This window comes from Microbacterium shaanxiense (genome assembly GCF_054779995.1).
Window position 1 is genome coordinate 229,938 of the sequence record NZ_BAAGXE010000001.1, and the last position, 57,069, is coordinate 287,006.

Here is a 57,069-nt window from a genome sequence, read left to right on the forward strand (position 1 = left end):
CCGGCGGCGACTGCGCGCTGCAGGGCGACGTCCTGCGTGAGCGTGGAACCTGCGATCGATCCGGTGTCGTCGGCGCGGGCGATGCCGTCCGTCACGGTCACCTTCACGGCGCCGAGGTCGTAGCGCCCGTCCGCGCTGCCTGCCGCCGCCATCGCGTCGGTCACCAGCGCCACCCTGCCTGGGGCCGCGTCGAACAGCAGCTTGATCACATGCGGGTCGAGATGCACGTCGTCGGCGATGGCCTCGAGCACGACGCGATGGTCAGCTGCTGCGGCGAGCACCGGTCCCGGCGCCCGATGGTGGATGCCCGGCATCGCGTTGAACGCATGCGTGAGGATCGTCGCGCCCGCCTCGAACGCGGCGACGGCGGTCGCGGCATCCGCGTTCGTGTGGCCGACTGCGGCGGCTGAGCCTGCGGCGACGATCAGGGCGATCGCCTCGAGGCCGCCCGGAAGCTCCGGCGCGATCGTCACCTGGCGCACCGTCCCACGGCCGGCCTCGAGCAGCCGTCGCACATCTGCGGCCACCGGTGCGCGCAGCAGGGACGGCTCGTGAGCGCCATGATGACCGGGATCGAGGAACGGTCCCTCCAGGTGCGATCCGAGGATGTCGGCATCCGTCGTCATGAGATCGGCGATCTCGCCGACACGGCGAGCGAGGTCGTCGAGCGGAGCGGTCACGAGCGAGACGACCGCACGCGTCGTGCCGTGAGCGCGGTGCAGTTCGCGCGCCAGACGGATGGCGTCGACTCCGTCATCGAAGGATGCTCCGGCGCCGCCGTGCCCGTGGATGTCGATGAACCCCGGCGTGAGGATCGCACCCTCTCCCGCGAGGTCGACAGCGTCGATCACGCGGTCGGCGTCCGGCCGGCCGGCGCCGGTTCCCGTCGCGGACACGCGGCCGTCCTCGAACCTCACCCAGGCGTCAGCGGTCTCGACGCCGTCGGTGATCAGCCGGGCGGAGTGGATCAGGGTCGACGTCATCGGGAGCTCCAGGCGATCTCCGCGGGACGGTGGCCACCCCATCCTGCGGCATCCCAGGCGGCGCCGAGACCGCCGACGCGCTCGCGGAACGACGTCCACTCGCGCGATCCGGCCGGGGACCAGGCGACCTCGGCGATCGCTGCGACGCGCGGGAAGATCAGTTGATCGACGTCGTCCAGCGTCTCGACGGTCTCGGCCCACAGCGGGCCCTCCACCCCGAGGATCGCCTCGGCTGGCAGGGCATCGACGATGGCCGTCGGCTCCCATTCGTATGCCGTCTGCAGGTCGATCAACGCCGCCCAATCGAGTCCGAGCGGGAAATCGGCGTCGTACTTCTGGTCGAGGTACGCGGTGTTCGACGGCGACATGATCACCGAACCGCCGCGCTCGGCGAAGCGACGTGCGTGATCGGCGTGCGCTGCGTCAGGACTCGTGCTGCCCCAGTACTGCCCGATCGTGCCTTCGGCGACCATCGCCGAACCCGCTTCGTGCCACGTGATCGGTGTCTTGCCGAGCGCGGTGGTCAGGGCGGTGACGCGTTCGATGAAGGCATCGAAGTCGGCCGGCGCCGTGCCGTGGCACTCGTCGCCTCCGAGGTGCAGGAACGGGCCGGGGGTGAGGTCGGCGAGCTCGGAGAGGACGTCTTGCAGGAACGCCCACGTCGCGTCGTCGTGGATCTTCACGGACGAATGCCCCACACCGGTTCCCAGGTACGGTTCTCCGGCGACGGGGAGCGCTTCGCCGAGCGCCTCGGCCTGAGCGAGGAGGCCGTCATTCATGACCGGCGCCTCGCTGAGCTCCGGATACGCGAGGCCGATCGCGTGGGTGTGACCGGGGAGATCGATCTCCGGCACCACGATCATGCGGTGCTCGGCGGCGTAGCGCACGATCTCACGGAAGTCGTCCTTCGTGTAGAAGCCGCCGGGGCGGCCGGCGACCGCGGTCGTGGCGCCGCGCGCGGTGAGCAGCGGACGACTGTCGATCTGCAACCGCCACCCCTGGTCGTCGGTGAGGTGCAGGTGGAGCCGGTTGAACTTGAGCGATGACGCCCGCTCGATGAACGCCTTCACTGTGTCGACGTCGAAGAAGGTGCGGGCGACGTCGAGCATGACGCCGCGATACGCGAATCGGGGAGCATCGTCGATCTGCACGTGGGGGAGCGTCCAGGCGCCATCGTCCGCGGTGAGGAGCTGGCGCAGCGTCTGCGCTGCGTAGAAGAGGCCCGTGTCGGAACCCTGCAGCTGCGCAGTCTCTGCGACCTGAAGGGAGTACTGCTCGCCTTCTCCGGAGCGGCGCACGACGATGTCGCCGGCGCGGCGCTCCTCGCCGTGGACGATCGCGGGACGCAGCCCGGTGCGATCAGCGATCACGTCGGCGACGACGGATGCCGCGGCATCCGCACCGCTCTCGACGACGATGCGGGTGGCTGTCGTCAATGACAGCGCTCCGGTCGATTCCGTGACGGACGAGGGAAGCGGCACAAGTGGTAGGACCATGAACAAAACCTACCGTGCGACGGCCGGTGCGGCCAGATCCGCGCACTACTCTGGGTCTTCGGGATTCCGCTATGCTCGAACGGTCGCGACTGGCGTCTGGGTGGGTCACCACCGGGGAGCGACCGTTACGGAATTCGACCGCGCGCCTGGGCCGATGACATCCACCACCGATGACATTTCATTCCGCAACGAAAGAGGACGACATGACCGATCCGTACTTCAACGCTCCGCTCTCCGAGGTCGATCCCGAGATCGCAGAGGTCCTCGATCGCGAGTTGAACCGCCAGCGCACGTTCCTCGAGATGATCGCGTCCGAGAACTTCGTTCCCGTCTCCGTGCTGCAGTCGCAGGGTTCGGTGCTCACGAACAAGTACGCCGAAGGCTACCCCGGTCGTCGGTACTACGGCGGCTGCGAAGAAGTCGACGTCGCGGAGTCCCTCGCGATCGAGCGCGTCAAGTCGCTGTTCGGCGCGGAGTTCGCGAACGTCCAGCCCCACTCGGGCGCCACAGCGAACGCGGCCGTGATGCACGCGATCGCCCGCCCCGGCGACACCCTGCTCGGCCTCTCGCTCGATCACGGCGGACACCTCACGCACGGCATGAAGATCAACTTCTCCGGCCGGCTCTACAACATCGTCGCGTACGGCGTGAACCCCGAGACCTCGCTCGTCGACATGGACGAGGTGCGCCGCCTCGCGCTCGAGCACAAGCCCAAGGTCATCGTCGCCGGCTGGTCGGCGTATCCCCGCCAGCTCGATTTCGCGAAGTTCCGCGAGATCGCCGACGAGGTGGGCGCGTACCTCTGGGTCGATATGGCGCACTTCGCCGGACTCGTCGCCGCCGGCCTGCACCCCAACCCGGTCCCGCACGCGCACGTCGTCTCGTCGACCGTGCACAAGACGATCGGCGGCCCTCGCTCGGGCTTCATCCTCTCGAACGACGCCGAGATCGCGAAGAAGATCAACACCGCCGTGTTCCCGGGTCAGCAGGGCGGCCCGCTCATGCACGTGATCGCGGCCAAGGCCACGGCGTTCAAGCTCGCCGCGACCCCGGAGTTCAAGGACCGCCAGCAGCGCACGCTCAGCGGTGCCGCCATCCTCGCCGAGCGCCTCACGCAGCAGGACGTCGCGGATGCGCAGATCAAGGTGCGCTCCGGTGGTACAGACGTGCACCTCGTGCTCGTCGATCTCCGTGATGCCGAGATCGACGGCAAGCAGGCCGAAGACCTGCTGCACGACATCCACATCACCGTGAACCGCAACGCCGTGCCGAACGACCCGCGTCCGCCGATGGTCACCTCCGGTCTGCGCATCGGCACCTCGGCCCTCGCGACCCGCGGCTTCGGCGATGCCGAGTTCACCGAGGTCGCCGACATCATCGCCCTGGCCCTGCAGCCCGGCGCGGATGTGGCAGCGCTCAAGGCCCGCGTCGATGCTCTTGCCGGTGCGTTCCCGCTCTACCCGGAGCTGCAGCAGTGACCGCGGTCATCCTCGATGGCAAGGCCGCGGCTGCGGAGATCAAGAGCGAACTGACCGAGCGGGTCACGGCGCTGCGCGCGCGCGGCATCGTCCCCGGCATCGCGACCGTGCTCGTCGGCGCGGATCCGGCATCCCAGCTGTACGTCGGGATGAAGCACCGGCAGTCCGAGGCGATCGGCATGAACTCGATCCAGCGCGAGCTGTCGGCCGATGCCACGCAGGCCGAGGTCGAGGCGCTGATCGACGAGCTCAACGCCGACCCGACATGCCACGGATACATCGTGCAGCTGCCGTTGCCGAAGCACATCGACACCGATGCGATCCTCGAGCGCATCGACCCCGACAAGGACGCCGACGGCCTGCATCCGACCAACCTCGGGCGCCTCGTGCTGAACGTCAACGCGCCGATCCACACCCCGTTGCCCTGCACGCCTCGCGGTGTGATCGAGCTGCTGATGCGCAATGACTACGACCTCAAGGGCAAGCACGTCGTGGTCGTCGGTCGTGGCGTGACGATCGGCCGTTCGATCGGCCTGCTGCTGACGCGTCGCGAGCTCAACGCCACTGTGACGCTCACCCACACCGGCACGGTCGACATGGCGAAGTACCTCCGTGAGGCCGATGTCATCGTCGCGGCGGCCGGTGTCAAGCACCTCGTCCGCGCGGAGGACGTCAAGCCCGGCGCCGCCGTGCTCGATGTGGGAGTCACCCGCGAGGACGATCCCGAGACCGGCAAGTCGAAGGTCTACGGCGACGTGCACCCCGATGTGGCCTCGGTCGCCGGGTTCGTGTCGCCGAACCCCGGCGGAGTCGGTCCGATGACCGTCGCGCTGCTGATGACGAACGTCGTCGAAGCAGCCGAGCGCGCGGCAGGCTGAGCTACAGCTCGTCCAGCATCCGCCGCTGTTCGGGGGTGAGCCCGTCATCGAGCTCCTCCCGGGCAGCGGCGGTCGCACCGCTCTGCGGCCCGGTCGCCGGAGCATCGGTGCTCGCGGTCGTCGAAGCACGACCGCCCTTCACCTTCGACTGCACCGTGTCGAACACCGCACCGGCGCGCGCCTCGATGCGGTCATCGACCAGGTCGTAGACGACCCAGGCGAGCAGCAGGTACAGCGGGGGCAGCACGTAGCCCCAGAACCAGCCGTTCACGTCGACACCGCTGAGAAGGACGGTCAGCACCCAGACGATCAGCTCGACGATGAACACCAGCACGTACTGGACGATCTTCTCGCCGACCTTCGTCCGCGTCTGCGCCGACTTCGACGCCGCGCCGCGGAACACCCTGAGCAGCGTCGGTTTCAGCGCGAGGGTCGCAAGAGTCAGGATGACTGCGGCCCACAGCGCGTTCCAGCCGACGCTGACGCTCGACATGAGCAGGCCTATGAGCAGCAGCACCACGACGTTGAACACGTACAGGGAGACGGCGCGGACGGTCCAGGTCTTCATGAGTGTCAGCCTACGGCGCTGTATCGCCGTGCGGAAGAAACAGGGATCAGCCGGTGATGCCGGGCGCCTCGACGCCGACGATCCTGGCGTGCTCGTCGAATCGGAAGGTGGCCGAGCCGGTGGCATCGGTCACCACCGCGCCGCTGAACGCCTCATCCGTCCACTGCAGGTTCCATCCGGCCAGACGCGCCGCATCCCACACCGACGAGCGCGCATCGCTGAGCGCGAGCCCTGACAGCACGCGCGGTGTCGAGACGACGGCGTCGCGCACCGTGAGCGGTGCGATCGGCGCATCCAGCAGGAAGACGGCGCGCGTCCCGCCGCCGATCGGTGCGGAGTAGTACGGGGAGCGGCCGGTGATCTCCACGGCCACAGTGCCGATCTGATGTGAGACCTGTGCGATCCAGTCGTCGAGATCTGCGCCGGTGTCCTCCGGGAACGGCAGCTCGGGCTGGCTGAGTTCGGTGATGCCGTACTGGGTGCCGTAGTCGCGCAACTGCGCGGCGACGCCCTGCGCGTCACCCTGGGGGTGCGCCCATGCCCAGAGGAGGGATCGCGGTCCCGGCGCGATCGTCGCGACCAGGTGGGGGCGGGTCACCAACTGATGCGCGGGGTTCGCGTTCGCGGTGAAAGTGAGGGTGCCTGCGGCCATGTCGGCGTCCCACCGGTGCTCGCCGAGGGCGTCGACCGCGGTGGTGAGCGCGTCCTGGCGGAGTGTGGCGAACAGTGCTGCGCGATCGGCAAGAGGCTGCAAGGCTGCGAAGGTCATGATCCCAGTCTGGCCTTGATTCCTATGATTCCGCCACCTCAGCGGCGTCGCGATCCGCCGCCCTGCCCATGCGCCAGACGCTGGGCACCGCGAGCGTGACGAGCGCGCACCCCGCATAGAGCACCGCGGAGGCGACCAGCACGATTCGGACGTCGGCGTGCGTGATCATCCACCCGTAGACGAGCGTGCCGATCGGCATCACGACGAAGCTGCCGAGCATGTCGTAACTGGATACCCGTGAGAGCTTGTCACCGGGGATGGTCTCCATCATCGCCACGTTCCAGCCCGTGCTGAAGACCTCGAGGCCCGCACCGGCCAGCAGCGCGGCGATGGCCAGCAGCGCCACTGCCGGGTGCAGCCCGAGCATCGTCAGCGGGATCGCGAAGAACGCCATGCCGATCATGCCGAGTCTCAGCGGGCGCTTCAGTGGGAACCACATCAGCACCAGCGTCATGAGCAGTACGCCGACGCCCTCCGCGCTGATCACCCAGCCCCATCCGGTGATGCCGAGGAGCTCGTTGTTCTTGGCGATGTACGGACCGACGACTCCCCAGGCGCCGACGTGTATCGCGTTCATGATCATGAACGCGAGCACGATGACCCACAGCCACGTGCGGCTGCGGAACTCGTCCCATCCTGTGCGCAGATCGCGGATCAGCGTCGACTCGCCTGAGCCGACCGGCGGGGGCAGCTTCACGAGAGCGAGCACGGGGATCGCGCACAGCCAGCCCGCGACCTGTACGAGCATCGCCCAGGCGGGACCGGCGGTCGCGACGAGGATGCCGGCGATCACCGGGCCGCCGATGGTGACGGCTGATCGGACGAATGAAAGGAGTGCGTTCGCCTGCTGCAGGTGGGCCGGTGTGGTCAGCTGCGGGATGATGCCCTGCATCGCGGGCAGCACGAACGCCGTCGAGGCGCCGTTCACCGCTGCGAGCACCACCATCAGCGGGATCGTGGCCGTTCCGCTGAACAGCAGCGCGGCCATCGTGCCCATGGAAAGGATGTCGATGACGTAGCAGCTCTGGATGATGAGCGCCCGTGGCAGCCGATCGGCGACCACTCCGCCGAACAGCACGAACACGATGTTCGCGATCGTGAAGGCGGTGAGGACGTAGGAGAGCGACAGCGCATCGTTGTCGACCTGCAGCACCGCGAAGGCCAGGGCGATCGACGACATCGAACCGGTGACCAGTGTGATCGCGCGTGCGATGAAGAACCAGCGGAAGCCAGGATCCTGCATGGCCGCGAGGCCTCGGATCATGAACGGGGCTTCGACGAGAGCATCCGCCGATCTTCTCACGACGAACCGCCTGCTCGCCGTCGACCCGGCACGAAACGGGATGGCCTGTGTCGACGGCGAGCGGGGGAGTAGTCAGGGCAGACGGGCGGCGTACTGCTCTCGGATGATCGGGCGCGTGTCGGCCTCCGGGTGCGCGGTGATCTCCACCGGCCACTCCGGCGCGGCGCCGCTGAGGCCCCAGGCGGCCTGTACCGCTGCTCCGAGCGCCACGTACTCTCCGGGTGCAGGAACCACGACGGGCGCATCGAACACCTGCGCCGCGATGCGTGCCACGGCTTCGCTCTGCGCTGCGCCGCCGACGAGCAGGATGCGCTCGGCCTTCACGCCGTGCGCACGGATGCGGTCGAGGCCGTCTGCGAGGCCGCACAGCACGCCCTCGATCGCCGCGCGAGCGAGGTTCTCGCGGCTCGTCGAGGTGAGGGTCATGCCGAACAGTGAAGCGGTGGCGTCAGGGAGGTTCGGCGTGCGCTCGCCCTCGAACCACGGCTGCAGCACGAGACCGTCGGCGCCGGGCTCTGCGCTCAGCGCGAGCCGGGAGAACTCGTCGTGATCCACCCCGAGGAGGGATGCCGTGGCATCCAGCACCCGCGCCGCGTTCAGCGTCGCGACCAGCGGCAGGAAGCCTCCGGCCGCGTCGGCGAATCCCGCCACGGTGCCGGTCGGGTCGGCGACCGCCACATCGGTGACGGCGAACACCGTTCCGCTCGTACCGATCGAGACTCCGATGTCACCGCTGCCCGCGCCCATTCCGAGTGCGGCGGCGGCGTTGTCGCCCGCGCCGGCCGTGACGAGGATCCCGCTCTGACCTTCGACGTGCTCGGCGGGGCCGAGCACACGGGGGAGCACGATGCCGGTCGCATCCCGCCGCAGCGCGATCGCGAGCAGTTCACGGTCGTACTCGCCTCGAGCCGAGTCGAAGTAGCCGGTGCCGCTGGCATCGGATCGATCTGTGACGAGCTCGTCGAGCACGGGGCCCAGCGGCGACTCGTCGGACGGCCCGTAGCCGCGCAGGCGCCACGTGAGCCAGTCGTGGGGGAGTGCGATCGCCGCGATACGGGCCGCATTCTCCGGCTCGGCATCAGCCACCCAGCGCACCTTGCTCGCCGTGAACGAAGCGACGGGTACGACGCCGGTGCGCCGTGCATACTCCGCGGCGCCGATCTCTGCGGTCAGTGCGGTCGCGGCATCCGCCGATCTTGTGTCGTTCCACAGCAGAGCGGGCCGGATGACCCGCCCCTGCGCATCCAGGGCGACCAGACCGTGCTGCTGTCCGCCGATGCCGACTGCGGCGACGTCGTCGAGACCGCCGGCATCGGCGATGGCGCTGCGCAGCGCTTCCCACCACGCCGCGGGGTCGACCTCGGTGCCGTCAGGGTGACCGGCGCGTCCGGAGCGGATGACCGCTCCGGACGCGAGGTCGCGCACGACGACCTTGCAGCTCTGCGTCGACGAATCGACGCCGGCGACGAGTGTCTGCGTGCCGTTCGACATGGATCAGCGAGCGCCGAGCAGGTGCTCGGTGGCGAGCTGCTGCAGACGGACGAAGCCGAAGCCCTTGCCGCCGAGGTAGGCGTCGGCGTCGAAGTCCTCGAAGGCGCTGCGGTCGGCGAGGAAGTCGTCGTAGCTCTCGCCGGGGTTCAGCGTCGGCTGTGCGAGCTCGGCGACCTTGGAGGCGGCCAGCGCCTCCTGCACCTCGGGGTCTGCACGGAACGCCGCTGCGCGCTCCTTCAGGAGCAGGTAGGTGCGCATGTTCGCAGCTGCCGAGTCCCACACGCCGTTCTCGTCCTCGGTGCGGCTGGGCTTGTAGTCGAAGTGACGCGGGCCGTCGTAGGCGGGGACGCCGCCGGGGCCGCCGTTCTCGAGCAGGTCGACCAGCGCGAACGCGTTGTGCAGGTCGCCGTGACCGAACACGAGGTCCTGGTCGTACTTGATGCCGCGCTGACCGTTGAGGTCGATGTGGAACAGCTTCTCGTGGAACAGCGCCTGGGCGATGCCTGCCGCGAAGTTCAGGCCCGCCATCTGCTCGTGGCCGACCTCGGGGTTCACGCCGAACAGCTCGGGGCGTGCGAGGGAGCCGATGAAGGCGATCGCGTGGCCGAGCGTCGGCAGCAGGATGTCGCCGCGGGGCTCGTTCGGCTTGGGCTCGATCGCGAAGCGGATGTCGTAACCCTTGTCGGTGACGTAGTCGGCGAGGAGGTTCACGGACTCGCGGTAGCGCTCGAGGGCCTGGCGCACGTCCTTCGCGGAGTCGTACTCGGCGCCCTCGCGGCCACCCCACATGACGAAGGTCTTGGCGCCGAGCTCTGCACCGAGGTCGAGCTGGCGGAACACCTTGCGCAGCGCATAGCGGCGAACCTGGCGATCGTTGGAGGTGAAGCCGCCGTCCTTGAACACCGGCGCGCTGAACAGGTTCGTGGTGACCATCGGGACGACGATGCCCGTGTCGGAGAGCGCGCCCTTGAGGCGGTCGATCTGCTTCTGGCGCTCGGCGTCGGTCGAACCGAACGCGAACAGGTCGTCGTCGTGGAACGTCAGACCGTAAGCGCCGAGCTCTGCGAGCTTCTCGACGGCGTGCACGACGTCGAGACGGGGACGGGTGGGGCCGCCGAACGGGTCGGTGCCGTTGTAATCGACGGTCCAGAGTCCGAACGAGAACTTGTCTTCGCGGGTGGGGGTGAGTGCCATGAGGAAGTCGCTTTCAACATCGATGGTGAATTGTTGTGAGTAAAAACATATCAGGGCACCGCCCCGGTCGCAATGCCGAACGGGGTGCGTCAGCGCGTCGGCGCGGCCGTGGAACCACGCGCAATGAGTTCGGCCGGCATGCGGACGTGCTCGGGCTCGCCCCCGCTGAGCATGCTGAGCAGCACGCGCACGGCGGCGGTGCCCATGGTGGCCAGGGGCTGGCGCACCGTCGTCAACTGTGGGACATGGGATGCCGCCTCCGGGATGTCGTCGAACCCGACGACGGACAGGTCGTCAGGCACCCGCAGGCCGCGCTCCGCCGCGACCCTGATCATCTCGAGGGCGGAGAGATCGTTCGCCGCGAACACCGCGGTCGGTCGGTCGTCCAGATCAAGCAGCGCGTGGGAGCCGGCGGTCGCACTCGCGGCGCGATACCCGCCCTCTGCGACGAGCGCGGGATCGAAGGGTATGCCGGCGCTCTTCAGTGCGGCACGGTACCCGCGCTCGCGTTGGTGGGCGGACTCGAGGTCGGTGCGGCCGCGGAGATGCCCGATTCGACGGTGTCCGAGCGAGATCAGATGCTCGGTCGCGGCGTGGGCGCCGTCGAGGCTGTGCACGGCGACGGTCGCCGGTCCATCGGCGCCGGTGTGTGGATCGACCGCGACGATCGGGACGTTCGAGCGCTCGGGCGTGGTGGTGGGGGTGACGAGGATGGCTCCGTCGATCAGCGTGCCGCCGAGACGTGAGAGCGAGCGGCGCTCCCACCCGAGGTGATCGCCGGCCGAGACCGTGCCGGCGTACGCGAGCACGTCGTAGGGAGTGCCGTCCAGCGCCGTCGAGACTCCGCGCAGCAGTTCGAGGGCGAAGGGTTCGAACTCGGCGACGAGCACGCCGATCACGTTCGTCCTGCCGCGCCGCATCGAGGTGGCGACCAGAGAACTCTCGTAGCCGAGTTCGGCCACCACGCGGAGCACGCGTGCATGAGTCGTGGCGGAGACGCCGTCGCGTCCGTTGATCGCCTTCGAGACGGTGGCCACCGACACGCCGGCCGTTCGGGCCACGTCGGTGATGGTTGGCCGAGCATTCATGCCAGTCAGCCTAACCGAATAGAAAACGTTATCGATATCGTTTGACATGTTCGTGGGAGCGGTGTCAGAGTGGGCACACGAACACATTGGTGTGGCTGGCAACAAATGTCGTGTCGCGCTGCACGAGAACTCGAAGAAGAGGAGAACACAGCATGAAGATGCGAAAGGCATTGGCGGCAGGCGCCGCAGTCGTCGCACTGGGATCGCTCGTCCTGGCCGGGTGCAGCGGCACCAGCGGTGGCGGCGGCGAAGGCGAGGGTGGCGAGACCACGCTCACCATGTGGCACAACTCGACGACCGGTGACGGCAAGCAGTACTGGGAGGACGCCGCGGCCGCGTTCAACGAGGCGAACCCCGAGGTGACGGTCAAGGTCACCTCGATCCAGAACGAGGACATGGACGGCAAGCTCCAGACCGCCGTCAACTCGGGTGACATGCCGGACATCTTCATGGCGCGCGGCGGCGGCAAGCTCGCCGACATCGTCGCTGCCGGCAAGGTCAAGGACCTCACCGACCTCATCGACGACGACGTCAAGACGGCTCTCGGAGAGGCTCCGTTCAGTGCGTTCACCGTCGACGGCAAGATCTACGGCGTGCCCAGCGCCGTGCTGCCCGGCGGAATCTTCTACAGCAAGGATCTGTTCGAGCAGGCCGGCATCGCCTCCGAGCCGACGACCGTCGCCGAGCTCGAGGACGCGGTGGACAAGCTCAAGACGGCAGGGATCGCGCCGATCGCTCTCGGCCCGAAGGACGCCTGGCCCGCGGCGCACTGGTACTACTTCTTCGCGGTGCGCGCCTGCGGACAGGACGTCATCGAGAACCTGGCGACGAGCCCCGACTTCACCGACAAGTGCTGGCTGGACGCCGCCGACAACCTCAACGAGTTCGCGGAGACCGAGCCGTTCAACGAGGGCTTCCTGACGACGACGGCTCAGCAGGGCGCGAACTCGTCCGCCGGTCTCGTCGCCAACCACAAGGCCGCCATGGAGCTCATGGGCGCGTGGGACGTCGGCGTGATCGCCGGTCTCACCCCCGACGAGCAGCCGCTGCCGGACCTCGGCTGGTTCCCGTTCCCCGAGGTTGACGGCGGCGACGGCGAAGCCGGCGCGATGATGGGCGGCGTCGACGGGTACTCGTGCTCGACCGACTCCCCGGCATCCTGCGAGGAGTTCCTGAACTTCGTCTCGTCGAAGGAATGGCAGGAGGGGTACGCCACCGCTTTCCAGACGATCCCCGCCAACCAGGATGCGACCGGTGCAGTGACCGACCCGTCGCTGAAGCCGCTCATGGAGGCATACAGCAAGGCACCGTACGTGTCGCTGTGGCTGGACACCGCGCTCGGCCAGAACGTCGGAAACGCGCTGAACACCGGTGTCGTCGAGATGCTCGCAGGTCAGGGCGACCCGCAGAAGCTCGTCGACAGCATCGCGAACGCCGCGGCGAGGGGCTGACAAGCGAAATGACCGAATCTCAGGCGCTGATGTCATCCACTGCGCCTGCGAGGAGCAACCGTGTCGGGACCGATCGTGCATCGGTCCCGACACGGGCGCCGCGGCGTCCCGACTGGCGCAAACGTGGCGAGATCGCGCTCCTGGCGGGACCCGCACTGCTGATCTTCGTCGGCTTCGTCATCTTCCCGGTGATGATGGCCGCGTTCTACGGCTTCTTCAAATGGAACGGCTACGGCTGGCCCACCGAGTTCGTCGGACTCGACAACTACGCCCTCATGCTGCAGGACGACACGTTCCGCGCAGCCGTGGGGCACAACTTCACGATCGTCGTCCTCTCACTGCTCATGCAAGGGCCGATCGCGATCCTGTTCGCACTTCTGCTGAACCAGAAGATCCGCGGACGCTCCGTGATCCGCGTGCTGATCTTCGCCCCGTACGTGATCGCCGAGGTGGTGGTCGGAACCGGCTGGAGCCTCATGCTCCAGGATGCCGGGGCGCTGAACTCCCTCCTCGAGAAGGTGGGCCTCGGCGCGCTGCAGAACTCGTGGATCGCGGATCCGGCGATAGCGATGTGGTCGCTGATGATCATCATCACGTGGAAGTACATCGGCTTCGCCGTGATCCTGATGCTCGCCGGTATGCAGTCCATCCCCGAAGAGCTCTACGAGGCGGCGGCCATCGACGGCGCCGGATTCTGGAAGTCGCAGTGGAGCATCACTCTTCCGCTGCTCGGACCGACCATCCGCATCTGGGCCTTCCTGTCGATCATCGGCTCGCTGCAGCTGTTCGACCTCGTCAACATCATCTGGGGCCAGTACATCGCGGCGACCGCCGGCACATCGACCATGGCCACCTACATGTACCAGAACGGGCATCTGGCCGGAAGCTACGGCTACGGCAACGCGGTAGCCGTGATGCTCTTCCTCATCTCACTCGTCGTCGCTCTCGTGTACCAGCGGTTCGTGCTCCGCCGCGACACCGAGGGTGCGCTGACGGGGGACAGCCGAAAGGGGCGCCGGCGATGACCGACACTCTGAAGACCTCCGTGGCCATTCAGGCCATCGGGCCGCGCGGACGCCGACGCTCGCCATCCGGTGTGCGATGGGGGAGCCCCGGCGTCTACCTGGTCGCGTTGATCCTGATCACGGTCTGCATCACGCCGATCCTCTACATCATCATCGGCGGGTTCCGCACGAACTCGCAGATCACGACCGACCCGTCCGGCTGGCCCGCGCCGTGGGAGATCGGCAATTACACCGACGTGCTCGGCAGCAGCGAGTTCTGGACCGCGATGGTCAACTCGACGATCGCCGCAGTCGGCACCACGCTCGGCGCCGTCATCCTCGGTGTGATGGCCAGCTACGTCATCGCCCGGTACGACTTCGGCGGCAAGGCCATCATGTACTCGTTCTTCGCAGCGGGTCTGATGTTCCCGATCACCGTGGCGATCACACCGCTGTACCTGCTGATCCGCAACCTCGGCCTGGTCAACAGCCTCGGCGGCATCATCCTGCCGCAGATCGCCTTCGCCCTGCCGACCACGATCATCATCCTCGTGCCGTTCCTGCGGGCCATCCCGAAGGAGCTGGAGGAAGCGGCATCCATCGACGGCGCCTCCAGGCTCGGTTTCTTCTGGAGGATGGTGATCCCGCTGAGCCTGCCCGGCGTGATCACGGTGGGCATCCTCGCGTTCATCGGATCGTGGAACGGATACATGCTGCCGCTGTTCATCCTCAACGATGCGAGTCTGTTCACCCTCCCGCTCGGGGTGCAGAACTTCTCGTCGCAGTACTCGGTCGACACCGCGAGGGTGCTCGCGTACACGTCGTTGTCGATGCTGCCCGCGCTGATCTTCTTCAGCATGTTCGAGCGTCGGATCGTCGGTGGGCTCACCGGCGCGGTCAAGGGCTGAACCGACCACATAGGTCTCAGCAGAGATGAAAGAGAGATCCGTGTCGGATACCAACGCGGGAGTTCCCGCCATGCCCGCAGTGTCGGAGCGAGTGCGTGCGCTGCACGCGCAGATGACGCTCGAGGAGAAGCTCGCGCAGATCGTCGGGTACTGGCTCGACCAGAACGGCGTCGTCGCACCGATGCAGTCCGAGATGGCGGCCGGCCAGCAGGACGGCGGCCAGTTGGAGGACGTGACCAGGAACGGTCTCGGCCACTACACGCGCGTGTACGGCACCCGCCCTGTCGAACCGGCCGAGCGCGCCGCGTGGCTCTGGGCGGAGCAGCGGCGTCTCAAGCGCGAGACGAGACTGGGCATCCCCGCCCTCGTGCACGAGGAATGCCTCACAGGTCTCGCGGCCTGGAAGGCAGCGGCGTTCCCCACGCCGTTGGCCTGGGGCGCGACGTTCGACCCCGACCTCGTGCAGGAGATGGCCGCCTCGATCGGGGAGTCGATGCGCGAGCTCGGCATCCATCAGGGTCTCGCACCTGTGCTCGACGTCATCCGCGATCCTCGCTGGGGACGGGTGGACGAATGCATCGCGGAGGACCCGTACGTCGTCGGCGTGCTCGGCACCTCGTACGTCACCGGTCTGCAGTCCGCCGGCGTGCATGCCACGCTGAAGCACTTCGTCGGGTACTCGGGTTCGCGCGCCGGGCGCAATCACGCTCCGGTGTCCGCGGGGCCGCGGGAGATCGCGGACGTGTTCCTGCCGCCGTTCGAGATGGCGCTGTTCGACGGCGGCGCTCGATCGGTCATGAACTCCTACGCCGAGATCGACGGTGTGCCGCTCGGTTCCAGCGCGGAGTACCTCACGGATCTGCTGCGGGAGCGCTGGGGTTTCGACGGCGTGGTCGTCGCCGACTACTTCGCGGTGGCGTTCCTCGAGGTCATGCACGCCGTCGCGGCTGACCGCGGCGGTGCGGCAGCAGCCGCGCTGACCGCGGGCATCGACGTGGAACTGCCCACCGGCGACGCCTATCTCGCCCCGCTCGCCGAGCGGATCCGGGCGGGCGAGTTCGATGAGGCCTTCGTCGATCGGGCGGTCCTGCGCGCGCTCGCGCAGAAGGAGGAGCTCGGACTCCTCGAGCCGGACGTGTTCGAGGACGAGCCGCCGGCCCTCATCGATCTGGACTCACTGCGCCACCGCGACATCGCCCGTCGCATCGCGGAGGAGTCGATCGTGCTGCTGTCGAACGACGGCATCCTCCCGCTCCAGGGCGCGCAGGCCGCCCCGACCCGCATCGCGGTGATCGGGCCCAACGCGCACCGCGCAGAAGCGCTGATGGGGTGCTATTCGTTCGCCAATCACGTTCTCGCGCACCATCCCGGATACGAGATCGGCTTCGAGATCCCGACGTTCCTGGAGGCGTTCAGGGCCGAGGCCCGCGCAGGCACGGACGTGGTGTACGCCCGGGGCGCAGACGTGGAGGGCGACGACCGCACCGGATTCGAGGAGGCCGTCGCGGCCGCCGCGGGTGCGGAGGTGGCGATCGTCGTCGTCGGTGATCAGGCAGGTCTGTTCGGCCGCGGCACCGTGGGGGAGGGGAACGACTCCGAGACCCTCGAGCTGCCCGGTGTGCAGCGCGATCTCATCGAGGCGGTCGTCGCGACCGGCACTCCGGTCGTCATGGTCGCCCTGACCGGTCGGCCGTACGCGATCGGCTGGGCGCTGGACGGCGAGCACCGGCCTGCCGCGGTGCTGCAGACGTTCTTCCCAGGGGAAGAAGGGGCCGCAGCGCTCGCCGGTGTGATCTCCGGCAGGGTCAATCCGTCCGGCAGGCTGCCCGTGTCGTTGCCGCGGGCGGCGGGAGCGCAGCCGTTCACCTACCTGCACCCGCGACTCGGCGGGGCGTCGGACGTCACGGCCACAGACCCGACCCCGGTCCGGCCGTTCGGCTTCGGACTCTCGTACTCGCGTGTCGCGTACGGGGACCTCGTGGTGGATCCGGAGGTGGGCGCAGGGGAGACCTTCTCCGCCTCCGTCGAGGTCACCAACGTCGGTGAGCGTGCGGTGAACGACGTCGTGCAGCTGTACGGCAGGGATGTCGTCGCCTCGGTGACGAGGCCGGTGGCGCAGCTGCTCGCCTTCCACCGTGTGGCGCTCGAGCCTGGGCAGTCGGCGACCGTGAGGTTCGACGTCCCCACCCAGCGCTTCGCCTTCAGCGATCGGACGATGACCCGGGTCGTCGAACCGGGCGACGTCGAGGTGTGGGTGGGCGCAGACGCAGCGGCGACCGCGGCGGCCGGCGACGCGACCGCGCGCTCGACGGTGGCGGTGACGGGCGACGTGCACGTGCTCACGACGGCGGATCCGCGTAGAGCGACCGCAGCCGTGGTGGCATCCGGTGCCGTGGAGTTCGACGCGGCATCCGGTTCGCTGTCGGAGGAGGCGATCTCCTCCGACGTGCCTCGCTGATCGACGGCCGCCGACCGGATAACGTGTCATGAGCAACTTAATGGGAGACGGTGGGGGACACGATGGCAGAGCGGGCATCGAGCGTCGAACGCGTACGTGCGGCGAACCTCGGCGAGGTTCTGAGACTCGTGCATCAGCTCGGCGCGCGCTCGCGCGCGGTGATCACGGCGGAGACCGGGCTCAACCGCTCGACCGTCGCAGACCTGGTCGCGGAGCTCGCCTCGCGCGGGCTCGTCGTCGAGCAGGAACCCGACCCCACTCGTCGAGTAGGCAGGCCGTCGCCGATCGTGGCGGCGGGCGACGACGTGATCGCCGTCGCCGTGAATCCGGAGGTCGACGCGATCGAGGTGGGCGCTGTCGCCCTCTCCGGGCGGGTGCGTGAACGGGCTCGGATCGATTGCGACGCAGCGCCGAGCATCGAGGAAGTCGTCCGTGTCGTCGAGGAGGTCGTCGCCGGTTGGAGGGCGGGTCCGCTCGCTGAGAGCCGTTTCGTCGGGATCGGCGTCGCCGTTCCCGGTCTGGTCCGTGTCGAGGACGGCCTCGTACGACTGGCTCCGCACCTGGACTGGCACGACGAGGACCTCCGCTCCCCGCTCTGCGAGCGGCTCGGACTGCCGGCGGCCATCGACAACGACGCCTCGCTCGGCGCGCGAGCGGAGCGCCTGTTCGGGGCGGCTCGTGAGCACGGGAACGTCGTGTATCTCAACGGGGGTGCCAGCGGCATCGGTGGCGGTCTCATCCTGCAGGGCATACTGATCTCCGGCGCAGGGGGATATGCCGGCGAGTGGGGTCAGACGCGCCCGAGCATCCCGGCCGAGGCCGATCGTCGCACCCAGGGCGGGGTCCTCGAGGACGAGGTCAACAGGGCGAGGCTGCTGCAGGTCACCGGCCTCGGATCGGTCGACGACCCGGCCCTGGCCGCAGCGCTCGCGGACGTCGATCGTCCGCAGGTGGTCGAGGAGATCGTGCGTCAGCGACGGATCCTGGCGGCGACCCTCGCCAACGCCGTGAACGTCCTCAACCCGTCCATGATCGTGCTCGGCGGGTTCCTGGGAATGCTGAGCGAGAGCGACCCCGACGGCTTCACCGCCGACGTACGGGCGAACTCGCTCGCTGCGCCCGGCGAGCAGGTGGAGATCCGCCCCGCGGCCCTGGGCGCCGACCGCCTCCTGATCGGCGCGGCGGAAGCAGCCTTCGCGCCGCTGCTGAACGATCCGGCGCGCACGCTCGAGTCGCTCACGCAGTGACGTCCGCGCTGAGCGCGGCCGCCGTCAACGGAACCGCAGCCCGAGACCGAGCGACGGCCCGCCCGTGATCCAGCCGTTCGAGACCGCGAGCCGCGCGGTCTCGCTCAACGCCCCGAGGGCGGCGAATCCGGCGTCTTCGACATCCTCTATCCAGCTCTGCTCCGGGAGGGCGAACGCCACCTGAGCGGAGAGCTCGGGAAGCAGGTGAGGTGCGAGCTCCACCTGTCGCTGCCCGGCGAGCTCGACGATCCGCAGGAACGGCGTGATGCCGCCCACGCGGACGATGTTGGGCTGGACGACGTCGACGGCTCCGGCATCGAGGAAGTCCCGGAAACGGTGGATGGTGTGCACATTCTCACCCAGCGCGATCGGCACGTCGATGCGCCGACGCAGCTCTGCGTGTCCTGCCAGATCATCCGCACGCAGCGGCTCTTCCACCCACCCGATTCGGTGGGCGGACAACGCCTGGATGCGTCGGGTCGCTGTCTCCAGATCCCAACGCTGGTTGGCGTCGACGAGCAGACGGCGATCGGGGCCGATCACGGAGCGCACCGCGGCGACGCGATCGAGATCCTCGGCAGGGTCGGGCCGGCCGACCTTGATCTTCACGGCTTCGTGCCCTGCGCGGACCCAGCGCTCGGCCTGCGCGACGAGCTCATCCAGCGTGTAGTGCAGGTTCACGCCGCTGCCGTAGACGGGAAGCCGGTCGTGATTCCGGCCGAGTACGGCGGTCACGCTCGTGCCGGCCGCCCGCGCCAGCCGATCCCAGAGCGCGAGATCGACACCCGCGAGCGCGATGGTCGTCACTCCACCCCCACCGGCTTCGTGCAGATGCACCCACGCGGCATCCCACAGTTCGGGATGCGCAGGCCGGCCGCGCAGGAACGGCGCGAGGTCCTCGTCGAGCATCGCCTTCACTGCGCCGCCTCCGATAGACGGCGTCCACGAGAACCCGTGGCCCTCGCTGCCGTCTTCGCACACGATCGTCACCTCGACGACGCGGATGTCGGTGACGTCCGCGCCCCATGGCCGAGTCAGCGGGATGCGGATGAGCCGGGTGCGCACGTCCGTGATCAGTGGAGCGGGCTCACGCACGGAACGACTCCTGGGGCTGATCGGATGCTGCGAGGTCACCCAGCTCGGTGCGCCAGGTGTGACGCGCACGCCAGCCGAGCAGTCGTTCCGCGTGAGCGGACGAGAAGACTGCGGCATCGGCGGGCAGGCCCGCCGCCATCTCCGAGGTACCAGGCACGAACGCTGTCAGCGCGGGGCCGGTGGGCGAATCCAGCAGAGCATCCGGAGCACCGACGAAGAAGACTTCTCCGTTCGGGATCTCGGACGCGTGCTCGAGCCAGCTGCGCACGAACTCTCCGGCATCGCGGGCATCGACGTAGTTGAACAGCGCGACGGCGGAGAGCGCCGGGTCGGCGAGACGCTCGGCGATGGTGTGGCCCTGCTGGGTCTCGGCCCCCGCCCATTCCTCGGGGGCGATGACGTAGCAGGGGCGGAAGGCGCCGAAGCGCACGGTGTCGCCGCTACGGCGCGCGGCCATCCGTACGATCTGCTCGATGGCGACCTTCGAGACCGCATAACCGTTCCACGGGGCGAGCGGATGCTGCTCGTCGAGCGGCAGGTACGCCGGGCTCCACCCCGACGGCGACCCGTAGCCGATCACGGTCGGGCTCGACGCCACGAGAAGGGCGCCCGCCCCCGCCGCGATGGTCGCCTCGAGCACGTTCCACACCAGACGGGTGTTGATGTCGAAGACCTCGGGGTCGGGCAGTGCACCCGGCACGGCGATGGCGGCGAGGTGGACCACGGCATCGGGGGCGAGCTCGGCGAACACGGAGCGCGTGGCGGCCGCATCCAGAAGGTCGGTCTGCCGCTGCTCGGCAGGAAGGTCCTCGACCTTCGCCCTGTCGATCGAGACGACCTCGTATCCGGCATCCGTCAGAGCCCGGACGACGCTGCGTCCGAGCCGCCCGGCGCCGCCGGTGACGATGACCCGACCGCCGGCCTTCACTGCGCGAAGCCGGCGAGAGCGGCGCCGGCCGGACCGAGATCGAGTTCGTCGATGCGCACAGCGCGATCGTCGGCGAGCGAGCGGTTGCCGGCGAGTCCGACCACCATGCTGCGCACCCCATCGCTCCAGTCCGCCGTGCGCCCGAGCGGATCGACCTGCCCGCCGACGAACACGTCGCGCAGCAGCACGGCATCGCCGCCGCCGTGGCCCCCGACCCCCTCCGGGATCGGGACCTCGCGCGCAGGCTGGAAGTGCTTCTGCACGACGAGACGCTCCGAGACCGGCCGGGTGGCGTCGTCCGCGACCAGATCGGGGCGGGCGCTGGGGTCGACCACCGTGCGGCCGTCCTCGTCCACGAGCACGGTTCCGCGTTCGACGACCGTCAGCTCGGCCCGGCCGAGCGTGCCGTTGATCGCGACGGTGTAGCCCTCCCACGGGGAGTGCGCGTTGAGCGAGTACGACATGGAGGCGCCTCCGGCGTAGTCCACCACGAGTGACAGATTGTCCTCGATCGTGATCCCCTCATCGAACACGTCACGATCGCGCAGGTACCCGTCGTGCTGCTCCTGGTCGAGGTAGAGGCCCTTCCAGGTCGCATCCGTGCGCAGATCGAGACTGAACGCGTCTCGCAGAGGAGAATCCGTCGTGCCGCGTTCGGGTCGGGCGGCGAGTCCGCGCTTCGCGGCGTTCTGCGCGCCGTAGAAGCGCAGTCCTCCCGACGCGAACACGCGAGCGGGCACATCGGCTGTCCACCAGTTGACGAGGTCGAAGTGATGGCTCGACTTGTGGATGAGCAGTCCGCCCGACTTCTCCTTGATGCGGTGCCAGCGACGGAAGTAATCGGCTCCATGCGCGGTGTCGAGCACCCATTCGAAGTGGATGCCGGTGACCTCGCCGATCTCACCGGCGGCGATGACGCGCTTGAGCTCTGTGTTGCGCGGCGAGTAGCGGTAGTTGAACGTGATGGTGACATCACGCCCGGTGCGCTCCACCGCCTCCGCGATGCGCCGCACACCCTCTTCGTCGGTCGTCAACGGCTTCTCGACGACGACATCCGCTCCGGCATCCAGAGCCGTGACGATGTGGTCGGCGTGCGTGAAGTCGGGGGAGGTGATGATGACCCTGTCGACGCGGTGCGTGCGCACGGCGTCTGCGAGGTCATCGGGCGCGAACCACGCCGGCGAGCCGAGAGCGGGGTGGCGGTCCGACGACCACTGCGCTCGGCCGGGGTTGGTGTCGGACCAGGCGACGAGCTGGGCCACGTCGGCGTGCGTGGTGGCTATCGCGTCGAGGTACATCTGGGCGCGGGAGCCGGTACCGACCAGTGCGTAGCGGCGGCGGGTCATTCGAGGGTTCTTCCGATCACTTGATGCCTGAGGTCGCTGCGCCCTTGATGAGGAAGCGCTGACCGAACAGGAAGACGAGGAACAGGGGCAGGAGGGATACGACGCTCATCGCGAACATGGACCCGTAGTCGGAGCTGGACTGCGCGTCGAGGAAGCCCTTCAGCGCGAGGGAAGCAGGGAACAGCTCGGGCAGCCTGACGTAGATCAGCGGCCCGAAGAAGTCGCCCCAGGTCCAGATGAACGTGAATATCGCGGTGGTCGCGAGCGACGGGATGATCATCGGCAGGGTGATCTGGAAGTAACTGCGGAAGTGGCCGGCGCCGTCCATCCGGGCGGCCTCGAACAGCTCCTTCGGGAGTCCGCGGATGAACTGCACCATCAGGAACACGAAGAACGCCTCGGTTGCCAGGAACTTCGGTGCGACCAACGGCAGGAAGGTGTTGAGCCAGCCCAGTTCCTTGAAGATCAGGAACTGCGGCACCAGGAGCACCTGGAAGGGCAGCATGATCGAGCCGAGCATCAGGGTGAACGCCAGCGTGCGGCCGCGGAACTTCAATCGTGCGAAGGCGTACGCGGCCATCGAGCAGGAGACCAGGTTTCCCACGATCGCCCCGAGCGCGATGATCGAGGAGTTGACCAGGAAGACGCCGAACGGCGCCTGAAGGTCGTTCCACCCGTTGGTGTAGTTCTCCAGAGTGAGGTCGGTGGTGAAGACGCTCAGGTCGCGGAAGATCTGATCGTTGGGCTTCAGACTCGACACCACCAGCCAGATCAGCGGGTAGATCATCAGCAACGAGACGCCGGTGAGCATCACATGCTTGCCGATCGACCGCAGTCGCTGCGGGAGGCGGGAGCGGGAGTTGGCGAACCGACGCGCAGGCCGGTCGGTCCGGTTCGGCCGCAGGAGGGTCTCGGTTTCAGTCGTCATAGAACACCCAATACTTCGAAAGCCAGAAGTTGAACGCGGTGAAGGCCGCGATCACGACGAGCAGGAACCAGGACATCGCCGAGGCGTATCCCATGTCGAGCTCGGTGAAGGCCTCCTTGTAGAGCAGGAGCGTGAAGAACATCGTCGAATCGCTCGGGCCGCCCGTTCCGCCCGAGACCACGTAGGCCTGGGTGAACGATTGGAAGGCGAAGATGATCTGCAGCACGAGGTTGAAGAAGATCACCGGGGTCAGCAGGGGGAAGGTGATGGAGAAGAACTGACGGATCCGGCCTGCGCCGTCCATCGACGCCGCCTCGTAGTACATCTCCGGGATCTGCCGGAGTCCCGCGAGGAAGATCACCATCGGCGAGCCGAAAGTCCAGATGTGCAGCACGATGAGCGTGCCGAGCGCGAAGTCGGGATGCCCGATCCACCCTGGGCCGTCGATGCCGAACCAGGCGAGGAAGCCGTTGACGATGCCGTCCTTGCCGAACACCTGGCGCCACAGGATCGCGATCGCCACCGACCCGCCGAGAAGCGAGGGCAGATAGAAGATCGACCGGTAGAACGAGAGCCCGCGCATGCCCTTGTCGAGCAGGATCGCGAGCGCGAGCGCCAGCGCCAACTGCAGGGGCACGCCGACGAAGACGTAGATCATCGTGACGCGGACCGAGTTCCAGAACCGGGCGTCTCCGAACATCTCGAAGAAATTGCTCAGGCCCGACCAGACCGGGGGCTGGAGAAGGTTGTAGTCGGTGAATGAGAGGTAGAGAGAAGCGATGATCGGGCCGATCGTGAGGCCGAGAAGCCCCACGAGCCAGGGCAGCAGGAATACCAGCGCCGCCTTGTTGTCGGGGTACTTCTCTCTGACGCGCCCACTTCCGGCGCGTCGAGAACGCGCTATGGTGCGAAGTTCGCCGAGACTGCTCACGTGACCTCCTTGTCAGATCTCTCGCTCTCGAGACGAATCGGATTTCTCGAGAAAGCGGTTTCACGAATGATCCGATTATTGACGTGTCCGAGGCGATTCGTCAAGCCGACGCCGGTATGGTGGCACTGATCGGGCACCCGCCCGGCCAGGAGGGATGGCGATGACCGCACACCGCGGGAGTGTCACGATCGCCGATGTGGCGCGCAGCGCAGGCGTGTCCCCTGCCACGGTGTCGAGGGTGATGAACGGACGCTTCGGCGGAGAGCCGGACGTCGCCGAGCGGGTTCGCGAGGCGGCGCGCGAGCTCGCCTACGCGCCCAGTCCGTTGGCGCGCAGCCTGGCGCTGGGGCGCACGCACGCGATCGCGTTCGTCGTGCCCGACCTCGCCAACCCCGCTTTCCAATCGGTGCTCGCCGGGCTCAGCAAGACCGCCGCGCTCGACGGCTACCGCGTGCTCGTCGCCGACTCGGGGGAGACCCCTTCCGAGGAGGGACCGCTGTCGGTGGAGATCCGTCGGCGCACCGATGCGATCGTGCTCTGCGCCCCTCGCATGCCCGAGGAGGAGCTCGCCGCTCTGGCCGCGCAGCTCCATCCTCTGGTGCTCATCAACCGCAGCGTGCCCGGGATCACGGCGCCGTCCCTCGCGATCGACTACCGAGCGGGGATCTCCGCTCTCGCGCAGCATCTGCACGATCTGGGGCATCGCTCCCTGGCGTACGTGTACGGTCCGGAGCGCAGCGCCTCGAACGCGCACCGCGAACGAGGACTCGACGATTTCATCCGCGAGCACCCGGACGTGCGCCTCGTCCGCATCCCCGCCGGCGCCGGGTCGGAAGACGGCCGGGCGGCCGCACCCGCGGTGCACGAGAGCGGCGTCACGGCGGCGCTCGCGTTCAACGACCTCGTCGCGATCGGGCTGATCGGCGGATTGCGGGAGCTGGGCGTTCGCGTGCCTGACGACGTCTCGGTGACCGGTTTCGACGACATCCCGCTGGCCCAGTACGTGGCTCCGGCGTTGACGACGGCATCCGTCTCGCATTCCGAGCTCGGCGTGCTGGCGTGGCAGCGGATGCGCGCGCTCATGAGCGGCGAGCAACCGGGGCACAATGTGGTGTTCCAGCCGCGCGTCGAAACGCGCGATTCCACCGCAGCCGCGCCCTCGACCGACGAGGTCTGACCCGTTCGCGCCCTTCCGCGCCGACGAACTCGTCGTTTGTTGTCGGCTCCGCAGAATCCGTTGACACGTCGAGCTCGTGATGCTAGCTTCACGTGAAAGCGGTTTCTCCACCAGGTCGAGCTGAGCTCGACGTGCGAGATCGCTGCACCTGACACCCGCAATCCATTCGGCCGCCACGATGGCGGCCTCAACCCGAAAGAGGCGCAATGACGCGTAACACACGCTCCCGCGCGGCCATCGGCTCGATCGCCGTCGCCACAGCGCTCGTACTCACCAGCTGCTCCGGCGGCTCTCAGGCCGACGGCGGCGAGTTCGACCCCGATGAGGAGATCGAACTCGAGATGTCCTGGTGGGGCGACGACGCCCGCGCCACCATGTTCGCCGAGGTCATCGACCTGTTCGAGGCCGAATACCCCAACATCACCGTCGTCGAGACGCCGGTCGGCGCCCCCGACGATCTGTTCAACCGCCTGGCGACGGACTTCGCAGGAGGCGGCGACACGGCCCCCGATGTCTTCGCCCTCGGCGGAGCCAAGCCGCAGGAGTACGGCGAGCTCGGTGCCCTGCTCGACCTGTCGACCGTGAGCGACGAGCTCGACTACAGCAAGTACCCGGAGTTCTCGCTGACCAGCGCACTGGTCGATGACACCCTGTACGGCCTTCCGTCGGGAGGCAACGCGACCGCGGCCTTCGTGAACGTCGACATCTTCGAGCAGGCCGGAGTCGAGGCGCCGAGCGAGGGCTGGAGCTGGGACGACCTGATCGACGCCGCCAACGCGATCGGCAGCGCTGGACTCACCAATGCAGCGGGTCAGCCGATCTACGGTCTGGATCTTCGCATCCAGGACATCATGGGCACGTACGCCGGTCAGGTCAGCGAGCTCGGCATGTACGACTGGGAGGGCGCCCTCGACGTCACCGCCGAGGACATCACGGGCTGGTACGAGATCGAGCAGCAGCTCGCCGACGGGGGAGGCCTGCCCGACCCGTCCGTCGTCACCGCCAACTGGCAGCTTCCGCCCGACCAGCAGCCGTTCACGCTGGGCCAGGCCGCAGTCACCTTCGGCTACAGCAACCTCATGGGCGCCTACGCCACGGCGGGCGAGAACGTGCAGATGATGCTGCCTCCCACATCGACGGAGACCTCCGGAGTCGCCCTGCTCCCGTCGGCGTTCTGGGCAATCAACGCGGCGACACCTCACCCCGAGGCCGCAGCTCTGCTGGTCGATTGGTTCCTGAACGAGCCGGCTGCGGCGGAGCTCATCCTCGACACACGCGGTGTGCCGTTCAACCCCGAGACGCTCGCCGTCGTCGCGCCGCTGCTGAGCGAGCCGGGACAGGTCGCAGCCGACTACGTCGACGTCGTGCTCGAAGAGGGCGTCGTCGCACCTCCGCAGCCCGCAGGCGGTGCGATCATGAATGAGCTGTCGCAGCGGATGGAATCCGACGTGCTGTTCGGCAAGGCCACGCCCGAGCAAGCAGGGCAGCAGTGGGTGGACGAGCTCGGAGCGGCTCTGCAGTAAGGCTCCGATGTGCACGGGTGCGGACGGCGACACGCGTCGTCGTCCGCACCCGTGCACACGGATGACGAAGGGGAATGATGACCGAGGATGCACGGGCGCAGGCCCTTCGACGGCTGAGAGCCTCAGAGCCGGCCGCGAGCGCGGACATCGCGGGATCGCCGCTCGGCATCGAGCTCGCGGCATCCTCCGTGCGGTTCGTCGCACTCGGAGGTCCGCTGGAGGAGCGCTGGCACACCGCGCTCGCCGAGCTCGACCGCTGCATCCGGCCGCTCGCCGGCAGCGCTCCGGTGCTCAACGAAGGCGGCGTCTATCACGGTTCCTGGCTCGAGAGCACGGGGACCATCAACGTCGAGGTGCTCGGGCGGTTCGCGCCGCAGATCGCCAAGGCCACGTTGCTGCTGTTCGCCGAGCACCAGCGCGATGACGGGATGATCCCCTACAAGGTGACCGCTGACGGCGCCGGCTTCAGCCAGATCCAGATCGTCACGCCGCTCGCCAGGGTCGTGTGGCGTCATTTCGCGTCGACGGGCGATCGTGAGCTGCTGCAGACGATGTACCCGGTGATGGTCCGCTACGACTCATGGCTCGCGCGCTACCGCGACACCAGGGGGACGGGCGCCGTGGAGGCGTTCTGCACGTTCGACACCGGACACGACCTCTCTCCCCGGTTCTGGTTCGCCCCTGATCGCGCATTCCGCGCAGACGCCCGCGAGTACGATCCCGCCGCATCGGGCATCCCGTATGCGGCGCCCGACCTCACGGCGAACGTCGCATGCCAGCGCACCTATCTCGGACTCATCGCAGAGGAGCTGGGCGAGGACGGTCAGGCATGGCGGGACGCCGCGCAGGCGTCGCTCGAGGCGCTGCACGAGCAGTGCTTCCACGAGGAGGACGGCTTCTACTACGACAGGGACCGCTCTGGTCGGCACGTGCGCATCCAGACCGATGTGCTCGCGCGGGTGCTGGCGTGCGAGGTGGGCGACGAGTCGTTCTTCGCCGCCAGCCTGCGCCGCTACCTGATGAACACCGGCAAGTTCCTCGCGCACTACGGCTTCACGACCGTGGCGATGGATGACCCGAGGTTCGACCATGACTCCTCGCGCAACTCCTGGGGCGGCCCGGTGAACTTCCTCGCACAGCTGCGCGCCCCGGATGCCTTCGAACGCCATGGTCACGTCGCCGAGCTCGCTCTGGCGTCATCGCCGGTGCTCGCCGCTCTCGCCGTGGCCGATCGCTTTCCCCAGTGCCTCGATCCGTGGTCGGGCGCTGCGGGCTACACCGAGGTGTACTCCCCGTCGATCCTGTGGTTCCTCGACGCGGTGGAACGCCACAGCGGAGTGCTCGTGCGACCGGATGGAGAGATCTGGTTCTCCGGTTTGGCGCCGACGAGGCTCGACCACGGCGCGGCTGCCGAAGCGATGGGATACGCGAGGACCGTGCACGGCGTCGAGTGGGAGCTGGTGGCCGACGACGATCTCGTCGAGGTGTTCCGCGACGGTGCGCCCGCGTTCTCGTTCCCCCGCGGGTGGCGCGTGGTGACAGACGAAGGCGGAGACGTGAGCGCGGTCATCGGGCTCACGGCGCAACCCGTGGCGGGCGAGCTGAGCCTGCCGAGCGGCACGATCGCTCTGAGCGTCGCGCCGAACGAGCGCGTCGTGTTCGCCGGGGGAGTCCCGTCGGAGCGCGTCGAGGTCGAGTTCGTCGGTCCCGTCTTCGCCTGACGCACCGGCTCGCGCTCGCGCCGTTCAGCGCCGCAGCCGCAGCCCCTCCGCCGTCTCCTCGAGGCGGAAGAATCGCGCACGCTCGTCCGGTGTGCGGTTCGGCGTGTGCAACGTGAGGAACAGTTGCCCGTCGGGAGCCGCGAAGATCATGCCGTGCCCGCCGTCGGCGGGCCAGATCGCGTCCGCGCTCTGCGTCCACGGTCCGAGGACCGCACCGGACGCCGACGTAGCGACGCCCATCGCGTACCCGGATTCGCCGAAGCTCGACCACAGCATCAGGAGGCGTCCGTCGGCCGTGCGATGCATCGACGGGCCGTCCGTGACGAACACCTCATCGAATTCGGGTCTCGGTATCGAGCGCGCCCAAGGCGCTTCGGAGGCACGGAACAGCAGTATCGGTTCGCCGACGGCGGCGCGCAGGTCGTCGCTAAGCCTCACGGCGTGGATCTCACCGTCCCCGACGTCCTTCCACTCGTGGCAGAACACGAGGTGCGGTACGCCGTCCTCGACGTGCAGCGTGCCGTCCAGGCACTCCCAATCGTGCGGCGTCAGCGGGCCATCCGACCACGGCTCGTAGGGACCCTCCGGCCTCATCGATCGCAGGACCTGCGTGCCGCGACGTCGGCCTTCGGCCGTGAAGGTCGCGAACATGTAATAGGCGCCGCGGTATGCATGCACCTCCGGTGCCCAGTACTGGGTGTGCGACCAGAAGCCGTTGGTCGGCCGGAAAGCCGGGAGCGGCCCGTGCCACTCCTCGAAATCGGTCGTCCAGTAGGTGTCGAACCCGGTCGCGGCACCGCTCCAGATGTTCTCATCGGTGCTGCCGAAGAGCCAGGATCGCTCTTCGCCGGGGATGGTGAGGACGAACGGATCTCGGATCTGGATGTCATCGAGGTGCATGTCTGGTTTCCTTGCGTGCCGGACGGTGCCGGGAGGGTTGGCCGGGGTCAGGAGAGATCGAGGGCGGTCGGGCGGGGAAGGCCCCTGACCTGCACGGTGGGCCATACAGGATCGGCTGAGAGCACCTCGATGCCGTCGGCGTCGACGATGACGGTGTCCTCGAGTTTCGCGTGCGGCACCCAGGGGTTCCACGCGAAAGCTCCTCCGGAGGCGACGAGCATCGAGTCGGTCGGGGTCGCCTTGGGATCTCTTCCGAGGTAGCCGGTGGGTCCGCCCTGGTGATGCTCACACCACGCGGGCCGGTCGACAGCACCGAAGTCGTGCCGGGCGTAGGAGGATGCGATGTCGCCGAGAACCTCGCGCACTTCGCGCCCGGGCCGGGTGGCTGCGAACGCATCGGCTTCGACTTCCCGAAGCGCGATCTCCGCAGGAGTCTCGGCACCGCCGAACCGCGCCCAGCGGGTGACGCTCACATGCAGACCGAAGCGCTTGGCGGTGAGGACGGCCATGACGCGCTCGCCGATGGCGGCAGACGTCGGCAGCGGGTGCTGGATGCCGCCCCGCGCAGCACCCGCGACGAGGATCACCGAAGGCTCGGCGCCTGTGGACCGGACGGCGTGAGCGACGTCGGCGGCGAGATCGTGCTCTGTCATGTCCGGGCGTGCGGTCTGCAGGACGTAGGTCATGGCCGCGGCCGCATCCCGGCCCAGAGCGCGGTAGCGCTGCCGTTCCGCGGGCAGGAGCGTCGCCCGTGCTCGTCGCAGTTCCTCGATGAGCTCATCATCGCGGAGCGCTTCAGCGCCCGACTGCGCGGGATCCGAATACCACGGAACCGTATGGATCTCGGCGCCGGCGATCTCTTCGTCGGAGAGACGCTGGGCCTCGTTCACCGGTGCCGTCACGATCACAGTCCCGTCCAAGTGGACGACGGCGGAGAACACCGCCGGGCCGCCGGACGGGACGCCTGTGCGCGCTCCGTCGAAGTACCAGGCGAGGTTCTCCGGCCGTGTCAGAGTGATCGATTCCGCATCGTGCGCATCGAGAATGCGGCGCAGCCGCTCCAGCTTGAGAGGTCGGTCGGCAGAGACGGCAGGCATGACGCCAGGCTATCCGAGAAACCGCTTTCACGCACGTGGTGGCGCGCTCGCATCAGGCCGCGGCGCCGGCCCGTCGCCCGAAGACCATTCCCGCGGTGAGGCCGGAGCCGCCGGGATAGTTCTTGGAGAACAGGCCGCCGAGTGCCTCGCCGCACGCGAAGAGTCCGTCGATGAAGGTGCCGTCCTCGCGCTGGACGCGTCCGTGGGTGTCGGTCTTCACCCCGCCGAAGGTGAACGTGATGCCGCACGTGACGCCGTAGGCGTAGAAAGGCCCGGTCTCGAGTGGCGACGCCCAGTTGCTCTTCGGGGGCTCGACCTCCGCACGGCGACCATCTTTCACCGTGGGGTCGAATGCGACGGAACGATCGATCGAGTCGTTGAACTCCGACACCGTTCGCTCCAGCGCCGCGGACGGCACGCCGATCAGATCGGCCAGCTCGCCGATCGAGTCCGCGGTCTCCACGGAGATGCCCGGCATGTCGTACTCCTCCACTCTCAACATCGGACGCAGCGTCGCATCGAACAACTGCCATGCGACCGAGCCGGGCTGCGCGAGGATCTCGCGGCCGTACTTGGCGTACGTGTAGTTGCGGAAATCCGCTCCCTCGTCGAGGAACCGCTGGCCATCGCGGTTGACGATGACGCCGAGCGGGTACGACTGCCGCGTGAGGCGGTTGGTGAGTTCGCGGTTGGACTCGTTGTTCTCGGTGAACGCGTCCCACTGGACGGAGTGGCAGGTCGTCCAGTCGCCGCCGCGGGCCGCACCGAGCGCCAGCGCTGCGGAGAGGAGCTCGCCGGTGTTGAAAGGCGTGCCGCGCACCTTCGCATTCGCCCACCCCGCACCCAGCTCGGCCTCGCGCATCTCGGGGTTGGACTCGAAGCCGCCGGCGGCGATGATCACGGAGTGCGCGTGCAGTTCGGTGCCGTCGGCGAGACGCACACCGGCCACACGATCGTCGGAGGTGACGAGATCGGTGACGTGCTGGCCGTATCGCACATCGACGCCCTCTTCGAGCGCCACACGCGTGTGATCGGCGATGAGACCCTCGCCGCCGCCGACGTTTCCGACGTGCAGACCGCCCCAGAACAGGAACGACCCGTCCGGTCGGTCGTAGGCCTGTCGCTCGTACATGAGCCGGTACTTCAGCCCGAGCGAGGCCAACCAGTCGACTGTCGAGCGGGCCTCGGTGACGAGGACCTCGGTGAGCTCAGGATCATTGCGGCCTTCGGTCACCTTGACCAGGTCGGCTCGGAAGTCCTCGGCCGAGTACGGCGGGACGGTGGAGCGCTCGTGGCGCTCGTCGGGTTCGATGATCGGGAGCAGATCGTCGAGGCCGTCGTGAGGCACGCGTGTCGCGCCCGCCGTGTAGAAGCTGTTCCCACCGGCCTCGTCGCGGGTGCCGCGCTCGAGCAGTACGACGCTGCGGCCGCGTGCTGCGGCGGCATGGGCCGCGGTGAATCCGGCGTTTCCGCCGCCGACCACGATGACATCGATCTCCGCCACAACATCCTCCTTGACTGATTTATCTCGACATCGAGACATATCTGTGAGAATACGTCGATTGCGGAGCCTCGCCTGGATTAGGACATATTGAACATATTGAGCGTCTCGGTGTTCACAACTCCGTGGTGCGCCAGCGATACAGATTCTGCGGCCGCCCGGCATCGCCGTACTTGGGTTTCACCTCGACCTCGCCCTGGTCGAGGAAGTGCTCGAGGTAGCGGCGGGCGCTGACCCGCGACATTCCGAGCGCCTCGCCTATATCGGCCGCAGTGGCGGGCTCGTCCCGGCGCTGCAGGTCGTCGGCGACCAGCCGCGCGGTGCTCTCGGAGAGCCCCTTCGGCAATGACGTCCGACGCCGAACGGGCGGTCTGCCCCGCAGAGCATCGATCTGCTCCTGAGTGAGAGCAGTGTCCGGCAGGGCGTTCGCCTGCGCGCGTCGAGCGGCGTACCGGCGCAGCCGTGCACCGAAGTCGTCGGGTTGGAACGGTTTGAGCACGTAGTCGATCGCGCCGAGTTCGAAAGCCTGGCGCACGAGTTCCGGTTCCGGCGCGGCTGTCACCATGATCACGTCGAGCGGGGTCGCGGACGCGGCACGGATGCGGCGCAGCAGCTGCACACCGGATGCGTCGGGGAGGAACATGTCGAGCAGAGCGAGATCCACGTCCCCGTCGGCGAGACGCGATGCCGCCGCCTGCGCGGTGAGTTCGGCGCCGACGACCTCGAAACCCTCGAGCTGCTCGAGGAAGCGCCTGTGCAGTCGCGCGACGGCGAAGTCGTCCTCGATGATGAGTACTCTGATCGGATTCACGCGTGCTGCTCCCTGTTCGCGTCGTCATTCCCCGTCGGCCAGGGCGAAGGCAGATGCGCGGTGAAGCGGGCGCCGCCGCTGTCGGCATGGCCGACGCTGACGAGACCGCCGCGCTCCTGCACGTGGGCCCTGACGACGTCCAGCCCGATGCCGTGGCGCCAGGCGTCCGCTGTCTTGGAAGTGCGTCCGCGTGTGAAGATCCCGTCGGCCTCGTCGTCGGAGACGCCCTCGCCATCGTCGTCGACGACGATGTCCAGACCGTCTTCATCTCCGAGCAGGAAGACGTCGACGACGTGGCGAGCCGCCTCGATGGCGTTGGACACCAGGTTGCCGACCACCGTGATCTCCTCCGGCCCGCAGGTGAAGCCGGCATCGATCCGGCTGTCCTCGGTGAGCGTGAGAATGATGCCGCGGGCCTCGGCCTGTGCATGACGTGACGCCAGCAATGCGGCCATCAACGGTGAGCGCAGCCGCTCCCACTGCTGCCCGTCACCCGGGCGCTCGCCGCGAGGAAGCGCAGCGAGATATGCGCGGGCGTCGTCCAGATCGCCGAGGCCGAGCAGGCCGGCGACGACGTGCATCCGGTTCTCGAAGTCATGCGTCTCGATGCGCAGAGTCTCGGTACGAGCGCGTTCCTGCTCGAGGGTCGAGAGCATCGCATCCAGCTCGCTGCGATCCTGGATGACGACCATCGCCCCGACATCGCGCCCGTCGGCGATCGCCGGCGATCGGGCGATGATCAGCGTGCGGCCCGCAGCCGTCACCTGTCGGGTCAGGCGCGCGGAGTCGGAGGTGAGGACTCTCAGCACGGATGCTGGAAGGATCGACTCCGCCGGCATGCCCACGATGGATTCCCTGTCGGGGCGGTCCAACGAGAGCAGTCGCTGCGCCTCGGCGTTGACGACAGCGATGCGTCCGTCGTTGTCGACGCCGACGATCCCGTCGCGCACACCGTCGGTGATCGCCTGATGGGCTTGCACCATGGCGAGCATCTCATCCGTCCGAACGCCGTAGAGTCGGCGGCGCAGCCCGCTCGTCACGCCCCAGGCCAGCGCTACGCCGACCAGGACCGCGATCAGCGTCGGCAGCGAGACCTGGGCCACACGCCAGAGGACCTGCTGGTCGACCGCGTTCTGCGCGAGGCCGACGGAGACGGTGCCGACGATCTCCCCGTCCTCGTCGACGACCGGAACCTTGGAGCGCAAGGTGAGCCCCATCGGCCCCTCCTCGGAGCCGGAGAACTCCTCGCCCGCCCGGACAGCGGAGTGGTCGCTGGAGACGGGCTCTCCGATGAGATCGGTCTGCGGGTGTGCGACGCGGATGCCGTCCATGTCCACGACAGTGATGTACTCCACCCCCGCGGCCTCCTGCATGGCGGCGGCGACCGGCTGGATGCGGCTCGTCGGGTCGTCGCTGCTGAGCCCCTCGATCACGACGGGCAGCGTCGCGACCGAGCGCGCCAGCACCAGCAGATCGTTCTCCGCTCCGCGGCGGACCTGCTCGATCTGCGCGAACACGGCGATGCCGGCGGCGACCGCACCGACGAGAAGGATGATGCCGACCTGGACGGCGAACAGACCGAACCCGATCCGGCGATGGGAGCGGCGTGCGAAGGGTCGGGAGGGGGCGGATCCGTTCACGCCGTCATCCATGTCCGAAATGTCCAATATGACGAGCTATGTGCACAAATCCCTGGTCGATGATCCGGGGACATAAGTTGGGGCACCAGCCGATCTCCTACGACGATGTAAGGACGTTCCTTCGTGAAACCAGTATTGCGCACTGTTCTCTTCGGCGCTGTGGTCGTGATCGCCGCCGGCTTCGCATTCACCAACGCGGCCGGCTCCGGCCAGGCATCCACCGTGCGGAGCAAGCTGACGATCATGGCGCCCGCCTCTCCTGGTGGCGGTTGGGACGGCTTCTCGCGCGAATCGCAGACCGCGATGCGATCAGAGGGCATCGTCAACAACGTCCAGGTGGTCAACGTCCCCGGTGCCGGTGGCACGATCGGGTTGTCGCAGTTGGTCGGGATGACGGGACGCGATGACATCCTGATGGCCACCGGCGGCGTGATGGTCGGTGCGATCGCGCTCGGAGACACACCGGAGACGCTCGCCGACGTCACACCGATCGCGCGAGTCGCCGACGACTACGCAGCCCTCGTGGTGCCGGCCGATTCCGACATCAAGACACTGGATGACTTCGTCGAGGTCTGGAAGGCCGATCCGGAGGGCACATCGATCGCCGGCGGCTCACTCGGCTCCATCGACCACCTGATGACAGGGCTGCTCGCACGCACGATAGGCATCGACCCGACGCAGGCGAACTACATCGCCTATTCCGGCGGAGGCGAGGCGCTGTCGGCGATGCTGTCCCACACCACGACGGGCGGGATGTCGGGCTACAACGAGATCGCGGGTCAGGTCGAAGCCGGTCAGCTCCGAGTGCTCGCCGTGTCGTCGCCGGAGCGGATGGAGGGCGTCGACGTGCCGACCTTCATGGAGCAGGGAATCGACGTGAGCATGTCGAACTGGCGTGGTTTCGTCGCACCGCCCGGACTGGATGATGCGCAGATCGAGGAGCTGGCGGCGATCGTGGATGAGATGCGCGAATCGGATGCCTGGCAGGAGGTCCTGGAGCGCAACAACTGGACGGACTCCTATCTGCCCGGTGAGGACTTCACGGCATACCTCGAAGAGCAGCAGGACGAAGTCGACATCATCATCGAGGAGCTGGGACTGTGACTGTGACCGAAGAGTTCTCGGGGCGTGACACCGGCCCGGCCGTGACCTTCAGCCCGCGACGCGACTCGTGGTGGATGGGCAGGGGCGACCTGTCGGTCGGAGTGCCTGCCCTCGTCGCCGCAGGACTGCTGCTGGTCGGTACAGTCACGATGGATGTGCGCGGTGAATCGGAGCCAGGACCGCAGTTCTTCCCGATCATCGTCGTCTGCCTGCTGATCCTCACCGGCGGATGGCTCACGATCGGTGCGCTGCTGCCTCGGCGGAAGGAGCCGGAGGTCTGGCATAGGCCGGACATCTCGGAGGACATGCTCGCGGATCTCTCGGGTACGAACACCGAGGTGATCCAACTGGAGGCGTCACGGCGCGGGCTGCGCCGTGGCCGGGCTGGGGCACCCGCGGTCGCGACGGGTGCAGGCCCCACCGAGGATGCGGCGCCGGCTTTCGACTGGCGCACCTTCGGCCTCGTGCTGGGGGCGGTCGTCGTCTTCGCGGTGCTTCTGGAACCCGTCGGGTGGATCCTCAGCGCGACCCTGCTGTTCTGGATCGTCGCGTACGCGTTGGGCAGCAGGAGGCCGGTCTTCGACATCGGCGTCGGGCTGCTGCTCGCCTCTCTCGTCCAGATCGCCTTCGGGGCGGGACTGGGACTCAACCTGCCGGCCGGCTTCATCGGATGGATCTTCTGACATGGACCAGATCACGCTTCTTCTCGAGGGCTTCGCCGGAGCGCTCACTCCCATCAACCTCGTCTGGGTGCTCGTGGGCGCCGTGCTCGGCACCGCTGTCGGCGTGCTGCCCGGCCTCGGGTCATCGATGGCTGTCGCGCTGCTGCTGCCGATCACCTTCAGCCTCGATCCGATCGCCGCGTTCATCATGTTCGCCGGGATCTATTTCGGAGGCCTGTTCGGCGATTCGACGGCAGGCATCCTGCTCAACACGCCCGGCAACTCATCCGCTATCGCGTCGTCCTTCGAGGGCAACCGGATGGCCCGTAGCGGGCGGGCGGGCAAAGCCTTGGCGACGGCTGCGATCGGAGCCTTCTTCGGAGGCATCCTCGCCACGCTGGTCACCGTCTTCGCGATGCCGCTGCTCGTCTCGATGGCGACGATGTTCGGCCCGGCGGAGTACTTCGCGCTTGCGGCTTTCGCCTTCCTCGCCGTCAGCTCGGTGGTTTCCGAGTCGATCGTCCGCGGGCTGCTCTCGCTCGGTGTCGGTCTTGCACTCGTGCTGATCGGTATCGACGGGCCGAGCGGTACCGAGCGCTTCACCTTCGGGCTTCCGCAGTTGTTCGACGGACTGTCGATCGTGGTGATCACCGTGGGTCTGCTCGCACTCGGCGAGGTGTTCTCCGTCGCTTCGCGCATCTACACCGAGGACGGCTCCGCCGAGGTCATCGCACAGGGCCGCGCCCGACTCAGCTGGACCGACTTCCGCCGTGCCGCCCCAGCCTGGCTGCGGGGCACGGCGTTCGGGCTGCCTTTCGGCATCATCCCGGCGGGCGGCGCCGAGGTCCCTACCTTCCTCGCCTACGGCATGGAGAAGCGCCTCGCGAAGGCAGGGAAGGATGCCGACTTCGGAACTGTCGGAAGCATCCGCGGTGTCGCCGCACCTGAAGCGGCCGCCAATGCGACGGCCGGCACCGCGATGGGAGCGCTGCTCGCACTGGGCCTTCCCACATCGGCCACGGCGGCGATCATGCTCGCAGCCTTCCAGCAGTACGGTCTGCAGCCAGGGCCGCTGCTGTTCACGCGCACTCCGGGGCTCGTCTGGACGCTGATCGCCTCGCTGTTCATCGGACTCGTCGCACTCCTGATCCTCAACATGGGCTTCGCGTCGATGTGGGCGAAGCTGCTGCTGATACCGAAGCACTACCTCTACGCGTCGATCACCGTGCTGGCCGTGCTGGGCGTGTACGCGATGGGCTCCTCGGTCGTCGATGTCTGGGCGCTGATCGCGATCGGGCTGATCGGCCTGTTGATGCGCCGATTCCGCATTCCGCTCGCGCCCGTCATGATCGCGGTGGTTCTCGGACCGCTCGCCGAGACGGAACTGCGGCGGGCGCTCGCGGTGTCGTCGGGAGATCCGATGATCCTGATCTCGAGTCCTTTCACGATCACTCTGTACGCGATCCTCGCCGTCATCGCAGGAGTGTCGATCGTGCAGCACATGCGCAATCGCCGCCGTGTGGCGACGGCTGCCGAGTCGATCACCGTGTGAGAGCGGGTTCCCCACACGGCGTTTCTGGCAGCCCTCGGAGAAGGAGCAGCTCAGTAGCTCGCGCGCTCGTCGCCGTCCTGCTCGGGGATCCACTCGGCGGCGAGCTTCTCGGTCGCGCGGGCGAGGATCGAGACATCGGCGGCGACGAGCACGAAGGATGCTCCGGCATCGAGGTAGCGGCGGGCGGTCGCCGGAGCGAACGCGTTGACGCCGACGGGCTTTCCCGCATCTCGCACAGCGGCGATCGTCTGCTCCACGGCGGCGATGACATCAGGATGCTCCTGCTGGCCGAGCAGACCCATGGACGCCGCGAGATCGCTCGGCCCGATGAAGACCGCGTCGACCCCTTCGACCTCCGCGATGGCGTGTGCGTTCTGCACCGCGGCATCCGTCTCGATCTGCACAGTGAGAGAGGTGATCTCGTGCGCCCGCAGGAGGTAGTCCTCGATGCGGTTGAACTGCGCCGCGCGCGCGAGCGCGCTGCCGACCCCGCGGATGCCTCGAGGCGGGTAGCGGGAGGCGGAGACGGCCGCAGCCGCCTCCGCGGCGTTGTTCACCATCGGTACGAGCAGGTTCTGCGCCCCGAGGTCGAGGAACTGCTTGATCAGCGTGGCGTCCGCTGACGGCACCCGCACCACCGGTGTGATCGGATACGCCGCGACGGCCTGCAGCAGCGACAGCGTCGATTCCAACCCGATCGGGCTGTGCTCGCCGTCGATCAACGTCCAGTCCAGACCCGAGCCCGCGACGATCTCGGCGGCGATCGGGCTGCCGGAGCAGATCCAGGCGCCGACGAGAGGACGCTCGGCCGCGGCCAGTCGATCTCGGAACGACGGCGCAGGCACTAGATGAAGCGGCATTCGATGATTCCCATCTCTCCGTAGTCGCAGCGTACGTCGTCGCCCTTCGACACCCACATCGGCCGTGTGAATGAGCCGGCGAGGATGATCTCCCCAGCCTCGAGTCTGGCGCCGTGCTGGTGGAACTTGTTCGCCAGCCATGCCACTCCGGTCGCGGGGTGGCCGAGCACCCCCTGGGCGACCCCGGTCTCTTCGATCTCCCCGTTGCGGGAGAGGACGCCCGGCACCCAGCGCAGATCGATCTCGTCCGGTCTCCGGTGCACATCGCCGAGAACCATCGCCCCGTAGGCGGCGTTGTCGCTGATCGTGTCGACGATCGTGCGGCCTTCCAGCTCGATATGCGAGTTCAGCACCTCGAGCGCGGGGACCGCGTAGTCGATCGCGGCGAGAGCATCGTCGAGCGTGCAGTCCGGACCTTCGAGAGGCGACTTGAGCACGAACGCGAGTTCGACCTCGATGCGCACGTTCGAGAAGTCGTCGAAGCGGATCTCGGAGCCCGATGCGAAGACGGTGTCGTCGAACATGACCCCGTAATCGGGCTCGGTGATCCCGGTCGCCTGCTGCATCGCCTTGGACGTCAGGCCGATTTTGCGACCGACCAGTTTGCGCCCCGCGGCGAGGTTCTTGTCGCGCCAGACGCCCTGGATCGCGTACGAGTCCTCGATCGTGGCATCCGGGAAGCGTGCCGTGATCCGCGGGATCACGCCGTGCGTGCGCTCGGCCTCAGCCAGCTCCTCGGCGATCTGCGTGATCTCCTGGGTGGACAGCATGCGCGCTCCTAGAGCTGGTGGCCGAGCTTGTACTCGCCCTGCTTGTACTCCGGCATCGATTCGCCTTCGTCCTTGCGAGTGTACGAGAACCCGTCGGCGCCGATGGTGACCGCCATCTCGCTGTCGTCCGTGCGCGCGACGACGGGCTGCGGGTTGCCGTCGAGATCGAGCACGAGCGAGGCCTCGGTGTACCAGGACGGGACGACGGGGTTGCCCCACCAGTCGCGGCGCTGGTTGTCGTGCACGTCCCACGTGACGACCGGATTGTCGGGGTCGCCGGTGTAGTAGTCCTGGGTGTAGACCTCGACGCGGTGACCGTCCGGGTCGCGCAGGTACAGGTAGAACGCGTTCGAGACGCCGTGGCGACCGGGGCCGCGCTCGATGGCATCCGAGCGGCGCAGCGCGCCGAGCTTGTCGCAGATCGCGAGGATGTTGTGCTTCTCGTGCGTCGCGAAGCACACGTGGTGCATGCGCGGTCCGTCGCCGCCGGTCATGGCGGTGTCGTGCACGGTGGGCTTGCGGCGCATCCATGCCGCGTACACCGTGCCCTCCTCGTCCTGGATGTCCTCGGTGACCCGGAAGCCGAGGTCCTGCATGTACTTCACCGCGCGCGGCACGTCAGGCGTCACCTGGTTGAAGTGATCCAGCCGCACCAGCTCGCCGGGCGTGTGCAGGTCGTAGCGCCACGACATCCGCTCGACGTGGTCGGCCTGGAAGAAGAACTCGTACGGGAAGCCGAGCGGGTCGACCACCCGCACCGAGTCTCCGATCCCCTTGACGAAACCGCCCGTCTCACGGCGCACGTCGCAGCCGAGCTCGGTGTAGAAGGCGACGGCGCGGTCGAGATCCTCGGCGTCGCGCACGCGGTACGAGAACGCGCGCACGGCGGCGACCGGCCCCTTGCGCAGCACGAGGTTGTGGTGGATGAACTCCTCGGTGGAGCGCAGGTAGATCGCCTCGTCGTCCTCTTCCGTGACATACAGCCCGAGGATGTCGACGTAGAACTGACGGGATGCCGCGAGGTCGGTGACCACGAGCTCCATGTACGCGCAGCGGAGGATGTCCGGCGGTGTCGCCTGCGGTGTCGCGACCGGGTTGTCGGTCTTGATCGGCGCCTCCTGGCTCACGTAGTAGCCGGAGGAGGTGAGGGTCATGTCTTCGCGATTGGTCATGTCAGCGTCCTCACTGCTTTCCGAAGACGGGGTTGTGGACCTCGCCGAGGTTGATGTGCACTGCCTGCTGGTCGGTGTAGAAGTCGATCGAGCGGTATCCGCCCTCATGGCCGAGGCCGGAGGCCTTCACGCCGCCGAAAGGTGTTCGCAGGTCACGCACATTGTTGCTGTTCAGCCACACCATGCCCGCCTCTAGATCACCCGCGAAGTTGTGGGCGCGCTTGAGGTCGTTCGTCCAGATGTAGGCGGCGAGACCGTACTTCGTGTTGTTCGCCAGCGCGAGGGCTTCGGCGTCGTTCGAGAACGGGGTGATGGCGACGACGGGGCCGAAGATCTCCTCCTGGAAGATTCGCGCGTCGGGGTAGACGTCCGCGAACACGGTCGGGGCGACGTAGTTGCCGGTCTCGAAGCCCTCCGGCCGACCGCCGCCGGCGACGAGGCGCCCCTCGGTCTTGCCGATCTCCACGTAGCTCATGACCTTCTGGTAGTGCTCGGGATGCACGAGGGCGCCGACCTCGGTGGTGGGGTCGTTCGGCAGTCCCACCTTGACGCGCTTCGCCTGTGCGGCGTACTTCTCCACGAACTCGTCGTAGATCGACTGCTCGACGAGGATGCGGCTGCCGGCGGTGCAGCGCTCGCCGTTGAGGGAGAAGACACCGAAGATCGTGGCGTTGACCGCGGCGTCCAGGTCGGCGTCGGCGAAGACGACCGCGGGCGACTTCCCGCCGAGCTCCATCGAGAGGCCCTTGAGGAACGGAGCGGCGTTCGCGAAGATCAACTGGCCGGTCGAGCTCTCGCCGGTGAAGGAGATGAGCGGCACGTCGGGGTGCTTGACGAGCGCGTCGCCGGCATCCTCGCCGAGGCCGTTCACGAGGTTGAAGACGCCCTTCGGCAGACCGGCTTCCTCGAAGATCCCCACCCACAGCGATGCCGACAGCGGGGTGAACTCCGCCGGCTTCAGCACCACCGTGTTGCCGGTCGCGAGGGCAGGACCGAGCTTCCACGACTCGAGCATGAAGGGCGTGTTCCACGGCGTGATGAGGCCTGCGACGCCGATCGGTTTGCGGTTGACGTAGTTGATCTGGCGACCGGGCACCTTGAAGGTGTCGTCGGCCTGCGCGACGATCAGGTCGGCGAAGAAGCGGAAGTTCTCCGCGGCGCGGCGTGCCTGACCCAGCGCCTGGGTGATCGGCAAGCCCGAGTCGAACGACTCGAGCTCGGCGAGGCGCTGGTCGCGCGACTCGACGATGTCGGCGATGCGGTGCAGCACGCGCGAGCGCTCGCGCGGCAGCATCTTCGGCCAGGGGCCGTCGTCGAACGCGCGCTTCGCGGCCGCGACAGCGAGGTCGATGTCGGCCTTCTTGCCCGCGGATGCCGTGGTGTAGTTCTCGTTCGTCACCGGGTCGAGCACGTCGAACGTGTCGCCGTCGACGGAGTCGGTGAACGCGCCGTCGATGTAGTGCTGGATGTGATCGGGAAGATCAGCGGGGATGCGTGGATCAGTCATGGTTCCTCCGGTGTCAGTGGACGTGCATGCCGACGGCTTCGTCGGGGTGTTCTTTCGTGAGGTACGCGGCCAGGGTCGCGGAGTGGTGGTCGCGCGCTGCGCGCTCGATCTCGATGACCGGGGCGCCGTTCTCGATCAGCGCGACGATGTGCTCATGCTCGCGCACCGAGTCGTGCGCGCGGCCGGGAACGAAGCTGAACGTCGAGTCGCGCAGCCGATTCAGTCGTGCCATCTCGACGGTCACGAGCTCCTGCAATCGAGGATTGGGGCACGGGGCGATCAGTGCAGCATGGAACTGCTGGTTGAGTCTGGTGAAAGCCGGAGGATCGAAGTGGTCGAGCGTCTGGATCATCTCGGCGTTGATCGCACGAGCCAAGCGCAGGTCATCGGCGCTCAGGTGCCGCGCCGACATCGCCGTCGCGCTGCCCTCGAGGATGCTGAGTGCCTCCATGCTGTGCCGGTACTGGGAGTCGTCGACCATGGCGACTCTGGCTCCGACGTTGTGCTCGAAGTGGACGAGCCCTTCGGCCTCGAGCTGGCGGATAGCCTCGCGCACCGGCACGACGCTCATGTCGAGCTCACCGGCGATGGTGCCGAGCACGAGCCGGTAGCCGGGGGTGTAGGTCTGGCTCGCGATGCGCTCCTTTATCCACTGATACGCCTGCTGCGATTTGCTGAGCATCTTCGTCATGCGCGGTCGTCTTCCGTCGTCGACGCCACGTACTTCGCGCGCCACTCGGCGTTCATCGGGAACAGGCCGTCGACCGGATGCCCTGCCTCCACCTGCGCGGCTATCCAGGCGTCCTCGTCCTCCTGCGCGAGCGCCGCGTCGACGACCTCTTCGACCAGAGCCGGCGGGATCACGATGACGCCGTCGCCGTCGCCGACGATGATGTCACCGGGCTGAACGGCGGCACCACCGCATCCGATCGTGACGTCCAGCTCCCACGGCACGTGCTTGCGGCCGAGCACGGAAGGATGCGCACCCTTCGAGAACACGGGCAGTCCGATGCGGACGACCTCGTCGAAGTCGCGCACTCCGCCGTCGGTGACGACGCCGGCCGCTCCTCGCGTCCTCGCACGCAGCGCGAGGATGTCGCCGAGGGTGCCCGTCGTGGCATCGCCTCTGGCCTCGATCACGATGACCTCGCCGTCGCCGACCGCGTCGAACAGCCGCTTCTGCGCGTTGTAGCCGCCGCCGTGGGTCGTGAACAGGTCTTCGCGGGCCGGGATGAAGCGCAGCGTGCGCGCAGTGCCGACGATCTTGGCTCCGGCGATGTTGGCGGCGACGCCGTCGATGAAGCAGGAGTGATGGCCGCGCTTGCGCAGTTGGGACGACAGCCCGGCCGTCGGCGCCTTCTCGAGCTTGGCGCGCAGCTCGGGGGAGAGGGCGGTCAGGGCGGTCGTCGATTCCTCAGCGGCGAGACCAGCGGCCTCGGCGGATCCCCAGGCTTCGGTGCGCTGCGTGTCATCGACGGCCGGCATCGATCCGAGTGTCTCGTCGAAGGGCACATCGCCCTGCGTGACGGTGGTCACCAGGCGTCCGGATGACGGTGCGCCCGGTGCGTTCGGGGCGTCGACCTCGACCTCCACGACGTCGCCCGGAACGATCACCGATGAGCCCGCCGGTGTGCCGGTGAGGATCACGTCGCCGGTCTCGAGCGTGAAGTGCTGCGAGAGGTCGGCGACGAACTGCGCGAGCGGGAAGATGAGGCCGGAGGAGTCGTCGTCCTGGCGCAACTCGCCGTTGACCCAGGTGCGCACCCGGATGTCCGCGGGGTCGACCGACCGAGCGTCGATCAGGTTCGGTCCGAGCGGCGTGTACCCGTCGCCGCCCTTGGAGCGGACGTTCGAGCCCTTGTCGTTCGCCCGCAGGTCGTACAGTCCGAGGTCGTTGGCGGCGGTGACGGAGGCCACGTACGACCAGGCGTCGGCGATGCCGACGTAGCGGGCGGGGGAGCCGATCACGAGGGCGATCTCGCCCTCGAAGGCGAGGAGCTCTGTTCCCGCGGGGCGTTCGACGGTGCCGCCGGATGCCGCGACCGAGCTCGAGACCTTGAAGAAGTACGAGGGGTGCGCGGGGCGACGGCCGCGCTGGTCGGCACGGGAGGCGTAGCTGAGGTGGATCGCGATGATCTTGCCGGGGCGGGCGATCGGGTCCGTCACGTGGGGCGCCTCCTTGCGTCTGAGCATCGCTCTTGTGTGATGTATTTGAAATCGTATATCATCCTGACATCGGGTGGCAAGGATCAGATCCGCACCCGGACAACGACGTCACACAAGGAGCTTCAATGACTGATCAGCCCGGCTTCACGCCGACCGGCACCATCGCCAGCGCCGCGGATCGGCGCCGTGTGGTGTTCGCCACAGTGGTGGGGACCACCGTCGAGTGGTACGACTTCTTCATCTACGCAACGGCCGTCGGACTCGTCTTCGGCCAGCTGTTCTTCTCTGCGCTCGGCACGAACACCGTCATCCTCGGCTTCGCGACCGTCGGAATCAGCTTCCTGTTCCGTCCGCTCGGCGCCTTCCTCGCCGGCCACTTCGGCGACAAGCTCGGCCGCAAGCGCGTGCTGATGTGGACACTGATCCTGATGGGCGCGGCCACCGCGCTCATCGGCGTGCTGCCGACCGCCGAGGTCATCGGCGTCGGCGCCCCGATCCTTCTCGTGCTGCTGCGCATCCTGCAGGGCATCTCGGCCGGCGGCGAATGGGGCGGCGCCGTGCTCATGGCCGTCGAGCACGCACCCAAGAAGAGGCGCGGCATCTTCGGTGCCTCGCCGCAGATCGGCGTGCCGCTCGGCCTGCTGCTGGCTTCCGGCGTCATGGCGATCATGACCGCGATCGCACCCGGGGATCAGTTCCTCGCCTGGGGCTGGCGCATCCCGTTCCTGCTCAGCGTCGTGCTGATCCTGATCGGCTACTACGTGCGCCGCAACGTCGAGGAGAGCCCGGTGTTCGCCGAGCTCGCCGCACGCAAGGAGAAGGCGAAGATGCCGATCGTGCAGCTCTTCCGCAAGCACGCGCTGCTGGTCGTGATCGCCGCTCTGGTGTTCGCGGGCAACAACGCGATCGGATACATGACCACCGGCGGGTACATCCAGGGTTACGCGACGGATCCCGAGGGACCCATCGGGCTCGACCGCGGCCCCGTGCTCTGGGCGGTGACCGGTTCCGCGGTGACCTGGCTGATCACCACACTGCTGGCCGGGTGGATCTCCGACCGGATCGGCCGCCGCAACACGTATATCGCCGGGTGGATCATGCAGCTCGTCGGTGTCTTCCTGCTGTTCCCGCTCGTGAACACCGCGAACATCGGGCTGCTGTTCCTCGGCCTCGCGATCCTCACCATCGGACTCGGATTCACCTACGGGCCCCAGGCCGCGCTGTACACCGAGCTGTTCCCGGCATCCATCCGGTTCTCCGGCGTCTCGATCTCCTACGCGATCGGCGCGATAGCGGGTGGCGCGTTCGCCCCGACCATCGCCGCCGCGATCGTCGACGCGACGGGATCGACAGAGATGGTGACGTGGTACCTGGCCGGCATGACCGTGATCGGCCTGATCGCGACGCTCCTGCTCCGCGACCGCAGCGGCATCCCGCTGGGTCCGGATCACGAGGAAGAGCAGTCGGTCAGTCCGATCCGCGGACTCGCCAGGGCCTGACACATCCCCGTGGGGCGGAGCGATCCGCATCCGCCCCGCGGCTCACGCAGAAGAAGGAGTACCGATGCAGTTCCATCACCACGGCTACGTCTCGCAGGATCCGCGGATCGTCGCGGCGGCGGGCACCGGAGTCGATCGTCCAGCCGACCTGCCGGACGAGATGGACGTGCTCATCGTCGGATCCGGCCCCGCAGGCATGCTCCTCGCGGCGCAGATGTCGCAGTTCCCCGATGTGACGACCCGGATCATCGAGCAGCGCGACGGACGTCTCGTCCTCGGGCAGGCCGACGGCATCCAGCCTCGCAGCGTCGAGACGTTCCAGGCGTTCGGGTTCGCCGAGCGCATCACCGCCGAGGCGTACAACATTGCGTACATGAACTTCTGGGGCCCGGACCCGGAGAACCCCGGCAACATCGTCCGCACCACGCGCACCGAGGACTACGGGCTCAAGATCAGCGAGTTCCCGCACCTGATCGTGAACCAGGCCAGGGTGCTGGACTACTTCGCCGAAGCCGCCGCCGACGGGCCAGGGCGCATCGCCCCCGACTACGGGATCGCGTTCGTCGGCCTCACCGTGCACGGCGACGGCGAGTACCCGGTGGAGGTGCGGGTGCGTCACACCGCAGGGCCGCGCGCGGGGGAGGAACGGACCATCCGCGCGAAGTACGTCGTCGGCAGCGACGGCGCGCGCAGCGGCGTGCGCGAGGCGATCGGCCGTACGCACGTCGGTGCGTTCGCGGCTCACGCGTGGGGTGTCATGGACGTGCTCGTCAACACCGACTTCCCCGACTGGCGCACCAAGTGCGCGATCAACGCCGAGGCGGGGAACATCCTGCATATCCCGCGCGAGGGCGGCTACCTCAGCCGTGTCTACGTCGACCTCGGCGAGGTCGCCGCCGACGACAACCACCAGGTGCGGAGCACCCCCATCGAGGCGATCATCGCGAAAGCCAACGAGATCCTTCATCCGTACTCGCTGGACGTGAAGGAGGTCGCGTGGTCGAGCGTGTACGAGGTGGGCCACCGCGTCACCGACGGCTTCGACGACGCCCTGGACGAGGAACGTGCACCGCGCGTCTTCCTCACCGGCGACGCCTGTCACACGCACAGCGCGAAGGCGGGGCAGGGCATGAACGTCTCGATGCAGGACGGATTCAACCTGGGCTGGAAGCTGGGCGCCGTACTCACAGGGCGGAGCCCTGAGCCGCTGCTGTCGACCTACTCCGCCGAACGCCAACCCGTCGCGCAGCAGCTGATCGACTTCGACCGCGAATGGTCATCGCTCATGGCGCGCAAGCCGGGGGAGATCTCCGACCCGCAGGAGCTGGCCAACTACTACCTGGCGACTGCCGAGTTCCCATCCGGCTTCATGACGCAGTACACCCCGTCGGAGATCACGTCGACGGGTGAGCACCAGGCGCTCGCCGCCGGTTTCCCCGTCGGCAGACGCTTCAAGTCCGCCGAGGTCGTTCGCGTGTGCGACGGCAACGTCGTGCATCTCGGTCACCACGCCAGGGCGGACGGGCGCTGGCGTGTGTACGCGTTCGCGGATGCGTCGGGTGCGCGACTCGGCGAGTGGGCGTCGGCCGTCGCGCCGATCATCGCCAGGTACACGCCGTCGGATGCCGATGTGGATGCCGTGATCGATGTGAAGGCGATCCATCAGCAGTCGTTCGAGGACATCGACATCATGTCGACACCCTCGCTGTTCCTGCCGAAGACCGGCCCACTCGGCCTGATCGACTGGGAGAAGGTGTACACCGCCGCTCCCAACGCCTGGTCGAAGACCGACATCTTCGCGGAACGCGAGCTGTCGCGCGACGGCGTGGTCGTGGTCGTGCGCCCCGACCAGTACGTGGCCGCGGTGCTCCCGCTGGATGCTGTGTCCGAGCTCGACGCGTTCCTGTCCGGGGTGTTCCTGACCGCCTGACTGCGCTCGTGCGTTGCGTTCAGGTCGCACTTTTTGTCGCTTCGCGCCGCTCAGAGCGACAAAAAGTGCGACCCGGACGGCTCGGGCGTTCCCGGCGCTCCGTGACACGTGTCATGCGGATCCGATGACACCGGGCCCCGGACTCCACACCGCGTCGCCGCCAGGCTGGAGCCATGAGCACAGCAGTGGACACTCAGACTCCGACCAGGGCCACGGGCACGGCATCCGACACCGCCGTCATGATCACCGGATTGCGCCGGCACTACGGCTCGGGCGAGCGCACGGTCAAGGCCGTCGACGGCCTCGACCTCAGCATCCGCCGTGGCGAGGTCGTCGCCCTCCTGGGCCCGAACGGTGCAGGCAAGACGACCACGCTCGACGTGCTGCTGGGGCTCACCGATCCCAGTGACGGGACGGTCTCCGTGTACGGCGAGAAACCGATCAAGGCCGCCAAGGCGGGCATGATCGCTGGCGTGCTCCAGACCGGCGGACTGCTCTCCGACCTCACGGTCCGCGAGACGGTAGACGTGATCGCCTCGCTGCACGGTCGCGATGCCCTCTCCCGCGTGCCGGAGGTGCTCGTCCGCACCGATCTCGAATCGATCGCCCGACGCCGCATCGCCAAGTGCTCCGGTGGTGAGCAGCAGCGCGTCAAGTTCGCTCTCGCCCTGGTCGCCGACCCCGACATCCTCGTGCTCGACGAGCCGACCGCCGGTATGGACGTCACCGCGCGGCGTCACTTCTGGGACGTCATGCGCGCCGATGCCGATGCCGGGCGCACGATCGTCTTCGCCACTCATTACCTCGAGGAGGCCGAGCAGTTCGCACGCCGCACCGTCGTGATGCACCGTGGCCGCATCGTCGCCGACGCCCCGACCGCGCAACTGCGCGCGAACCTCGGCGGCCGCACCCTCGCCGCGAGTCTTCCCGCCGCAGGCGCAGACGCGCTCGTGCGGCAGTTGAAGGAGACCGAGGGCATCACAGATGTTCGGGTCGACGCCGAACGGGTGAGTCTGCGTGCACTGGACTCGGATGCCGCGGCATCCGCCCTTCTCGCCGCGGGAGCGCACGACATGGAGATCGCCGCCCCCACGCTCGAATCCGCCTTCACGGCCCTGACGGAGGACTGACCATGACCATCTCGATCTCATCCACGATGCTGCGCGTCGAGGCGATGCGCCAGATCCGCAACCCCTACACACTCGCTTTCACCCTCGGCATGCCGGTCGCGATGTACCTGCTGTTCGGTGCGACGGCGGCATACGCGTCAGAGCCGGCTGGCAACGGCAACGTCGCCTTCTATGTGATGGTCTCGATGGCGGCCTACGGCACCGCAGTCGCGATGAGCTCGCTCACCTCACTCGCGGCCACGGAGGCGAAGCAGGGCTGGGGGCGGCAGCTCGCCATGACGCCGCTCGGTACGGCGGGCTACGCCATGACGAAGTTGCTCACCGCTGTCGCGTTCGCGGCGCTCGCCGTGCTGGCCGTCTTCGTCGCCGGGCTGCTGACCGGGGCGGAGGCGACCGACGCCTGGCGCTGGTGGGCCGCGATCGGCATCATCCTCGCCGTCGGCCTCGTCTACGGCCTCTACGGACTCGGTGTCGGACTGTTCTTCAACTCCGACACGGCCGCCGCACTCGCGTCGATCTCGATGACCTTCTTCGCGTTCTTCGGCAACGTGTTCCTGCCGCTCGACGGCGTGATGCTCGACATCGCCCGGTTCACGCCGCTCTACGGCTACGTCGCGCTGAGCAGGTGGCCGTTGACCGACGGCACGCTCACCACAGGGCAGAGCGATCCGCTGTGGGTGCTCCTGCTGAACATCGTGGTGTGGCTCGCGGTGTTCGCCGTGCTCGTGGCCGCCGGAGTGAAGCGCTCGCGTTCGCGCCGATAGGGTCGACAGCATGGCGGATGACGTGACCAGGGATGCCGCGGCGGCGGCTGCCGTCGGTGCGGCTCCCGTAGCCTGGGCCACTCGGGGCAGCCGCCGACGCAGCGTCGGTTCCGGCGCGCCGTGGGAGCGGTTCGGCTGGTTGATGGCCGTCATCTGGCTCGTGTTCCTGGTGTATCCGCTGATGGCGCTGCTGCGCTCGGATGCCGCCCAGGGGTGGATCGTCATCGGCTGGGTGGGGCTCGGCGCGTTCATCGTCGTCTACGTCGCGGGCTTCATGAACGGGATGAGCTTCGGCGGTGGCGGGCTGACCACTCCGCCGAAGCCGATCCAGTGGGCGGCGTTCGCAGGTCTCATCGTGTGCGCGGCGCTGGTCGTCCCCAGCGTGGGCGGCGCGGCGCTGGGCTTCCTGCCGTTCATCATGTCCTTTGCGTCGTACGGCCTGACCCGCCTCGCTCATTGGACCACGATGGCGGCGTGCGTCACGCTCACTGCGGTGATGCTCTTCTTCGCGCCGCAGGGCATGGACTACCTGACCATCTTCGCGATCGTCCTGCTGCTCGGCGTCGTCAACACCGTCTCGACCAGCTTGATCATCCGCTCAGCAGAGGCCGAGCAGCTCGGTCTCGAACTCGCCACGAGCGAGGGCCGAGAGGCGGTGGCGCGCGACGTGCACGACCTCGTGGGGCACTCGCTCACCGTCGTCAGTCTGAAGGCGCAGCTCGTGCGGCGGCTCATCGACAGCGATCCGGAGCGCGCCAAGACCGAGCTCGCCGACATCGAGTCGCTCACGACCGAGGCGATCGCGGGTGTGCGCGCCACGGTGGCGGGCGTGCGCAGCGCGGCGCTCGTCGAGCAGCTGGCCTCTTGCCGGGACGCACTGCAGTCGGCCGATGTCGCGATGCTCGTGGACGGTGACGCCGCCGCCCTCTCGCCCGCGCAGTCGCTGACGGCGAGCTGGATACTGAGAGAGGCGACGACCAATGTGCTCAGGCACGCGGAGGCGCGCACGGTCACGGTGCGCATCGCACCAGGCAACCTCGCGGTGATCGACGACGGCGGCGGCTACGGAGGGATCGAGGGCAACGGAGTGAAGGGCATGCGCGAGCGGGCCACGATGAGCGGCGCGGCTTTCACGGTGCGGGCGGGCGAGAGCGGCGGCACATGCGTGGAGGTGACCTGGTGACCGACCCGATACGACTGGTGATCGTCGATGATCAGGCGATGCTGAGAGGTGCCCTCACTGCACTGCTGGAGCTCGAGGACGATCTGACGGTCGTCGCAGTCGCCGGAGACGGTGAGGACGCGGTGAGGGCGGTCGCCGACACCGCGCCGGATGTGTGCCTCATGGACATCCAGATGCCGGGGATGGACGGAATCGCCGCGACGCGGGCGGTGCGGGCCGCGAGCGCGGCCACCAGGGTGTTGATCGTGACGACGTTCGCGAGGCCCGGTTACCTGCGCGCCGCACTGGATGCGGGAGCGAGCGGATTCGTCGTGAAGGATGCGCCGGCCGAACAGCTCGCCGATGCCGTGCGCCGTGTGCACGCAGGATTGCGGGTCGTGGACTCCGCACTCGCCGAAGCCAGCGTCTTCGAGGGCGCGAACCCCCTCAGCGAGCGCGAGCAGCAGGTGCTCAGACTGGCCGCAGACGGACGCAGCGCCGCGGCGATCGCCTCCGAGGTGTTCCTGTCGGCGGGGACCGTGCGTAACAACCTGTCGTCGGCGATCGGCAAGGTCGGCGCGGCGAATCGTGCGCAGGCGGTGCGGATCGCGCAGGACAAGGGCTGGATCTGACGCTGCACGACCCCACCTGTCGGCCGCTCAGCCGTCCGCTGCGGGTTCGGCCCGCATTCGCTGCGCCGCGGCCTGCTTCTGCCGTGCGAGCCAGGTGTGGTTGGCGACCGCGGCACGCACCTCCTCGGAGTAGTCACGTGCGCCGTCGGGGTGTCGGAGGAGATTCCTCAGGTGGAAGGGGGAGTCCTCCCGGTGGGGGCTGCTGTCGTCGATTTCTCTGGCGAGACCGGTGAGGTAGTCATGGCCGTCGTCGCGATATCGCCGTCGCTCCGAGTCGTCCAAGCGGATCACGCACTGGTCGTCCGCCATCGTATTGATCGTGTACCGCGACTCGAGGTACAGCTCGCCCTTCTGCTCGACCAGGAACCATGAGCCCGGCTCGTGATCGACATATCGCATCGCGCCCTGCGCCTCTGCAATGCGAGCGGCATCGCCCCACTCCCCGATGGGGGGAATCGCCTCGAGCGGACGCCTCATCGCGGTGTCGAAGGGGTAGTACGCGAACGTCGGTGCGGCGTCTCGATACAGCGTGAGGCACGCGACCCGGTGGCATGCCGAGCAGGCGACCTGGCTCTCCACCTGTTTCATCAGGGCGGAAGCATGAAGGAGGTCGAGGTCGGCGAGTGGGACGACTCCTCGTTGCTCCTCGAGCTCACCGGCACCCACAGCTGCACGCAGGGCGTCGACAGTCCCGTCCACATCGAAGGATCCGTCGCCTCGGCGTACGATCAGGTCGCGACACACAGGGCAGTCCTCGTCCGCCGGACGGCAGGTGCGCCCAGGATCGTCAACGGTGACGACGACGCGCTGCAGGTCACCGGCCCGATAGCCCCCGTGCTTCACGAACTCGGGTCGCACATACCCGGATTCGAGAACAAAGTACCGGTCGCCGGCGGCGAAACGCCATGTCACGTCGAAGACCTTCCTGAAATCGGAGAAGGTCGCGTCATTGTCGACACCCGGGATCCAATCCGCCACGTCGAGTCCGCGCGGAGCGAACGGTGTCGGCGCGATATGCAGGATCACGGCGATGATCGCATCGTCGTGAAACACGAGCTCGCCGCCTGAGCAGAAGCGCACATGCCGCGACAGCACTGCCGGCTCTCCGACCCGACGTTCATGAGCTTCGACGGGCCCGCCGCCCAACGCCTCGGTCAGGCGAAGCACGGGCTCGTCCTCCGGCCCGGCACCGAACGCCTCGAGGATGGTCTGCAGCCGGCCGCTCTCCGGATCTCGTGTCATCGGACCAGTATCCGCCACCGGTGCCCTGTTGCGATGTCGGTGACCGCGCGTACCGTGAACGTCGACGGGCGCCGACGCCCGTCAGAAGGAGCGAGTGATGGACTGGAAGATCGAACTCATCCACGTGCCGGTCAGCGACGTCGACCGGGCGAAGGACTTCTATGTGAAGATCGGCTTCAACGCCGACCACGATCAGGTCGTCCACGAAGGTCTGAGGTTCGTGCAGATGACTCCGCCCGGGTCGGCCTGCTCGATCGCCTTCGGCGAGGGCCTCGGCCTCGATCTCGAACCGGGTCAGCAGAACACGATCCAGGTCGTGGTGCCTGACGCGGATGCCGCGCTCGCACAGCTGCGCGATGCCGGTGTCGAGGCGAACGGCGTCGACGAACAGGCGTGGGGCCGGTTCGTGACGTTCGACGACCCCGACGGCAACACCTGGACCCTGCAGCAGCTTCCCGACCGGAGTTGATACGGCAGGTCGACGCGGCACAGTCCCTCGGGGTCAGCGCGGCACGACCTCCCGCACGTGGCGGAGGAACTCGACGAGGCGTTCGCAGGCCTCGTCGAGTGTGCCGTCGTTGACGATCTCGAGGTCGACAGCGTGCTCGGGCGCCGGGTCCGGTCGGGAGACGCGCGCCGCGGCCGCCTCGCGGGTCTCCCGGCCGCGGGCGATGATGCGCGCCAGGCGGATCTCGTCCGACACGGTGATGCGCACCACCCGCGCTTCTCCGAACAGTGCCGGCAGCTGCGCGACCACGCCGCGTGAGACGTTGGCCACGACCACGCCCCCGGCGGCGACCGTCGTCCGCGCCGACGCGGGGACGCCGTACGCGAGACCATGCGCTCGCCAGGTCAGGGCGAGCTCGCCGCGATCCTCGGCATGCGCGAACCCGTCGTCCGTGACCGAGATGCAGTCCTCGCCGTCGCCTGTGGGGCGCGTGATGAGGCGGCGGGGGAAGACGATGTCGTCGCAGTCGGCCAGCGCGGCCCTCGCATGCTCGATGACGGTGTCCTTGCCGGCTCCGCTCGGTCCGACGATCGCGACGAACACTCCGCTCATGCGACCCTGGTCCCTTCGCGCCAGACACCGCGCACGATAGGGAGGACCGAACCGAGCGGATGCTGCTCCGCGGAAGCGCCGGCGTACGCGTGCACGCGCACGAGATCGGCGCGCGTACCGGCCGCGATGACGCCGCGATCGTCGAAGCCTGCCGCGCGGGCGGGGTTGGCGCTCACCAGTGCGACACCCTGCGGAAGCGTCACGTCTCCGCTGTGGAACAGATGGAAGACAGCGTTCAGCAGGCTCGAGGGAACGTAGTCGCTGGAGAGCACGTCCAGCAGCCCGAGGCGGAGAAGTTCGGTCGCGGCGACATTGCCGGAGTGAGAACCTCCGCGGATGATGTTCGGGGCTCCCATCACGACGAGTTGACCGGCGGCACGTGCCGCACGAGCGGCTTCGATCGTCGTGGGGAACTCCGAGATCCGCACGCCCGCCGCGGCCGACTCGTCGATGTGCGCCTGGGTGGCGTCATCGTGCGCGGCTATCGTGATGCCGCGCGCGGTGGCGCGCTCGACCATCAGTCGTCGATTGTCCGCGGAGAACTGCGACGAGTACTGGTGCAGAGCCTCCACGTGCTGGTCGAACTGCTCGTTCGTGAAACTGTGCTTGCCGACCATGTAGGTGCGGAACGCCTCGACATCGGCGTACTGGCGCTGACCAGGGGTGTGATCCATCAGAGAGATCAGCCGCACGCGCTCGTGCCCTCCGATGTCGTCGAAGACCTCGACGACATCCGGCGTCGCGACCTCGCAGCGCAGGTGCACATGGTGATCCGCACGCAGCAGTCCCGCCTCGGCCGCGTGCACCACGGCATCCATGAGCACGCGCGCCCTGCCCGCCAGACGGTTCTCCCCGGGACCGCTTCCGATCCGCAGCGCATCGAGCACCGTGGTCATGCCTGATGCGGCCATCTGCGCGTCGTGGGCGATCACCGCGGGGATGGGGTCCCAGAACCGCTGGGGCCGGGGCTGGAGGTGGCCTTCGACCTGGTCGGTGTGCAATTCCACGAGACCCGGCAGCAGGTAGTCCTCGCCCAGGTCCTCGTGAACGGTGCCGTCGGCCGAAGGGTGCGCGACCGCCGAGACCTCGGTGATGCGCCCATCCGCGACGCGCACGGATCCGTGCACGATCTCGTTCTCGAGCACGATGCGCGCGTTGGTCAACGTGTATGACATCAGGTGGGCTCCTGTGGGGTTGGGAGGGCGAACGGATGGACGGAAAAGAGCTCGAATGCGGCGCCCGGAGCGGGTTCGACGCAGATCGCGATCGCCGTGAGCGGTACGTCGACGCCGGTCACCGGAGCGAAGTGCTCGTCGAGTGCGGCGTCCACCCCTGCGCTGCGCTCGACGGGCACGGCATCCGTCAGCGTCAGGTGGAATCGGAACTCGTCGAGCACATACGGGTAGCCCCAGCGTTCGAAGAGCTCGCGCTGCCGGGGCGTGAGCCGCTCTGGTCGGCGCCGACGGACATCCTCCGGGCTGAGCGGCGCACGGAACTCGTCGAACGCCTGCACGCACTCGGCGGCGAGGTCCGCAAGCGCGGACTGCTGTCCTGGTGCCGGAACCAGCGCACGGAACGCGTCGATCGCGGTCACGCGCGGTGCGCGGATGCTCAGCGGTCCGTGCTCAGCCGCGAACGCGTCGGCCGCAGCACGCAGCTCCGCCTCGGTGCGCCCGTCCGCCAGGCGCATCGGCGCCTTGAGAGTGGCATGGAACCCGTAGCGCCGCGCATCCGATGTGAGGTCTCGCACGTCCCCACGGGCGAGCCAGGCCTCGGCTGCGTCCCGCAGACGGCGGGCGGCATCCGCATCAGCGTCATGCGCTCCAGGAACGGCGTACACGGCGTACCTCGTCACGCGGCGACCTCCTCTCGTGCCGGCGTGAACGCCTGTACATCGACCGCGGCATCGGCCACGGCCTCGCGCACGTCCGCGTCATGGAAGATCGCCAGCATGCCGGACCCTCTGCCGAGGCTCTCGCGGATCAGGTCGATCACGACCGCGCGATTGCGGGCGTCGAGCGATGCGGTCGGCTCGTCGAGCAGCAGCAGGGGACGATCGATGATGAAGCCGCGCGCGACGTTCACGCGCTGCTGCTCGCCGCCGGAGAACGTCGCGGGAGGCAGCTTCCACAGCCGTTCGGGAATGCTCAGCCGGGCCAGGAGGGCGCCCGCACGATCACGGGCCTCCGGGCGGTCGACACCGCGCTCGACGAGCGGCTCGGCGACGACGTCCAGCGCGGGAACGCGAGGAACGGCGCGGAGGAACTGGCTGACGTAGCCCACGGTGTCGCGCCGCGCCGCGAGAACCTGCCGCGGTTGTGCGGCGGCGAGGTCAAGGACCTCACCGTGATGACTCAGCAGGATGCGCCCCGAGTCGGTGCCGTAGCTGCCGTAGATCATCTTCATCACGGTGCTCTTGCCAGCGCCCGATTCGCCGCCGAGCACGACGCACGTCCCTCGTGCCACGTCGAAGGTCAGCTCGCGCAGCACCGGGAGCCGCTGGGACTCCTGCAGGTGAAGGGTGAAGGTCTTCGCGACGTCGATCACGGAGAGCACGGCATCCGTCGGCAGATCGGGCGATTCGTTGTGGATCATGAGGTTCATCCCTGGAGGATCGAGGAGACGAGCAGTTGGGTGTACGCGGCCTGCGGGTCATCGAGCACCCGATCGGTGAGGCCCGACTCGACCACGGCGCCGTCCTTCATGACGAGGGTCCGGTGCGAGATCAGACGTGCGACCGCGAGATCGTGCGTGACGATCACGACGGCCAGACCGAGTTCGGTCACGAGCGAGCGGATCAGATCGAGCAGACGCGCCTGGACAGAGACATCCAGACCGCTGGTGGGCTCATCCATGAAGACGAGACGCGGTCCGAACACGAGATTCCGGGCGATCTGCACGCGTTGCCGCATTCCCCCCGAGAAGGTCGAAGGCGAATCGTCGATGCGCTCGGCGGGGATCTCCACACGCCCCAGCCAGGCCTCCGCCTCGGCTCGGATGCTGCCGTAGTGCCGCCAGCCGTTGGCCATCAGCGGCTCGCCGACGTTGCCTCCGGCGCTGACGTGCATCCTCAGTCCGTCGGCGGCGTTCTGGTGCACGAACCCCCATTCGGTGCGCCACAGTCGGCGCACCTCCCGTTCGCTGAGCGTCGCGAGATCGAGCAGCGCGTGGCCGGCGCCCCGTGCGCCCTCCGGCCCGTTCTCGGAAGTCGTCAGGTAGCTGATCCGGCCCTCATCCGCGGAGAGCCGCTGCGACAGCATCCCGAGCAGCGTCGACTTGCCCGAGCCCGATTCGCCGACGACGGCGAGCACCTCACCCGGCCACAGGTCGAAGCTCACGTCCCGGCAGCCGAAGCGATCCCCATAGCGATGCCCGGCGGCATCCACGCTGAGCAGGGGAGTCTCGTCGATCATGCGTTCATCTCCGTGTCGTGGCGTTCAGCGTCCTGGTCGAGCCGCGCGGCGGCGGCCGTGCGCTCGCAGTGGTCGGTGTCGGAGCAGACGAACATCGCCCCGCCGCTGTCGTCGGTGATGACCTCGTCGAGGTACACCCCGCGCGAGCCGCAGATCTCGCACGCCTGCTCGAAGGTCTGCGGCTCGAACGGGAAGTCGTCGAAGCCGAGGCTCACGACGTCGGTGTAGGGAGGGACGGCGTAGATGCGCTTCTCGCGCCCCGCGCCGAACAGTTGCAGTGCGGGGTTCTGATGCATCTTCGGGTTGTCGAAGCTCGGCGTGGGCGACGGGGCCATCACGTAGCGGCCGTGCACGAGCACCGGATAGTCGTACGTCTTCGCGATGTGCCCGTACCTGGCGATGTCCTCGTAGAGCTTGACGTACATCAGACCGTACTCCTCGAGCGCATGCATGCGCCGGGTCTCGGTCTCCCTGGGCTCCAGGAAGCGCAGCGGCTCGGGGATCGGCACCTGGTAGACGATGATCTGCTG

The 57,069-nt window shown here is 68.0% G+C and carries 51 protein-coding genes and 1 riboswitch (2 of these 52 running past the window's edge); of the genes, 20 read left to right on the plus strand and 31 right to left on the minus strand.

The window, feature by feature from the left end; genetic code table 11:
* Together ACYVG2_RS01015 and ACYVG2_RS01020 are read right to left on the minus strand one after the other, a co-directional pair.
* Positions 1-983 carry the 5' portion of an N-acetylglucosamine-6-phosphate deacetylase gene (locus tag ACYVG2_RS01015; RefSeq protein ID WP_460779276.1) on the minus strand. The gene continues 166 nt to the left of window position 1, outside the view, so 983 of the gene's 1,149 nt are visible here — the first part of the coding sequence; the start codon lies at positions 981-983; the stop codon falls past the left edge of the window.
* Positions 980-2,479 (minus strand): family 20 glycosylhydrolase, encoded by a 1,500-nt coding sequence (locus ACYVG2_RS01020; RefSeq protein WP_460779277.1) that lies wholly within the window; start codon positions 2,477-2,479, stop codon positions 980-982. Before ACYVG2_RS01020 ends, ACYVG2_RS01015 begins: the two co-directional genes overlap by 4 nt.
* Before the next feature lie 75 nt (positions 2,480-2,554).
* Positions 2,555-2,638: riboswitch (ZMP/ZTP riboswitch) on the plus strand.
* A gap of 44 nt (positions 2,639-2,682) precedes the next feature.
* On the opposite strand from ACYVG2_RS01020, the gene glyA reads away from it, so the two are divergent.
* On the plus strand, positions 2,683-3,957 hold the full coding sequence (glyA, locus tag ACYVG2_RS01025; protein ID WP_460779278.1) for a serine hydroxymethyltransferase: 1,275 nt from the start codon (positions 2,683-2,685) through the stop codon (positions 3,955-3,957).
* The gene (locus ACYVG2_RS01030; protein WP_460779279.1) at positions 3,954-4,835 is read left to right on the plus strand and encodes a bifunctional methylenetetrahydrofolate dehydrogenase/methenyltetrahydrofolate cyclohydrolase; all 882 of its coding nucleotides are present in this window, start codon (positions 3,954-3,956) and stop codon (positions 4,833-4,835) included. The genes glyA and ACYVG2_RS01030 overlap by 4 nt, the downstream gene beginning before the upstream one ends.
* Before the next feature lies 1 nt (position 4,836).
* On the opposite strand, the gene ACYVG2_RS01035 is transcribed toward ACYVG2_RS01030, so the two are convergent.
* From ACYVG2_RS01035 to ACYVG2_RS01060, 6 genes are all read right to left on the minus strand, one after another.
* The gene (locus ACYVG2_RS01035) at positions 4,837-5,403 is read right to left on the minus strand and encodes a hypothetical protein (protein ID WP_460779280.1); all 567 of its coding nucleotides are present in this window, start codon (positions 5,401-5,403) and stop codon (positions 4,837-4,839) included.
* 46 nt (positions 5,404-5,449) lie between these two features.
* Positions 5,450-6,172, minus strand: a complete 723-nt coding sequence (locus ACYVG2_RS01040) for a DUF6882 domain-containing protein (RefSeq protein ID WP_460779281.1) — start codon at positions 6,170-6,172, stop codon at positions 5,450-5,452.
* Positions 6,173-6,194: 22 nt separating this feature from the next.
* On the minus strand, positions 6,195-7,475 hold the full coding sequence (locus ACYVG2_RS01045) for an MFS transporter (protein WP_460779283.1): 1,281 nt from the start codon (positions 7,473-7,475) through the stop codon (positions 6,195-6,197).
* Between the two features lie 72 nt (positions 7,476-7,547).
* Positions 7,548-8,966 (minus strand): xylulokinase, encoded by a 1,419-nt coding sequence (gene xylB / locus ACYVG2_RS01050; RefSeq protein WP_460779284.1) that lies wholly within the window; start codon positions 8,964-8,966, stop codon positions 7,548-7,550.
* A 3-nt stretch (positions 8,967-8,969) separates the two neighbouring features.
* Positions 8,970-10,160: a xylose isomerase gene (xylA, locus tag ACYVG2_RS01055; RefSeq protein ID WP_460779285.1), complete on the minus strand. Its 1,191-nt coding sequence runs from the start codon at positions 10,158-10,160 to the stop codon at positions 8,970-8,972.
* A gap of 89 nt (positions 10,161-10,249) precedes the next feature.
* Positions 10,250-11,248, minus strand: a complete 999-nt coding sequence (locus ACYVG2_RS01060) for a LacI family DNA-binding transcriptional regulator (protein WP_460779286.1) — start codon at positions 11,246-11,248, stop codon at positions 10,250-10,252.
* Positions 11,249-11,400: 152 nt separating this feature from the next.
* Between ACYVG2_RS01060 and ACYVG2_RS01065 the strand changes: the two genes are divergently transcribed.
* From ACYVG2_RS01065 to ACYVG2_RS01085, 5 genes are all read left to right on the plus strand, one after another.
* Entirely contained in the window at positions 11,401-12,699 is a 1,299-nt protein-coding gene (locus ACYVG2_RS01065; protein WP_460779287.1) for an extracellular solute-binding protein, read from the plus strand.
* A gap of 8 nt (positions 12,700-12,707) precedes the next feature.
* Positions 12,708-13,724 carry a carbohydrate ABC transporter permease gene (locus ACYVG2_RS01070; protein WP_152594800.1) on the plus strand — a complete coding sequence of 339 codons (1,017 nt, stop codon included), beginning with the start codon at positions 12,708-12,710 and terminating at the stop codon, positions 13,722-13,724.
* Complete coding sequence (locus ACYVG2_RS01075; RefSeq protein WP_052166697.1) at positions 13,721-14,611, plus strand: carbohydrate ABC transporter permease; 891 nt, start codon at positions 13,721-13,723, stop codon at positions 14,609-14,611. Before ACYVG2_RS01070 ends, ACYVG2_RS01075 begins: the two co-directional genes overlap by 4 nt.
* Before the next feature lie 25 nt (positions 14,612-14,636).
* On the plus strand, positions 14,637-17,069 hold the full coding sequence (locus tag ACYVG2_RS01080; RefSeq protein ID WP_460779288.1) for a beta-xylosidase/alpha-l-arabinosidase: 2,433 nt from the start codon (positions 14,637-14,639) through the stop codon (positions 17,067-17,069).
* Positions 17,070-17,131: 62 nt separating this feature from the next.
* Entirely contained in the window at positions 17,132-18,316 is a 1,185-nt protein-coding gene (locus ACYVG2_RS01085) for an ROK family transcriptional regulator (RefSeq protein ID WP_460779289.1), read from the plus strand.
* A gap of 24 nt (positions 18,317-18,340) precedes the next feature.
* Here ACYVG2_RS01085 and ACYVG2_RS01090 read toward each other — a convergent pair whose 3' ends face one another.
* The 5 genes from ACYVG2_RS01090 to ACYVG2_RS01110 are packed head-to-tail and all read right to left on the minus strand — an operon-like array spanning position 18,341 to position 23,544.
* Positions 18,341-19,411: a mandelate racemase/muconate lactonizing enzyme family protein gene (locus ACYVG2_RS01090; RefSeq protein WP_460779290.1), complete on the minus strand. Its 1,071-nt coding sequence runs from the start codon at positions 19,409-19,411 to the stop codon at positions 18,341-18,343.
* A complete protein-coding gene (locus ACYVG2_RS01095) occupies positions 19,404-20,339 on the minus strand; it encodes an NAD-dependent epimerase/dehydratase family protein (RefSeq protein WP_460779291.1) in 936 nt (311 codons plus the stop codon). Before ACYVG2_RS01095 ends, ACYVG2_RS01090 begins: the two co-directional genes overlap by 8 nt.
* On the minus strand, positions 20,336-21,685 hold the full coding sequence (locus ACYVG2_RS01100; RefSeq protein ID WP_460779292.1) for a Gfo/Idh/MocA family protein: 1,350 nt from the start codon (positions 21,683-21,685) through the stop codon (positions 20,336-20,338). The genes ACYVG2_RS01095 and ACYVG2_RS01100 overlap by 4 nt, the downstream gene beginning before the upstream one ends.
* 16 nt (positions 21,686-21,701) lie before the next feature.
* Positions 21,702-22,613 (minus strand): carbohydrate ABC transporter permease, encoded by a 912-nt coding sequence (locus ACYVG2_RS01105; protein ID WP_460779293.1) that lies wholly within the window; start codon positions 22,611-22,613, stop codon positions 21,702-21,704.
* Positions 22,603-23,544: a carbohydrate ABC transporter permease gene (locus tag ACYVG2_RS01110; protein WP_460779294.1), complete on the minus strand. Its 942-nt coding sequence runs from the start codon at positions 23,542-23,544 to the stop codon at positions 22,603-22,605. Before ACYVG2_RS01110 ends, ACYVG2_RS01105 begins: the two co-directional genes overlap by 11 nt.
* A gap of 154 nt (positions 23,545-23,698) precedes the next feature.
* On the opposite strand from ACYVG2_RS01110, the gene ACYVG2_RS01115 reads away from it, so the two are divergent.
* The 3 genes from ACYVG2_RS01115 to ACYVG2_RS01125 all read left to right on the plus strand — a co-directional run bounded on the left by ACYVG2_RS01115 (position 23,699) and on the right by ACYVG2_RS01125 (position 27,965).
* Positions 23,699-24,721, plus strand: coding sequence for a LacI family DNA-binding transcriptional regulator (locus tag ACYVG2_RS01115; RefSeq protein WP_460779295.1), 1,023 nt, complete (start codon positions 23,699-23,701; stop codon positions 24,719-24,721).
* A gap of 206 nt (positions 24,722-24,927) precedes the next feature.
* The gene (locus ACYVG2_RS01120) at positions 24,928-26,244 is read left to right on the plus strand and encodes an ABC transporter substrate-binding protein (RefSeq protein ID WP_460779296.1); all 1,317 of its coding nucleotides are present in this window, start codon (positions 24,928-24,930) and stop codon (positions 26,242-26,244) included.
* A 77-nt stretch (positions 26,245-26,321) separates the two neighbouring features.
* On the plus strand, positions 26,322-27,965 hold the full coding sequence (locus ACYVG2_RS01125) for an MGH1-like glycoside hydrolase domain-containing protein (RefSeq protein ID WP_460779297.1): 1,644 nt from the start codon (positions 26,322-26,324) through the stop codon (positions 27,963-27,965).
* Between the two features lie 24 nt (positions 27,966-27,989).
* Here the strand turns inward: ACYVG2_RS01125 and ACYVG2_RS01130 are convergent, their stop codons facing one another.
* The 5 genes from ACYVG2_RS01130 to ACYVG2_RS01150 all read right to left on the minus strand — a co-directional run bounded on the left by ACYVG2_RS01130 (position 27,990) and on the right by ACYVG2_RS01150 (position 33,926).
* Positions 27,990-28,865, minus strand: coding sequence for a glycoside hydrolase family 43 protein (locus ACYVG2_RS01130; protein ID WP_460779298.1), 876 nt, complete (start codon positions 28,863-28,865; stop codon positions 27,990-27,992).
* A 47-nt stretch (positions 28,866-28,912) separates the two neighbouring features.
* Entirely contained in the window at positions 28,913-29,962 is a 1,050-nt protein-coding gene (locus ACYVG2_RS01135; RefSeq protein WP_460779299.1) for a M24 family metallopeptidase, read from the minus strand.
* A gap of 52 nt (positions 29,963-30,014) precedes the next feature.
* Positions 30,015-31,466 carry an FAD-dependent tricarballylate dehydrogenase TcuA gene (gene tcuA, locus ACYVG2_RS01140; protein WP_460779300.1) on the minus strand — a complete coding sequence of 484 codons (1,452 nt, stop codon included), beginning with the start codon at positions 31,464-31,466 and terminating at the stop codon, positions 30,015-30,017.
* 112 nt (positions 31,467-31,578) lie between these two features.
* Positions 31,579-32,274 carry a response regulator gene (locus ACYVG2_RS01145; protein WP_460779301.1) on the minus strand — a complete coding sequence of 232 codons (696 nt, stop codon included), beginning with the start codon at positions 32,272-32,274 and terminating at the stop codon, positions 31,579-31,581.
* Complete coding sequence (locus ACYVG2_RS01150) at positions 32,271-33,926, minus strand: ATP-binding protein (protein ID WP_460779302.1); 1,656 nt, start codon at positions 33,924-33,926, stop codon at positions 32,271-32,273. The genes ACYVG2_RS01145 and ACYVG2_RS01150 overlap by 4 nt, the downstream gene beginning before the upstream one ends.
* Before the next feature lie 111 nt (positions 33,927-34,037).
* On the opposite strand from ACYVG2_RS01150, the gene ACYVG2_RS01155 reads away from it, so the two are divergent.
* The 3 genes from ACYVG2_RS01155 to ACYVG2_RS01165 are packed head-to-tail and all read left to right on the plus strand — an operon-like array spanning position 34,038 to position 37,232.
* The gene (locus ACYVG2_RS01155; RefSeq protein ID WP_460779303.1) at positions 34,038-35,018 is read left to right on the plus strand and encodes a Bug family tripartite tricarboxylate transporter substrate binding protein; all 981 of its coding nucleotides are present in this window, start codon (positions 34,038-34,040) and stop codon (positions 35,016-35,018) included.
* A complete protein-coding gene (locus ACYVG2_RS01160) occupies positions 35,015-35,701 on the plus strand; it encodes a tripartite tricarboxylate transporter TctB family protein (protein WP_460779305.1) in 687 nt (228 codons plus the stop codon). The genes ACYVG2_RS01155 and ACYVG2_RS01160 overlap by 4 nt, the downstream gene beginning before the upstream one ends.
* Position 35,702: 1 nt before the next feature.
* Positions 35,703-37,232 carry a tripartite tricarboxylate transporter permease gene (locus ACYVG2_RS01165; protein WP_460779306.1) on the plus strand — a complete coding sequence of 510 codons (1,530 nt, stop codon included), beginning with the start codon at positions 35,703-35,705 and terminating at the stop codon, positions 37,230-37,232.
* A gap of 50 nt (positions 37,233-37,282) precedes the next feature.
* Here ACYVG2_RS01165 and ACYVG2_RS01170 read toward each other — a convergent pair whose 3' ends face one another.
* Genes ACYVG2_RS01170 through ACYVG2_RS01195 form a run of 6 tightly spaced genes read right to left on the minus strand, consistent with a single transcriptional unit; the run spans position 37,283 to position 43,707 of the window.
* A complete protein-coding gene (locus ACYVG2_RS01170) occupies positions 37,283-38,092 on the minus strand; it encodes an HpcH/HpaI aldolase family protein (protein ID WP_460779307.1) in 810 nt (269 codons plus the stop codon).
* The gene (locus ACYVG2_RS01175; protein WP_460779308.1) at positions 38,077-38,862 is read right to left on the minus strand and encodes a 2-keto-4-pentenoate hydratase; all 786 of its coding nucleotides are present in this window, start codon (positions 38,860-38,862) and stop codon (positions 38,077-38,079) included. The genes ACYVG2_RS01170 and ACYVG2_RS01175 overlap by 16 nt, the downstream gene beginning before the upstream one ends.
* An 8-nt stretch (positions 38,863-38,870) precedes the next feature.
* Complete coding sequence (gene hpaD, locus ACYVG2_RS01180; protein WP_460779309.1) at positions 38,871-40,034, minus strand: 3,4-dihydroxyphenylacetate 2,3-dioxygenase; 1,164 nt, start codon at positions 40,032-40,034, stop codon at positions 38,871-38,873.
* Positions 40,035-40,044: 10 nt separating this feature from the next.
* The gene (gene hpaE / locus ACYVG2_RS01185; protein ID WP_460779310.1) at positions 40,045-41,541 is read right to left on the minus strand and encodes a 5-carboxymethyl-2-hydroxymuconate semialdehyde dehydrogenase; all 1,497 of its coding nucleotides are present in this window, start codon (positions 41,539-41,541) and stop codon (positions 40,045-40,047) included.
* 13 nt (positions 41,542-41,554) lie between these two features.
* A complete protein-coding gene (locus ACYVG2_RS01190; RefSeq protein ID WP_448965163.1) occupies positions 41,555-42,232 on the minus strand; it encodes a GntR family transcriptional regulator in 678 nt (225 codons plus the stop codon).
* Entirely contained in the window at positions 42,229-43,707 is a 1,479-nt protein-coding gene (locus tag ACYVG2_RS01195; RefSeq protein WP_460779311.1) for a fumarylacetoacetate hydrolase family protein, read from the minus strand. Before ACYVG2_RS01195 ends, ACYVG2_RS01190 begins: the two co-directional genes overlap by 4 nt.
* Positions 43,708-43,832: 125 nt before the next feature.
* On the opposite strand from ACYVG2_RS01195, the gene ACYVG2_RS01200 reads away from it, so the two are divergent.
* The 6 genes from ACYVG2_RS01200 to ACYVG2_RS01225 all read left to right on the plus strand — a co-directional run bounded on the left by ACYVG2_RS01200 (position 43,833) and on the right by ACYVG2_RS01225 (position 50,824).
* Positions 43,833-45,206: an MFS transporter gene (locus tag ACYVG2_RS01200; protein WP_206476833.1), complete on the plus strand. Its 1,374-nt coding sequence runs from the start codon at positions 43,833-43,835 to the stop codon at positions 45,204-45,206.
* Between the two features lie 64 nt (positions 45,207-45,270).
* Complete coding sequence (locus ACYVG2_RS01205; RefSeq protein WP_460779312.1) at positions 45,271-47,136, plus strand: FAD-dependent monooxygenase; 1,866 nt, start codon at positions 45,271-45,273, stop codon at positions 47,134-47,136.
* Between the two features lie 173 nt (positions 47,137-47,309).
* Entirely contained in the window at positions 47,310-48,266 is a 957-nt protein-coding gene (locus ACYVG2_RS01210; protein ID WP_460779313.1) for an ABC transporter ATP-binding protein, read from the plus strand.
* Positions 48,267-48,268: 2 nt separating this feature from the next.
* Entirely contained in the window at positions 48,269-49,030 is a 762-nt protein-coding gene (locus ACYVG2_RS01215) for an ABC transporter permease (protein ID WP_460779314.1), read from the plus strand.
* Between the two features lie 10 nt (positions 49,031-49,040).
* A complete protein-coding gene (locus ACYVG2_RS01220) occupies positions 49,041-50,213 on the plus strand; it encodes a sensor histidine kinase (protein WP_460779315.1) in 1,173 nt (390 codons plus the stop codon).
* Positions 50,192-50,824 carry a response regulator gene (locus tag ACYVG2_RS01225; RefSeq protein WP_460779316.1) on the plus strand — a complete coding sequence of 211 codons (633 nt, stop codon included), beginning with the start codon at positions 50,192-50,194 and terminating at the stop codon, positions 50,822-50,824. Before ACYVG2_RS01220 ends, ACYVG2_RS01225 begins: the two co-directional genes overlap by 22 nt.
* A gap of 27 nt (positions 50,825-50,851) precedes the next feature.
* Here ACYVG2_RS01225 and ACYVG2_RS01230 read toward each other — a convergent pair whose 3' ends face one another.
* Entirely contained in the window at positions 50,852-52,066 is a 1,215-nt protein-coding gene (locus tag ACYVG2_RS01230; protein WP_460779317.1) for a hypothetical protein, read from the minus strand.
* A gap of 97 nt (positions 52,067-52,163) precedes the next feature.
* Here ACYVG2_RS01230 and ACYVG2_RS01235 point away from each other — a divergent pair, with 97 nt between their 5' ends.
* A complete protein-coding gene (locus ACYVG2_RS01235) occupies positions 52,164-52,535 on the plus strand; it encodes a VOC family protein (protein ID WP_206476826.1) in 372 nt (123 codons plus the stop codon).
* Positions 52,536-52,568: 33 nt separating this feature from the next.
* Here ACYVG2_RS01235 and phnN read toward each other — a convergent pair whose 3' ends face one another.
* The 6 genes in view from phnN to ACYVG2_RS01265 are tightly spaced (each overlapping or abutting the next) and all read right to left on the minus strand, a layout consistent with a single transcriptional unit that may run on beyond the window.
* A complete protein-coding gene (phnN, locus tag ACYVG2_RS01240; protein WP_460779318.1) occupies positions 52,569-53,126 on the minus strand; it encodes a phosphonate metabolism protein/1,5-bisphosphokinase (PRPP-forming) PhnN in 558 nt (185 codons plus the stop codon).
* The gene (locus ACYVG2_RS01245) at positions 53,123-54,301 is read right to left on the minus strand and encodes an alpha-D-ribose 1-methylphosphonate 5-triphosphate diphosphatase (protein ID WP_460779319.1); all 1,179 of its coding nucleotides are present in this window, start codon (positions 54,299-54,301) and stop codon (positions 53,123-53,125) included. The genes phnN and ACYVG2_RS01245 overlap by 4 nt, the downstream gene beginning before the upstream one ends.
* Positions 54,301-54,981 (minus strand): DUF1045 domain-containing protein, encoded by a 681-nt coding sequence (locus ACYVG2_RS01250; RefSeq protein WP_460779320.1) that lies wholly within the window; start codon positions 54,979-54,981, stop codon positions 54,301-54,303. The genes ACYVG2_RS01245 and ACYVG2_RS01250 overlap by 1 nt, the downstream gene beginning before the upstream one ends.
* Entirely contained in the window at positions 54,978-55,730 is a 753-nt protein-coding gene (gene phnL, locus ACYVG2_RS01255) for a phosphonate C-P lyase system protein PhnL (RefSeq protein ID WP_460779321.1), read from the minus strand. Before phnL ends, ACYVG2_RS01250 begins: the two co-directional genes overlap by 4 nt.
* Entirely contained in the window at positions 55,727-56,539 is an 813-nt protein-coding gene (gene phnK, locus ACYVG2_RS01260; RefSeq protein WP_460779322.1) for a phosphonate C-P lyase system protein PhnK, read from the minus strand. The genes phnL and phnK overlap by 4 nt, the downstream gene beginning before the upstream one ends.
* A protein-coding gene (locus tag ACYVG2_RS01265) for an alpha-D-ribose 1-methylphosphonate 5-phosphate C-P-lyase PhnJ (RefSeq protein WP_206476820.1) crosses the window boundary here: on the minus strand, positions 56,536-57,069 show its 3' portion. The gene runs 363 nt beyond the window's last position; 534 of the gene's 897 nt are visible here — the last part of the coding sequence; its start codon lies off the right edge, out of view; its stop codon occupies positions 56,536-56,538. Before ACYVG2_RS01265 ends, phnK begins: the two co-directional genes overlap by 4 nt.

Coding starts and splice junctions, on each gene's coding strand:
- ACYVG2_RS01020 (WP_460779277.1), bottom strand. CDS start 2,479: ATGGTCCTACCACTTGTGCCGCTTCCCTCGTCCGTCACGGAATCGACC.
- glyA (WP_460779278.1), top strand. CDS start 2,683: ATGACCGATCCGTACTTCAACGCTCCGCTCTCCGAGGTCGATCCCGAG.
- ACYVG2_RS01035 (WP_460779280.1), bottom strand. CDS start 5,403: ATGAAGACCTGGACCGTCCGCGCCGTCTCCCTGTACGTGTTCAACGTC.
- ACYVG2_RS01040 (WP_460779281.1), bottom strand. CDS start 6,172: ATGACCTTCGCAGCCTTGCAGCCTCTTGCCGATCGCGCAGCACTGTTC.
- xylB (WP_460779284.1), bottom strand. CDS start 8,966: ATGTCGAACGGCACGCAGACACTCGTCGCCGGCGTCGATTCGTCGACG.
- xylA (WP_460779285.1), bottom strand. CDS start 10,160: ATGGCACTCACCCCCACCCGCGAAGACAAGTTCTCGTTCGGACTCTGG.
- ACYVG2_RS01060 (WP_460779286.1), bottom strand. CDS start 11,248: ATGAATGCTCGGCCAACCATCACCGACGTGGCCCGAACGGCCGGCGTG.
- ACYVG2_RS01065 (WP_460779287.1), top strand. CDS start 11,401: ATGAAGATGCGAAAGGCATTGGCGGCAGGCGCCGCAGTCGTCGCACTG.
- ACYVG2_RS01070 (WP_152594800.1), top strand. CDS start 12,708: ATGACCGAATCTCAGGCGCTGATGTCATCCACTGCGCCTGCGAGGAGC.
- ACYVG2_RS01075 (WP_052166697.1), top strand. CDS start 13,721: ATGACCGACACTCTGAAGACCTCCGTGGCCATTCAGGCCATCGGGCCG.
- ACYVG2_RS01080 (WP_460779288.1), top strand. CDS start 14,637: ATGAAAGAGAGATCCGTGTCGGATACCAACGCGGGAGTTCCCGCCATG.
- ACYVG2_RS01085 (WP_460779289.1), top strand. CDS start 17,132: ATGGCAGAGCGGGCATCGAGCGTCGAACGCGTACGTGCGGCGAACCTC.
- ACYVG2_RS01100 (WP_460779292.1), bottom strand. CDS start 21,685: ATGACCCGCCGCCGCTACGCACTGGTCGGTACCGGCTCCCGCGCCCAG.
- ACYVG2_RS01105 (WP_460779293.1), bottom strand. CDS start 22,613: ATGACGACTGAAACCGAGACCCTCCTGCGGCCGAACCGGACCGACCGG.
- ACYVG2_RS01115 (WP_460779295.1), top strand. CDS start 23,699: ATGGCGATGACCGCACACCGCGGGAGTGTCACGATCGCCGATGTGGCG.
- ACYVG2_RS01120 (WP_460779296.1), top strand. CDS start 24,928: ATGACGCGTAACACACGCTCCCGCGCGGCCATCGGCTCGATCGCCGTC.
- ACYVG2_RS01125 (WP_460779297.1), top strand. CDS start 26,322: ATGACCGAGGATGCACGGGCGCAGGCCCTTCGACGGCTGAGAGCCTCA.
- ACYVG2_RS01130 (WP_460779298.1), bottom strand. CDS start 28,865: ATGCACCTCGATGACATCCAGATCCGAGATCCGTTCGTCCTCACCATC.
- ACYVG2_RS01135 (WP_460779299.1), bottom strand. CDS start 29,962: ATGCCTGCCGTCTCTGCCGACCGACCTCTCAAGCTGGAGCGGCTGCGC.
- ACYVG2_RS01150 (WP_460779302.1), bottom strand. CDS start 33,926: ATGGATGACGGCGTGAACGGATCCGCCCCCTCCCGACCCTTCGCACGC.
- ACYVG2_RS01165 (WP_460779306.1), top strand. CDS start 35,703: ATGGACCAGATCACGCTTCTTCTCGAGGGCTTCGCCGGAGCGCTCACT.
- ACYVG2_RS01170 (WP_460779307.1), bottom strand. CDS start 38,092: ATGCCGCTTCATCTAGTGCCTGCGCCGTCGTTCCGAGATCGACTGGCC.
- ACYVG2_RS01175 (WP_460779308.1), bottom strand. CDS start 38,862: ATGCTGTCCACCCAGGAGATCACGCAGATCGCCGAGGAGCTGGCTGAG.
- hpaD (WP_460779309.1), bottom strand. CDS start 40,034: ATGACCAATCGCGAAGACATGACCCTCACCTCCTCCGGCTACTACGTG.
- hpaE (WP_460779310.1), bottom strand. CDS start 41,541: ATGACTGATCCACGCATCCCCGCTGATCTTCCCGATCACATCCAGCAC.
- ACYVG2_RS01190 (WP_448965163.1), bottom strand. CDS start 42,232: ATGACGAAGATGCTCAGCAAATCGCAGCAGGCGTATCAGTGGATAAAG.
- ACYVG2_RS01200 (WP_206476833.1), top strand. CDS start 43,833: ATGACTGATCAGCCCGGCTTCACGCCGACCGGCACCATCGCCAGCGCC.
- ACYVG2_RS01205 (WP_460779312.1), top strand. CDS start 45,271: ATGCAGTTCCATCACCACGGCTACGTCTCGCAGGATCCGCGGATCGTC.
- ACYVG2_RS01210 (WP_460779313.1), top strand. CDS start 47,310: ATGAGCACAGCAGTGGACACTCAGACTCCGACCAGGGCCACGGGCACG.
- ACYVG2_RS01215 (WP_460779314.1), top strand. CDS start 48,269: ATGACCATCTCGATCTCATCCACGATGCTGCGCGTCGAGGCGATGCGC.
- ACYVG2_RS01220 (WP_460779315.1), top strand. CDS start 49,041: ATGGCGGATGACGTGACCAGGGATGCCGCGGCGGCGGCTGCCGTCGGT.
- ACYVG2_RS01225 (WP_460779316.1), top strand. CDS start 50,192: ATGCGTGGAGGTGACCTGGTGACCGACCCGATACGACTGGTGATCGTC.
- ACYVG2_RS01230 (WP_460779317.1), bottom strand. CDS start 52,066: ATGACACGAGATCCGGAGAGCGGCCGGCTGCAGACCATCCTCGAGGCG.
- ACYVG2_RS01235 (WP_206476826.1), top strand. CDS start 52,164: ATGGACTGGAAGATCGAACTCATCCACGTGCCGGTCAGCGACGTCGAC.
- phnN (WP_460779318.1), bottom strand. CDS start 53,126: ATGAGCGGAGTGTTCGTCGCGATCGTCGGACCGAGCGGAGCCGGCAAG.
- ACYVG2_RS01245 (WP_460779319.1), bottom strand. CDS start 54,301: ATGTCATACACGTTGACCAACGCGCGCATCGTGCTCGAGAACGAGATC.
- phnL (WP_460779321.1), bottom strand. CDS start 55,730: ATGAACCTCATGATCCACAACGAATCGCCCGATCTGCCGACGGATGCC.
- phnK (WP_460779322.1), bottom strand. CDS start 56,539: ATGATCGACGAGACTCCCCTGCTCAGCGTGGATGCCGCCGGGCATCGC.